Here is a 54,119-nt window from a genome sequence, read left to right as displayed (position 1 = left end):
GATGTTCCCGGCGTGCGCGAGGCCGGTGAAAAGGCCGCGCCGAGCACATCGGCCGTGGCCTGGACCAGCGGGATCACGCGGTCGTAGGCCATCCGCTTGGGACCGATCACGCCCAGCACGCCCAGCACCTGGCCGTTGGCGGTGTACGGGGCGGTGACCAGCGAGACGCCCTGCAGCGGCATCATCCCGGTCTCCTCGCCGATGAAGATGCGCACGCCCGGCGCCTGGATGGTCCGCTCCAGCAGCTGCAGGATCTCGCGCTTGCTGGAGAACAGCTCGAACAGTTCGCGCAGGCGCTCCAGGTCAGACAGGTCCTGCACCCCCATCAGCCGGGTCTGGCCGGCCACCAGCATGTCGTCGGCCGGCGGCTGCAGGGCCTGTTCGGCCAGTTCGATGCTGTGCGCCAGCAGCTGTTCCAGTTCGGACCGGGCATCGCGCAGTTCCAGCAGCAGGCGGGTGCGGATCTCGGCCAGCGGCAGGCCGGCGAAATGCGCATTGAGGTAGTTGGCGACCTGCTCCAGCTGCCCCGGCGCAAACTCCTGGCGGGTCTCGATGACCCGGTTCTGTACCTCGTTGTCGGCGAACACCAGGATCGCCAGCACCCGCCGTCCGTCCAGCGCCACGAAATCGATCTGGCGGAAGGCGAACTGCTCCCGCCGCGGGGCGCTGACCACGCCGACGAAGTGGCTCATCGCCGACAACAGTTCCGAAGCGCTGCCGAGCAGGGCCTGGGTGCTGCCACCGCCGGCCAGCTCCTGGCGCAGCCGGGCCAGCTCGCCCTCGCCCGGCGGCTGCATCTGCAGCAGGCTGTCGACGAATACCCGGTAGCCGTGCGCGGTCGGTACCCGCCCGGCCGAGGTATGCGGCGAGGCCAGCAGGCCCAGGTCCTCCAGGTCGCCGAGGATGTTGCGGATGGTGGCCGGGCTGACCTCCAGCCCGGCCACGCGTGCCAGCGTCTGCGAGCCCACCGGCTCACCGTCCTGGATATAACGCGCGATCAGCGTGCGCAGCAGATGGCGCGCACGCGGGGCAAGCTGGTCGGGAGAACCGTGCATGGAATCAACCTGTGAGACACGGACACTAGATAATGGCGGCGCATCACCTTGGCAAGTCATTGGACCTCCCGCGCCCGCGTGCTAGCGTTGCGCGGCTGCTGATACCCCCTTACCCATGCTCAGACATCTTTCGATCAAGGATTTCGCCGTCGTCCGCGCTACCGAACTGGAGTTTGGGCCAGGCATGACCGTGGTTTCAGGCGAGACCGGCGCCGGCAAGTCGCTGATGGTCGACGCGCTGGGCTTCCTGTCCGGCCTGCGCGCCGACAGCGGCGTGGTCCGCCATGGCGCCGCCCGCGCCGAGCTTTCCGCAGAGTTCGTGCTGGACCAGCTTCAGGCTGCGCGCCAGTGGCTGGCCGACAACGAGCTGGACGACGAGGACCAATGCCAGCTGCGCCGCGTGATCCGCGCCGACGGCGGTTCCCGGGCCTGGATCAACGGCCGCCCGGTGACCCTGGCCCAGCTGGGCGACCTGGCCTCGTTGCTGGTGGAGATCCACGGCCAGCACGAACAGCAGGCCCTGCTGACGCGCCCGTCGCAGCTGGCGCTGCTGGATGCCTATGCCGGCAACGAGAACGAACGCCGCCAGGTACGGCGCGCCGCCGCGGCCTGGCAGGCACTGGTCGATGAATCGCTGGCGCTGTCGCAACAGGGCGACGTCAGTGACCGGATCGGCTTCCTCGAGCACCAGCTGCGCGAACTGGACCGGGAAGACCTTGAGCCGGAATCGATCGCGGCACTCGGCGCCAGCCACCGTCGCCAGGCCCACGCCAGCGCCCTGCTGAGTGCCTGCCAGGCGGCCAGCAACCAGCTCAACGGTGACGACGGCAGCTCCGCGCTGGACCTGTTGCAGCAGGTGCGCCACGAGCTGTCGCGCCTGATCGAACACGACCCACGGCTGGGCGAGGTGGACGGCCTGATCGAGAATGCCTCGATCCAGCTGCACGAAGCCCTGTCGCTGCTTGACCGCGTGCACGACGATCTGGATGCCGACCCGGAACAGTTCGAGGAGAACGAGCGCCGCCTCGGCCGCCTGCACGACCTGGCCCGCAAGCACCGCGTGCCGATGGACGAGCTGGGCGCGCAACGCGAGCGCATGCATGCCGAAGTGGAGCAACTGCGCGGCGCCGACGAGCGCCTGCAGCGCCTGGCCGGCGAGATCGACAAGGCCGCCGCCGCCTGGCGCGTGCAGGCTGAAGTGCTGTCCGCCAGCCGCCGCAGCGCCGCCGCCGAACTGTCGGCCACCACCACCAGCATCATCGCCGAGCTGGGCATGGGCGGCGGCCAGTTCCTGATCGAGCTGGAACCCCAGGACGCCGGCAAGCCCGACCCACAGGGCGCCGAACGCGTGGAGTTCCTGGTCGCCGCCAACGCCGGCCAGCCGCCGCGCGCCCTGCGCAAGGTGGCCTCGGGCGGTGAACTGTCACGCATCTCGCTGGCCATTGAAGTGGCCGCGCTGGATCTGGACGCGGTGCCGACGATGGTGTTCGACGAAGTGGATTCAGGCATCGGCGGCGCGGTGGCCGACATCGTCGGCCAGAAGCTGCGCGCACTGGGCGAGAAGCGCCAGGTGCTGTGCGTGACCCATCTGCCGCAGGTCGCCTCCAAGGGCCATGCCCATTACCGGGTCAGCAAGGCGCCGGTGGAAGGCATGACCCAGAGCGCCGTGGAAAAGCTGGACAGCAAGGCGCGCGAAGAAGAGCTGGCGCGCATGCTGGGTGGCGTGGAAGTGAGCAAGGAAGCGCGCGCCGCCGCGCGCAAGCTGCTGCAGGTGTAACGCCGCCCGAGCCGGGCATAGGCCCGGCTTCCGCGCGGTAGTGCCGGCCGCTGGCCGGCAACCCAACACGGGTGGGCGAAGATCGTGAGGTTGCCGGCCAGCGGCCGGCCCTACCCCCGTGGCTGCGTCAGATCGACCTGTTCCACCAGGAAATCGAGGAACGCGCGTACCCGCAGCGGCAGGTAACCGCCCTGCCCCAGGAACACGGCGTGTACTTCTTCTAGGTCACCCGGATTGGCCTCTTCCAGCACCGGCAGCAGGCGCCCGGCGGCGACGTCGTCCTGCACCTGGAACGCGGCCAGGCGGGCCATGCCCAGACCACCCAGCACCAGCTGGCGCAGTGCATCGCCGTTGCTGGCACGGGCGTTGCCGCTGGGCAGCACCATCCGCTCTCGCCCCTCCTGCAGCAGCGGCCAGCCCTGCATCGCACGCGCGTGGCCGATGTCCAGCCGGTTGTGCGACTGCAGTTCGTCGGCGTTGCGCGGCATCCCGTGCCGCTGCAGGTACGCCGGCGCGGCCACGATCATCATCCGCGTCGCGCCCAGCCGTCGCGCCACCAGGCTGGAGCTCTTCAGCGGACCAGCCCTTACCGCAACGTCGGTGCGCTGCTCCAGAAGGTCGATCACTTCATCATTGAGGGTCAGGTCCACCCCCACCTGCGGGTTGCGCGCCAGGAACGCCGGCAGCAGCGGCAACAGGAAATGCTGGCCGAACGGCACGTTGGAGTTGACCCGCAGGCGTCCACGCGGTTCGGCATGGGCACTGGCGCAGCGCTCTGCTTCTTCCAGATCGGCCAGCACCCGCAGGCCCCGCTCGTAGAACGCGCAGCCTTCCGGGGTCAGCTGCAGTTGGCGGGTGGATCGCTGCAGCAATCGCGTGCCCAGCCGCTGCTCCAATCGTGCCACGAGCTTGCTCACCGCAGACGGCGTCATGTCGAGCGTGCGCGCGGCGGCGGAGAAGCCGCCGGTCTCGATGACCCGCACGAACACTTCCAGCTCGCCGGATCGGTTGATGTCGGGTCGCGCCATGACGATGAATCCAGTTCACAGATGATTGTCCATGCGCAGTCTAGTTCACAGATGGCCGGAGAATCACCATGGCAATTCCTCCTTCCCGGGATTGCCCGATGAACCGCTTGAGCCAGTTCACCGCCGCCGCATTGATTGCCCTGTCCGGCGCTGCCAGCGCGGCCACGGCCCCGCACTGGGTCGCCAGCTGGCAGGCCAGCCCGCAACCGGTCTGGGGCGCGGATTTCCTCTTCCCAACCCTGGTTCCGGCCGCGCTGCATGACAAGACTTTCCGCCAGACCGCGCGCATCAGCCTGGGCGGGGCGCGGCTGCGGGTGCGGCTGAGCAATGCCTACGGTACCCAGCCGTTGCGGATCGGAGCGGCCAGCATCTCCGCACGCATGGGCGGCGCGCCTCACCCGCTCAGCTTCGACGGCCAGCCCAGCGTGGTGATCGGCCCCGGCCAGGAACGGCTGAGCGATCCGCTGGCGCTTGCCACGGATGACCGGCAGGCGCTGCAGGTCAGTGTCTTCGTGCCGGGGCCGGCGGCGGTCCAGACGTTCCATTGGGACGGTCGCCAGACCAGCTGGATCGCCGCTGGCGACCAGAGCCGGGCCCAGGCGCTGCGCGCTGCCAGCAGCACCACCGCGCGCCTGCTCCTGGCCGGTATCGAGGTCGAGGCCAACGCCAGCGCGCGCAGCGTGGTGGTGATCGGCGACTCGATCACCGATGGCGCCACGGCCAGCCTCGACCAGGACCAGCGCTGGACCGACCATCTGGCCGCGCGCCTCGCCCCGCGCGGGGTGGCGGTGGTCAATGCGGGCATTTCCGGCAATCGGCTGCTGAGCGACGGCATGGGTGAGTCCGCCCTGGCCCGTTTCCAGCGCGATGCACTGGATCAACCCGGTGTGGCGAGCGTCATCGTGCTGATCGGCATCAACGACATCAGCTGGCCCGGCACGGCGTTCGCCCGGGGCCAGGCCAGGCCAACGCTGGCCGAACTGCAGGCGGGCTATCGCACCCTGGCAGAACAGGCCCGCAGGCGTGGTGTGCGGATAATCGGCGCCACCCTGCCACCGTTCGCTGGTGCCCTGCCCGGCACGCCGCTGGACGACTACTACCACCCGGACAAGGACGCCCTGCGGCGGCAACTCAATGCCTGGCTGCGTACGGACAGCCCGTTCGACGCGGTGATCGACCTGGACGCAGCGCTGCGCGACCCGGCCGAGCCGTTACGGATGGCCGCCGCCTACGACTCCGGCGATCACCTGCATCCGGGTGATGCAGGGAACCGGGCGATGGCCGAGGCGGTGGACCTGGACCTCCTGATGGGATCATCCAGGCGTGGCGGGAATCTACCGTAAGCAACGAAAAACCCCGGGCAGGCCCGGGGTTTCGTCGCATCCAGCGGGCCTGAACGGCCTACTTCCGCTTCTTGCGCACGTACAGCACCAGCGAGTGCTCTTCCAGCTCGTAGCCATGGTCGGCCGCGATCTTGCGCTGCAGCTCCTCGATCTCATGGCTCTCGAACTCGATGATCTTGCCGCTGTCCACGTCGACCATGTGGTCGTGGTGGCCACCACGGTCCAGTTCGTAAACGGCCTGGCCGCCCTCGAAATTGTGCTTGAGCACGAGGCCGGCAGCCTCGAACTGGGTCAGCACCCGGTAGACGGTCGCCAGGCCGATCTCGTCGCCATGCTCGAGCAGCTGGCGGTAGATGTCCTCGGCGGTCATGTGATGCTGGTGATGCTGGGCATTGCGCTGCTCGAGCAGCGCCAGGATCCGCATCCGCGGATGGGTCACCTTCAGGCCGACTTTACGCAGGTCGTGGGTTTCCATAGGTCTCCGTTCATTGGCGATTTAGCGCCAGCTGCCTCGGATTGGGTCGCGGTGGCACGCCGGGAGTGTATCATCGGTTTGATTTCCCCAACCGCCAGTCCCGATGCGCAATCTCCTGTTGGTCGCCGCCGTCGCCCTGTCCACCACCGGGTGCGGCATCATCTACAAGCAACCCATCTATCAGGGCAACCTGATCCGGGAAGATGCCGTGGCCAAGCTGCAGGTCGGGCAGAGCAAGCAGCAGGTCACCGCGCTGCTGGGCACCCCGTCCATTCCCGACCCGTTCCACGCCCAGCGCTGGGACTACACGTCCAGCCAGCGCGTGAACCGCCTGGGCCGTACCGAAGTGAAGAACTTCGTGGTGTTCTTCGAGAATGACACCGTGACCCGCTGGGAGGGCGATTACTTCCCGGGCAACGACAAGGCCCTGGCCCAGCAGACCGTGCGCCAGTTCGGCCGCAACCTGCCCAAGGACAAGAAGAAGAAGGGCCGTTAAGCGCCCAGCCCCGTCCGCAGGGACGGGTTGCCGGGATCAACCGCCGAGCGCGCGACGCCGGCGGTTGTCCTTGGGATCGGCCAGCAGCGGGCGCAACAGCTCGACGCGGTCGCCATCCAGCAGCACCTGCTGCGGACGCGCCAGGACGCCGTGCACGGCAGCGGCCGGACAATCGGCACTGCCTTCCAGCGCCGCAGCGGCAATGGCGTCGGCCACGGTGGCACCCTCCTCCAGTTTCAGTCGGCACGACAGCACCCGCTGCGGCCAGGCCAGTACCACCTCGACCTCGATCATCGCTCAGCCCTCGTCGGCGACGCGGACGAAATCGTTGACCATCCGATCGGCCAGGCCCTGGAAGCCGATCGCCAGCGCCGGACCGAGCAGGCGCGAGCTGGGTTCGAACTCCAGGGTCAGGGTGACCTTGCAGGCATCCTCGGCCAGCGCATGGAATTCCCAGCGGCCGTGCAGCTGCTTGAACGGGCCATCGCGCAGCTGCATATCGATGCTGTGTGGGCGCTGCAGGGTGTTTTCGGTCTGGAACCAGGTGCTGAAAGAGCCCAGGCCGAGGTCCAGGCGCGCCACCAGGCGGTCCTCGCCCTGCTCCAGGATCTGGGCGGCCGAACACCAGCGGAAACGGCGCGGATAGGCCTGGACATCGTTGACCAGGTCGAACATGCGCGCAGCCGAATGTTCGACCAGGGCGCTGCGGCGGATAGTAGGCATGAATACAGGACGTTTCGGCAATCGACCGGGCGGGCCCGAATCGGAGACAATACGGAAATGAGCAAGAACAGCGGCAAGGATAAAGCAAAGAGCGCGACGGCCAACAAAACCATCGCGTTGAACAAGCGTGCCCGCCACGAGTATCACATCGAAGAGCGCTTCGAGGCCGGCCTCGCCCTGCAGGGCTGGGAGGTCAAGTCGATCCGCGCAGGCCGTGGCAACATCATCGACGCCTACGCCTATGTGAAGCGCGGCGAGATCTACCTGATCGGTGCACAGATCACCCCGTTGATCCAGGCCTCCACCCACGTGGTCGCCGAGGACCGCCGCGAGCGCAAGCTGCTGCTGCACCGGAACGAGATCGACAAGCTGATCGGCAAGGTCGAGCGCGACGGCTACACGATCGTGCCTACCGCGATGTACTGGAGCAAGAACAAGATCAAGCTTGAGATCGCACTGGCCAAGGGCAAGCAGAACCACGACAAGCGCGATGCCGCCAAGGACCGCGACTGGGCGATCGAGAAACAACGCGTGATGCGTCGCGGCAACCGCGACGCGTAAGGCGGCTGCGCAGCACCCTGTAGAGCCGAGCCATGCTCGGCTGCTTTGGCTTTCTGTAGAGCCGAGCTGTGCTCGGCTTCCGCGTTCGTAGAGCCGAGCTGTGTTCGACTGCCGTGAAGCAGCCGAGCATAGGCTCGGCTCTACAACACGATGCGGTTCAGCTGGCCAGAACGCCCTGCCTGCGCATCCTCGGCGCCAGCGCCGCATGCATCACCGCCAGGTGCATCACCACCGAAAGTTCCGGAGCGTGGCGATCATCACCGGCGCGCCACTGCTGCGCCAGCCGCGCGGCGTCGACGGGCAGCAGGGCCAGCAACTGGGCGTCGTCCAGCGCATCGGCGGAAGCCTGCAACTGTCGCGCAACTTGCCGCGACTGCCACACATGCACGCCAATGCTGAGGCTGGCCAGCGACATCAAGGTCAGGGCCAGGCCATGTTCGAACCACTGTGACAGTACATCCGGGCCCCACAGCAGCGCGGCGAGCACCGCCAGCGCCGGCAGCCGCCAGCCCAGCCAATGCAAGCGCCCACGCTGCGGCCAGTGCACCACCACCGCACTGGAGACCAGCGCGGCTGCCGCCGTCGCCGGCAGCTCGGTCGGCCAGGTGGCCGCCAGCAGCACCGCCAGCACCGCCCAGACCCAGCCGGGCGGCAACGCGCGCCGCTGGTAGTCGGCCCCGACGGGTCCAACCAGCTGTCGCAGGCTGCGTTGTTGGCTTGCCTCGGTCACCCACAGTCTCCCTGTCTGTCCTGGCTTGGATGGTCGTCGCCAGTGTGTCGCAAATTCGTGCCCATGACGTTACCAATCCGCTATGACGGAGGCTCTACAACTTGTTGTGGATTGCCACGGTGACTGTTCAGCTGTTTTGGCGTAGCATTGGCAGCGTTGGGCAGGCCCCGCTCGTGGCAACACGGCATTGGCCCTGTACATTGCAGCACTGTAGAAACCGGGGGTGCATTGGTTTCGACGGGGGTTGTGAAGTCGCCTGGCGCATGCCGAGGGGGTAGCTTTCCTCGTAAATCCAGCTGCAAAACTCTAGTTGCCAACGACGACAACTACGCTCTGGCCGCTTAAGGCCTAAGCCTCGAAACCGCTTGTGTCCATGCTCGCGGTGTAGAGTCACTATCATGGAATCGCGCTGGGCGGCTGCCTGTCAGCCCGGCACTAGAACACAACAGGCTGGTTCCCGGATGCGCTTTGCGCACCGTGCTGTTCGGGGACGAGATCCAACGGTGAGCTAAGCATGTAGTGCTGGGGATGGAGTGCCTTCGGACGGCGGTTCAATTCCGCCCACCTCCACCATCTGTATGGCCTGTCGAGGCCGCAAGAAGCCGGATCTCCCGTCAACCGGGGTTCCGGCTTTTTTGTGCCTGCACGTCGCGGAGGATGTGTGGCGCATAATCGGGATGACACCTCCAACAGCCCCTCACTCCGCGATCGCCAGAAGGATCTGCCATGAAAGCCCCCCTCGCGATGTCCCTGCTCCTCACCGCCCTGGCCGCAGCCCCAGCCACGCACGCCTCCACACCCACCATCGCGCCGCCAGGCACCGCAACGTTGGAAGCCCTGCTGTCCTGCAGACCTGGCTCCAACTTCAGCGAGGCCGAAGCCATCGATGCCCTGCAGGCAGCCGGCCTGGCCAAGAAGCCGGGCGGTACATTCGAACCGGAGGACAAGCCGGTCGCGCTGTTTGGTGGCACGGTCACCAGTGCCGATGTGAACGTGGCCGAAGGCGAGAGGAGCCTCTTCGTGTACTTGAACGGTGTCGATGCCAAGCGCCTGGCCAAGGCCTGGTCGGTGACCGAAGTCAACGAGCACGCCAATACCGAAGAACCGTCGTACGCGAAGCGCATCGACAAGCGCCATACCCTGCACGTGATCGCGGGCGACGATTACGAGGGCTATTCGGCCGCAGTGAAATGCCAGATCAGCCGCTGATGGCGTAGCCAACGCTACAGCCAGCGCGGCACGCGACGACGGTACTGCGCGTACGCCTCGGGAAAGCGCGCCATCAGTGCCCGCTCCTCCGGCAGGATCTGCAACCGCGTGATGTACGCCAGGAACAGCGGGACCACGATCAGCGCGATCAGATGCTGCAGGTACACCATGGCTCCCAGCAGAACCAGCGCCTGGCCCAGATACATCGGATTCCGTGTGCGGCGGTAGACCCCGCTGGTAACCAGCACGCTCGAGGCCGAAGGTCGCAGAGGATTGACGGTGGTGCCTGCTCGCCGGAAGGAGACCTTGGGCAGCAGGTTGAGCACCACACCGAGCGCCATCGTCAGACCCGCCAGTAGCGCCGGCACCGGTGCCCGAAAGGCAGAACCCGGCCACAGCCTGCACGCTGCATAGCCGACAGCTGCACACAGCAGCATCACCATGGGCGGGGGAACACGTGTTTCCAGCCAGGTCATCACGATCACCAAGCACGTTCCACCACAGTGTCACACGGGAATGCCCGGATCGCACGGCGGACGCATCGGCCAGGCCCAATCCGGCCAGTGGATTCCGCTTTGACAGACCGACCGCTAGAGTGGCGCCTCCGCGCAGGAGGATCGCATGGCTACCACGGGCTTGGTCTTGATCGGCCGCACGACCCTCATCATCACCGCGCTGCTCAGCCTGGGAGGTTGCGCGACGCTGCGGCAGTTCGGGCCTTCGGTGCAGGTCGCCTCGGTCACGCCCGGCCAGTACATCGCGCTCAAGCGCGGTGACATCCTCACCTCCGGCAAGCTCAGTGCGGCGACCACGGAGACGCTGCGCGTGGCCGGCCTTGATGAAGGTGTCTGCGCCAAGCCCGGCCTGCCCTGCATCGAAGCGATGGAAGCCAGCATCGTCGTGCGCGAGGAGGACAAGCGCTCCAGCCTGGCCGAGCTGTGGCTGCAGCATGCGATGACCCTGCCGGCGCCGAAGCGCGAGTACTCCGCCTCGGGTCGCGCCAAGACCGCAATCAACGAGTTGGATGCCGACTTCCAGCCGCGCCTGGACGCATGGATGCAGGTCGCGCGCCAGGCCTACGCCTACCTGTTCTTCACCGAGCGCACCGCCAACCAGCGCGGCTTCGAAGACCGCCAGACCCAGGTGCGCGACTATTACAACCTGGCCGTGCAGGAGGCGTCGGTGCAGCTGTACGACGCCTACGCCACCGGGCGCGTGCACAACGATGCCAACCATCTCCAGCTGGGCCGCTGGACGTTCGTGCTGGCTCCTCCAGGGGAAGCATCGGCGTTGGACGAGCGTACACCGACCGAACTGGTACCCGCCGCCTCGCTGTCGTTCACCGGCACGCTGCGCAGCGTGCACCGCCGCGATGGCTTCGGTGCCGAACTGGTGGCCGTGATGGATGACCCGGCCGCAACCACGCCCAGCACTACGCCGGCAGCGGTGCAGGCAAGCCCTTCCGCCACGCAGAGCTGGAGCGAGATGCCTTCGCCATCGATGACGGTGCTGCTGCGCTTCTCGGGAAAGAACCTGTGGGAAGTGCTGCACGATGACGAGCCGGAGCTGGAGATTCACGATCCCTACCAGGTTTCGGAAGTAACCCTGCACGGCCAGCACGTGCCATTGGCGGCCAACTTCACCGCCGGCTATGCGTTGTGGCTGGCCCGTTCCAATTTCAGCCGGCAGTCGCTGCGCTCGCTGTTCGGGGGCAAGGGCGGCATCGACACGCCGCATCTGTACATGATGCAGCCCTACGATCCCAACCGTCGCGTACTGCTGATGATCCATGGCCTGGCCAGCAGTCCGGAAGCCTGGGTCAACGTGGCCAACGAACTGCTGCGCGACGACGAGATCCGCCAGGACTTCCAGGTCTGGCAGTTCTACTACCCCACCAACATGCCCATCGCGATGAGCCACGATGCGATGCGCCACACGCTGGATGAGGTGTTCAAGCATTTCGACCCCAGCGGCAAGGCGCGGGCTTCGCATGACATGGTCCTGGTCGGGCACAGCATGGGTGGGGTGATCGCGCGGTTGATGGTTTCCTCTTCCGGCGATCATCTGGTCGATACCCTGCTGGCAACCGCGCAGATGACGCCGGCACAGCGTGAACTGCTGCGCACCAAGGGCGCACCGGTGCTGACCTTCCTGCCGGAACCGGCAGTGTCGCGGGTGGTGTTCATCGCCACGCCACACCGCGGCACCGATGTGGCGGGCACCCGCCTGGGCCGCTGGATCGGTCGCCTGGTGCGGTTGCCGCTGACCGTGCTGGAAGACGTTGCCACCATCGCCAACGACGGCCAGATCGACCGCACCGACGGCAAGCACGGCTACCAGATGAACAGCATCCAGAATCTGGACAAGGACGATCCCTTCGTCCGCGCCGTGGCAGACCTGCCGATGTCGCCGAAGGTGCACTACCACTCGATCATCGCGCGGGCAAAGGCCGATGGTCCGCTGGGAAAGACCAGCGACGGGCTGGTGCCCTACTGGAGCTCGCACCTGCCGCATGCGGACTCGGAGAAGGTGATCGTCTCCGGGCACAGCGTGCAGGAAGCCACGCCGGCCATCGTCGAACTGCGGCGGATCCTGCATGAGGACATGCAGCAACACGGAAACCAGGCCAATTAGCCGTGGGCAGCTGAGGGAAATCCCTCATCGCGCGTGCGCACCCACCCTCCTATGCTGGCCTCACATTTCCCGCAGGAGATCTGCATGAACACGCAAGAGCCCAGCCGCCAGCCCAGCCCCGACCCGGCCGAGCGCGATGCCTTCTTCCCGTCTCCCTACTCGCTGTCACAGTTCACATCGCCCAAGAGCAACCTTTCCGGTGCCGACTACCCGGATGCGCGCCGCGATGGCCGCTGGAAGGTGCTGATGATCGCTGCCGACGAACGCTATCTGCCAACTGCCAATGGCCACCTGTTCTCCACCGGCAACCATCCGGTGGAGACCCTGCTGCCGATGTACCACCTCGACAAGGCCGGCTTCGGCATCGACGTAGCCACGCTGTCGGGCAACCCCGCCAAGTTCGAGTGGTGGGCATTTCCAAACGAGGACAAGGAAATCGGCGGGCTGTACGAGCGTTATGCCTCGTGCTTCCGCCAGCCGCTGCCACTGGACGAGGTGGTTGCCGGGCTCGATGCGGATTCGGACTATGCTGCAGTGTTCATCCCCGGTGGCCATGGCGCCCTGATAGGACTGCCGCAGAGCCGCGCGGTGAAGTCCGTCCTGCATTGGGCGATGGCCCAGCAACGCCACATCATCACCCTTTGCCACGGTCCGGCCGCACTGCTGGCTGCGGGCGTGGACGAGGCCGATGGCGGTTCGCTGTTCCGCGGCTACCGCATCTGCGCCTTCCCCGATGCGATGGACCGGCAGACGCCGGAGATCGGCTACATGCCTGGACAGTTGCCGTGGTTCTTCGGTGAGCGCTTGGCACAGCGGGGCGTGCAGATCGTCAATGACGGCATCGATGGCAGCGTGCTGCAGGACCGCCTGCTGCTGACCGGCGACAGCCCGTTGGCTGGCAATGCGCTGGGCAAACTGGCTGCACGCGCCCTGCTCGACGCCTTGGCCGGGCGCTGAGCCGGATGACCGAGCTGGTGCAGGCGCTGCTGGAGCTGGAACGCGCCAGTTCGCTGAGCGCGGTGGGTGCAGTCCTGCGAGGCATCGCGGCACCGCTCGGCTTCGACCGCGTGCTGGTGTTTGCCACCGGCACCGGGCTGGAGCGGGGTACGCAACGCGTGTACTGGATCGAGGGCGACTGGTTCGGCGATGGCAGCGATACCGACCTTGCGCGCTACCTCCACGCCTGCCCCGTCAATCGCCACGTGCTGGACAGCAACGCGCCGTTCTTCTGGAGCAAGCGCCTGGGCGTTCGCGGCGAGCGCTACCAGGTGGTGAAGCAGCCTCGCGGCGAAGGCCTGCATGGGCTGCAGGTGCCGGTGTTCGGCATCACCGGCCTGGAAGGCGCGGTCAGCGTTGCCGGTACGTCAATCGACGCGTCGGCCAACGCGCGCCTGCGGCTGGAAGCTGCTGCAACCGCAGCATTCCGGGCCGCGCGCCGTCTGGCCGAATCACCTGCCGAGCGTTCGGGAAGCGCACTGAGCAACCGCGAGCGCGAAGTGCTGCGCTGGGTCGCCGCCGGCCGCCGGCAAGCTGAGATCGCGGCCACGCTTGGGCTTTCCACGCGCACGGTGGAGAACCACCTGCGCCACGCGCGGCAACGGCTGGGTGTGGCGACCACCGCGCAGGCAGTGCGTGCCGCCAGCCGTCGCGGCGAGATCGAAGACTGATCGCGGCGAGGCACTTCCGGAGCTCTGGTTCGCGTGTTACACACGCCATGCGCATGTGCGCGATTGCAGAAAGCAAGGATGATGCTTATGAAACTGCAACTGGCCGCGATGGCCGCATTGATGTTGGCATTGGGTAGTGGGATACCGGCGACTGGCCACGCGGCCGGGTCCCCCGGATCGACGACCGATTGCGTGCCCGTAAGACTTGGGCCCAACCTCGTGCATCAGCGCTGCACCGTCACCCGCACTCTGGCAGACGGCACCGTTTTCACGTCGGTGTACTGGATAGACGAGAACGGTCAGTGGTACCTCCCGGCAGACTGATCTGCATCGGACACCGACTACGGCTACAAGGAGTGTGATCAATGACGCTGCACAATCGAATGACCGCTTTTTCTTTCGCTGCAGTAGTTGCACTTGCGGCCCTGGTGCCCTCGCCGCCGGCGAATGCAGCCGAAGAGGTCGGCCTGCAGGAGGAGTGCGTGCCCTTCCGCATCAGCGGCAACGTGTTCCACCAGCGTTGCACGCTGTACGTGGTCCATGACGACGGCACCCGCGTGGCCAGCGACCACTACAACCGCGACGAGAACGGGATGATCTACGACCCCTGATCGGGCAAGGGGCATCTGCCGGGCGGAGCGTCCAGCGCCCGCCCGGCGTCTCCAAGTCGCCTGTCCCGGCATACCACTGCCCCCGCCTTCCATGGCATGCTCCATGAAACCGTTTTCATGGGATGGAGGGATTCCACGATGTTGTCGCGTTTCCGTCGCCCGGCGCTGAGTGCGCTGCTGGCGCTTGCTCTGCCTGCCGTTGCCTGGGCCGTCACGCCGGCGCCGTTGAAGGTGATGTCATTCAACGTCCGTACCCCGGCTGACACCGAACCGGGCAAGCGCTGGCCCGACCGCCGTGATGCGATGGTCAAGGTGATCCTCGACGCGCACCCGGCAGTGATCGGCACCCAGGAACTGGTGAAGGAACAGGCCGACTACCTGTCAGGGCACCTGCCCGGCTACCGCTGGTTCGGTGAAGGCCGCCGCGGTGGCAGCGGCGATGAGCACATGGGCGTATTCTACGACAGCAAGGTGCTGGCCATCGAGGAATCCGGCAACTTCTGGCTTTCGGATACGCCGGACGTCCCTGGCAGCATCAGCTGGGGCAACCTGTACCCGCGTATGGTAACCTGGGCCCTGTTCCGGCGCCTGGACGATGGCCGTCGCTTCTACTTCCTCAATACCCACCTGCCCTACCGCGACGAGGACGAACCGCGCCGGGTGAAGGGTGCCGAGCTCATCGGCAAGCGCCTGGAAGCACTGCCGGCCGACCTGCCGGTGGTGTTGACCGGTGACTTCAACAGCGAGCCAGGCGGTGACACCTACAAGGCGTTCACCCGCCTGCTGCAGGACACCCGTACCCAGGTGAAAACACCGCAGGGTCCGCGCCCGACCTTCCACGACTTCACCGGCAAGGCCACCGTGCAGCTGGACTGGGTGCTGGTGCGTGGCTTCCGTGCGCGCAGCTTCCTTACCGATGATCGTCGCATCGACGGCGTGCTGCCGTCGGATCATTTCCCGCTGGTGGTCGAGCTGGACTGGCCGAAGCCCTGAATTCCCGCGGCAGCCGTGGCTACGGCGGCGGCTGCCGCGACAACAGCCGGTACAACGCCTGGTGCTGGTTGCGCGCCTGGCAGATGCGGGCGCCGACGGCAAGGAACACGGCAACCCCGATCAGCCCGAGCCCCAGCATCGGATCGGGCAGTCGCAGGAAACCGATCGCAGCGGCCATCGTCGCCAGCACCAGCAGCACAACGACCGCCACCGAAAGGCCCGCACCGGGTGGCCCCGGGTCGCCAAACAGCATGCGCTGGGTATCCCGCCTGTCATCGCTCATCGTGTGTACTCCCTGGAATCTGCCCCACTAGTTACACGGCGGACACGGCTTCCGGCAGAGTCAGAAACGTCACGACTGTGACAACGTCCACAGCAGACGCCGCGCTACCCTGCCCCTGTTCCCGAACTGTGGAGAAAGGCATGGCACACCAGAGTCGCCTGGCCGGTTTCATCATCGATTGCGAGGGCATTCCCGCCGACGAAGGCGCCCGCTTCTGGGCCGCCGCGCTTGGCCTGCAGGCGCAGCCCGCCCGTGCCGAAGACGCCGCCGAGTATGCCGACCTGCTCGGTGCTCCGGCGGGCCTGGACGTTGAAGTCCAGCGCGTCGATCACCCGTCACGGGTGCATCTGGACATCGAGAGCGACGACATCGATGCCGAAGCCGACCGCCTGGAGAAGCTCGGCGCGCGACGGATAGGCTTCGTCAAGCGCTGGTGGGTGATGGAAGCACCAACCGGCCATCGCTTCTGCATCGTGCGCATGCGCGAGCGTGAGGTACCGGCCAACCACTGGCCCTGAAAGAACAAGGGGACGGAAGTCCCTGCTTCCGTCCCCTGCGGTTACTGCGCCTGCGCCACGCTTGGCGGCTGCGGTGATTGACCCCAACCACCCAGCGCCTTGTACACACCCACCACGCTGACGTTGACGTCGGCCTCGGCCGCCGCCAGCGCATCATCGGCTGCCAGCTGGGTCCGCTGCGCGTCCAGCAGGGTCAGGAAGTCCTCCGATCCCTCGCGATAGCGGATCTGCGCCAGCGATTCGGCACGCCGAGCCGCCTGCGCCTGCTCCACCACGATTGCCAACCGTGCCTGCTGCTTGGAATAGCGGGTCAGCGCGTTCTCGGTGTCCTCCAGGGCGAGCAGTACCGCCTGTTCGTATTGCGCGGCCACGCCTTCGGCTTCAGCCTTGCTGGCACGCAGGCGCGCACGCACGGTGCCGAAGTCGAACGCGGCCCAGCTCAGCGAGGGCGTCAGCGACCAGGCCTTGTTGCTGCCATTGACCAGGCCACTGGCATCGCCGCCGAGGAAGCCGACGAAGCCTGACAGCGACAACCGCGGGAACAGGTCCGCTGTGGCCACGCCCACGCGTGCGGTCGCGGCAGCCAGGCGACGCTCGGCCATACGCACGTCTGCACGCTGGCGCAGCAGTTCGCGGGTATCACCCAGCGGCAAGGCCTTGGCGAACGCCGGGACCTCCTGCGGCGCCAGCATCGCCGTCAGCACTTCCGGGCGCTGGCCCAGCAGCACGGCCAGCCGGTTGCGCGACTGCGTCTCGGCTACTTCCAGCAGCGGGATATCGGCCTCGATCGCCTTCAGGCGGGCGCGGCTGCTCTGCACGTCCAGTTCGCTGCCGGCCCCAAGTTCCCAGCGTGCTTCGGTCAGCTTCTGCGTATCGCGCAGGTTCTCCAACGTGTGCTGGGCCACTGCGATGCGCTTCTGGGTGCCACGCAGTTCGAAGTAGTTGCGCGCCACTTCAGCGGCAACCAGCACCTGCGCGTCGGCCAGGTTGGCCTGCTCGGCGTCCAGGTCAGCGCGCGCGGCTTCTGCAGCACGGCGCTTGCGGCCGAACAGATCCAGTTCCCAGCCGGCGTCGAAGCCGAGCTGGTAGCTTTCACTGAACACCCGCTGCCCACCCAGCTGCGGATCGGGTTGCTTGCGGCGGTCGTAACTGCCGCCTGCGGTGATGTGCGGGGCCTGGTCGAAACGGCTTTCGACGAACACAGCACGGGCCTGGCTGACGCGGGCCACGGCCACGCGCAGGTCCAGGTTGTCCGACAGTGCGCCGTGCACCAGCTCTTCCAGCACCGGATCGTCGAACTGCGCCCACCAGCTGGCTACCGGCGAGGTAGTGCTGAACACAGGCTGCTGCGCCCCCTGCAGCACCACCGGTTCTTGCACCGGCGCCTTGTAGTTCGGGCCGACGCTGACACAGCCCGCCAGCACCAGGCTGGAGACGGCCATCGCCAACGTGCGGATCACCATGGCAGCACCTCGCCCAGGTAGGTGAAGCTGCCGCTGGCACCGGATTCACCGATGAGTGCCATTTCCACGCTGGACCGCGCGCCTTCACTGATTTCGATCTCGCCGTTGCCGCCGTTCATGTCGGTCTTGACGTAACCCGGATGCACGGTATTGACCTTGATCGGCGTGTTGCGCAGTTCGTAGGCCAGGCTCAGGGTCCAGCTGTTCACCGCGGCCTTGGAGGCGTTGTACGCCGGGATCTTGAAATCGTAGATGCCCGAGGTCGGGTCGGCATGCAGGGTCTGCGAGCCGAGCATGCTGGACACATTGACGATGCGCCCGGACTTGGCCTGCCTGATCAGCGGCAGGAAGGCCTGGGTGACTGCCACCAGCGCGTAGACGTTGGTGTCGAAGGTGCGCTTCCAGGTCTCGAGCGATTGCTCCGACGGCGCCTGCGCGGGATTCTCGATCATGATGCCGGCATTGTTGACCAGGATGTCGAGGCGGCCATGGCGCTGGCGCACCTGCTCGACTGCCTCGGCGATGCTGGCCGCGTCGGTCACGTCCAGCTGCAGGGCTTCCACCGGCAGGCCCTCGGCCTGCAGCTTCAGGGCCAGCTCCACCGCCGTTTCGCGCTTGCGACCGGCCAGCAGCGTGTGCACGCCCGCCTGGGCCAGCTGGCGCACGGTTTCCAGGCCGATGCCACGGGTAGCGCCAGTGACCAGCGCGATCTTGTTCTGATGGGTGTTCATGGATTCATGCCTCGTGAGGGAAAAGCCGCCGCCGGCCGGTAGCCGGCGGCGGCGGGGTTCCATGTCAGTGATGGATGGTCGGTTCGCCATGCTGCACCAGCCGGCCGCCACCGTTGCGGGTAACCAGCTTGCGCAGTGCCACGTAGAACACCGGGGTGAGGAACAGGCCGAACAGGGTCACGCCCAGCATGCCGGCGAACACGGTGATACCGGTCACCGAGCGCACCTCGGCGCCTGCGCCATGCGACAGCACCAGCGGCACGGTGCCGGCGATGAACGCGATGGAGGTCATCACGATCGGGCGCAGACGCAGGCGGCAGGCTTCCAGCGCGGCTTCAACGATGCCCTTGCCGCCCATCTCCAGCTCTCTGGCGAATTCGACGATCAGGATTGCGTTCTTGCACGCCAGGCCCATCAGCACCACCAGGCCGACCTGCACGAACACGTTGTTGTCACCACCGGTCAGCCACACGCCGAACAGCGCCGACAGCAGGGTCATGGGCACGATCAGGATCACCGCCAGCGGCAGCGACCAGCTCTCGTACAGCGCGGCCAGCACCAGGAAGGCCAGCATGATCGCCACCGGGAACACGATGAATGCGGCCTTGCCCTGGGTTGCCTGCTGGTAGCTCAGGTCGGTCCATTCGGTGGTCATGCCGACCGGCAGTACCTTGCCGGCGATCTCGGTCAGCTTGGTCATCGCCTCGGCCGAGGACAGCAGGCGCGGGTCGGCCTCGCCGGCCAGGTCCGCTGCCGGGTAGCCATTGAAGCGCAGCACCGGATCCGGGCCGAAGGTCTGCTTGATGGTGACCATCGAACCGATCGGCACCATCTCGCCACGATCGTTGCGGGTGCGCAGCTTGCCGATGTCCTCGACCGTCTCGCGGAACGGACCGTCGGCTTGGGCGATCACCTGCCAGGTACGGCCGAACTGGTTGAAGTCGTTGACGTAGGCCGAACCCAGGTAGGTCTGCAACGTGTCGAACAACTCAGTGAGCTGCACGCCCTGTGCCTTGGCCTTGACGCGGTCCACCTCGGCATCCAGCTGCGGCACATTGGCCTGGTAGCTGGAAATCGGGAAGGCCATGCCCGGGGTCTGCGCAACGGTGCCCTGCATCGCCTGCACGGCATTCTGCAGTGCGCCGTAGCCCAGGTTGCCGCGGTCCTCGATGAACATCTGGTAGCCGTTGCCGTTACCCAGGCCGAGGATCGGCGGCGGCATCATCGCGAACGCGAAGCCCTCCTGCAGGCCAGCGATCTTCTGGTTGATCTCGGCGTTGATCTGCGCGGCAGTGCGGCCATGGCGCTCGGCGAACGGCTTGAGCGGAATGAACGCCACACCGGTGTTGGGCGTGTTGGTGAACTGCAGTGCATTCAAGCCCGGGAACGAGATGGTGTGGGCCACGCCATCGGTTTCCTGGGCGATCTTGGCCACCTTGCGCAGCATTTCATCGGTGCGTGCGATCGACGAACCTTCCGGCAGCTTCACGCCGGCAATCAGGTACAGCTTGTCCTGGGTCGGGATGAAGCCCGGCGGCACCAGCTTGAAGATCACGCCGGTACCGACCAGCAGGATCGCGTAGACCACGAACACCGCACCACGACGGCCGAGGATGCGGGCCACGCCACGTTCGTACTTCTCCGAGCTGGACTTGAAGAAGCGGTTGAACGGACGGAACACCCAGCCGAACAGGCGGTCGATCAGGCGGCTCGGGCCGTCCTTCGGCGCACCATGGGCCTTCAGCAGGCGCGCGGCCAGGGCCGGCGACAGGGTGAGCGAGTTGATCGCCGAGATCACCGTGGAGATCGCGATGGTGACGGCGAACTGCTTGTAGAACTGGCCGGTGACACCGGACAGGAACGCCATCGGCACGAACACGGCGCACAGCACCAGCGCGATCGCCACGATAGGGCCGGACACTTCGCGCATGGCCTGGTGTGCCGCCGCAGTGGGCGACAGGCCTTCCTCGATGTTGCGCTCGACGTTCTCCACCACCACGATCGCATCGTCGACCACGATGCCGATCGCCAGCACCAGGCCGAACAGGCTCAGCGTGTTGATCGAGAAGCCCAGCACGTACAGCGCGGCAAAGGTACCCACCACCGACACCGGCACCGCGATCAATGGAATGATCGACGCACGCCAGGTCTGCAGGAACAGGATCACCACCAGCACCACCAGGGCGATCGCTTCCAGCAGCGTGGAGACCACGGCCTTGATCGAGTCGCGCACGAAGATGGTGGTGTCATACACCGCTTCGTACTTCACATCGGCCGGCATGGTCTTCTGCATCTCGTCCATTGTCGAGATGACCTGGTCGCGGATTTCCAGCGCGTTGGCACCCGGCGACTGGAAGATGCCGATACCCACCGCGTTCTTGCCGTCCAGCTGCGAGCGCAGGGTGTAGTCGCCCGCGCCCAGTTCCAGGCGGGCCACGTCGGACAGGCGCACGATCTCGCCATCCGTGCCGCTCTTGAGCACGATGTCGCCGAATTCCTTTTCGGTCTTCAGCCGGCCCTGGGCATTGATGAGGGTCAGGAACTTGCTGTCCGGCAGCGGTTCGGCGCCGAGCTGGCCGGCCGACACCTGCACGTTCTGCTCGCGCATGGCGCGCACCACGTCGCTGGCGGTCAGGCCGCGCGACGCCACCTTGTCCGGGTCCAGCCAGGCACGCATGGCGTAGTCGCCGCCACCGAAGATCTGCGCGTCACCCACGCCCGGAATACGCGCCAGCGCATCCTTGACGTGCAGGCGCGCGTAGTTGCGCAGGTACAGAGTGTCGTACTTGCCTTGCGGCGAGGTCAGGTGCACCACCATCAGGAAGGTGGGCGACTGCTTCTGCGTGGTCACGCCCTGCCGGCGCACGTCCTCGGGCAGGCGTGCCTGTGCCTGCGCCACGCGGTTCTGCACCTTCACCGCCGCCGCGTCCGGGTCGGTGCCCGGGCGGAAGGTGACGGTCATCTGCAGCACGCCGTCCGAGCCAGCAACCGACTTCAGGTACATCATGCCTTCGACGCCGTTGATCGCCTCTTCGAGCGGGGTAGCAACGGTCTCGGCAATGACCTTGGGGTTGGCGCCCGGATACACCGTGCGCACGACCACCGACGGCGGCACCACTTCGGGGTACTCGCTGATCGGCAGGATTGGAATCGTGATCAGGCCTGCGGCGAAGATCACGATCGACAGCACCGCCGCGAAGATCGGCCTGTCGATGAAGAAGCGGGAAAAGTCCATGGAGGAATTCCTGGGAAAGGCATTCGGCGGGCAACAGCCGCCCCGCCCCTCGCCAATATGACGAAGGCAGGGAAGGCTGCCGCTGGCGCCGGCAGCTAAGCGGGGGCGCGGATCAGGAGCGGGCGGATCAGTGGTTCAGCGCAGCGGTGGCATCGCGGCCCGGTGCGGGCTTTGCGGCCGGTGGCTGCATGGCCACCGCCTTGGCCTGCACCGGCATGCCCGGCATGAAGACCTTCTGCACACCGTCGATGATGACCTTGTCACCTGCGGCCAAGCCATGCTCGACAATGCGCAGGCCGTCGGCAGTACGGCCGAGCTGGATGTCGCGGCGCTGGGCCTTGCCATCCTTGTCGACCACATAGACGTACTTGCGGTCCTGGTCGGTCAGCACGGCCTTGTCGTCGATCAGCAGGGCCTGGAACTGGCCGCTGCCAAGCAGCTGCACGCGGGCGAACAGGCCCGGTGTGAACTGGCGGTCGGCGTTGTCCAGCAGCGCACGGACGCGGATGGTGCCGGTGCTGCGCGCCACCTGGTTGTCGAGGAAATCGACCTTGCCCGAGTGCGGATAGCCCTCTTCCCCCGACAGGCCGACCTTCACCGGCAGCTCGCTGTCCCGCTCGCTCGGGCGCTCGCCCTTGCGCGCCATCTGGGCGTAGCGCAGGAAAGTGCTCTCGTCGGCATCGAAGTAGACGAACACCGTGTCCAGCGAGACCAGCGTGGTCAGCACGCTGGCGCTGTCGCCAGCAGTGACCAGGTTGCCGGCGGTGACCATCGCGCGGCCGGCACGGCCGTCAATCGGCGCGCGCACCTTGGTGAATTCCAGGTTGAGCCGGGCTGCATCCAGGGCCGCCTGCGCGGCCTGCACGGCAGCCCCCGCCTGGTCGGCAGCCGCGCGACGCTGCTCGGCGGTCTCGGTGGAGATCGCCTGCTGCTCGGACAGCCGCTTGGCACGCTCGGACTCGCTGCGGGCCAGGCTGGCCTGGGTGCGGGCACGGGCCAGCTCGGCGGCTGCGCGGTCGTACTCGGCTTGGTAGCTGCGGGCGTCGATGGTGAAGAGCACATCGCCCTTCTTCACTTCCTGGCCTTCGACGTAGTTGACCTTGTCGATGTAGCCGGACACGCGCGGGCGCAGTTCAACGCTCTGTACCGCTTCGACGCGGCCGCTGAACTCGTCCCACTGGCTGACCTGCTTGACCAGCACCGGCGCGGCGCTGACCTGCGGCGGCGGCGGTGCACCGGCCTCTTCGGCATGGCCGCCGCTGCAGGCCGCCAGCACGGCCGCGGCGAGGATCGACACGCCAACCATCGCAATGCGATGGCCGAAACGATGTGGGGTGGTATTGGGGGAAGTCATGGCATGCATCCGTACGGAGGGGGGGTACAGCAATATGGGAACGTGTTGCAAAAATCGGCGGCGCATACTGCGACCTCAACCTTGGTCGAGGTCAAGCGACGCCTGCGGTATCGCGCCACAAAGGGGGAACTTCCAGGTGCAGCAGGCCGCGTGGCAGTTCGGCATCGCTGCTGTCGCAGCGGACGATGGCGCGGTTGTCCCGGCAACCATCGAGCAGCGAGACCACGCGGCGGCCGACCAGCAGCGAGCTGGGCCACTCGATGCAGGCGTTGGCCGCGTTGGCCGGGGTACACACCGGGCTGCAGACTTCCAGCATCTGCGCGCGCACGCCCAGCGCCTGCGCTTCCTGATGCACCACCTGCGCGTACATGCGCAGCGCGGCGGTAGTGATCGAGGTCTCGCCGTAGCCCGCCCAGGGCTTGGCGCTGGCCGGGCTGCCGATCATCACATAGCGCCGCGCATGCACGTTGTCCTGCAACAACGGCAGCAGGTGGCGCACCGCATGCACATGCGGCATCAGGTCGGCCTGCATGGCCCCGAGCAGCTCCTCGCCGTTGCGGTCGATCACCCGGCCGCGACGGTAGGGCCCGCCCATGGCCGCGATCACCGCGGCCAATGGACGCGGGCGCTGCCCGATGCGTTCGGCCAGGGCGCGTGCCGAGCCGTCATCGCTGAGTGAACCCAGCAGCGTCTCCAGGCCCGGCTCATCGGCGAACTGCTCATGCAGCGCAGCCAGCCGGCCCGGATCGCGACCGACCACCAGCACCGGACTGCCGGCTTCCAGCAAGGCGCCGACCACGCCCTGGCCCACGGCACCGGTACCACCGAGGACCAGAACTTCGGGCGTCAGTATCCCATTCACGGGACATTTCCTCCCAAATCCGGGATAGTCCCGATCCGGCGCAGCCGGTCACCCTTGTGGGGGGCCAAGCGGATGGCGCCGCCACGCTGCTGACGCATGGGCGCGGTAAACTCACGAAAGTCCTTGTTTACCAAGGAACTCGGACGGGCTTCGACGGTCATCGCCAGGTCCAGGGTGCTCTGGCCGGCGTTCCGGAGTCGGGCAAGAATGTTGCGCAGGCTCATGGCGGACGGGCTCCAATTAACGAATGGCGCCACGATAGACCTCAAACCTTTACTTGATTAGTCCTGATTAAGGGGAATAATCATCCCGCTCCCGGTCCAATCGTTCTGTCACGATTGTCCCATCCCCGACGTCCAGGATCCCGACCATGTCCCACGATCTCAACGAGACGCTGATCTTCGTCAAAGTGGTCGAGCAAGGCAGCTTCATTGCCGCTGCCAAATCGCTCGGCCTGCCCAAGACCACGGTCAGCCGCAAAGTGCAGGAGCTGGAAACGCGCCTGGGCGCGCGCCTGCTGCACCGGACCACGCGCCGCCTCGGCCTGACCGAAGCTGGTTCGATCTACCACGAACATTGCCAGCGCATCGCACGCGAGCTTGAAGAGGCCGAAAGCGCGGTGAGCCAGCTGCAGTCCGGCCCGCGCGGCTGGCTGCGCTTCACCGTGCCCTATTCGATCGGCATCACCTGGATCGCCCCGCTGCTGGGCCAGTTCCATGCGCAGTACCCGGAGATCCGCCTGGACATGCACATGGGCAACGAAAAGCTGGACCTGATCGCCGGTGAAGCGGACCTGGCGCTGCGCGTGGGTGCCCTGCCCGATTCCAATCTGGTCGCGCGCAAGCTGGGCAGCCTGCGGACGCAGGTGTTCGCCAGCCCGGCCTACATCGAGCGCTACGGCGAGCCGCTGCATCCGGAAGAACTGCAGTTCCATCGCATCCTTGCGATGCGCAAGCCGTACCACACCGGCAACTCGCCGCGCTTCACCTGGCAGCTGGGCGAGAACGGTGGGGAACTGCGCGACTTCCCGGTTACCCCGCTGATGACCGCCAACGACATGTCTGCGTTGAATGGTGCATTGGTCTGTGGCGAAGGCCTGCTGCTGACCGGCGACGTGATGGCCAAGCCGTTCGTTGAATCGGGCATGGTGCGCCGCGTGCTGGCCGGCTGGACCGGCCCGGAAGTGGACTTCAACGCCGTGTTCGCCGGCGGCCGCCTGGTCTCGCCAAAGGTGCGTGCGTTTGTCGACTTCCTGGTCGAGAAGCTCAACTTCGATGCCAATTACATGCTGGCGCAGTGCCCGGGTGCGAAGCTGGCGCAGCAGCAGAAGGAAAAGGAAGACGCCGCTCTGGAAAGCAGCGGCAAGCGGATCCTGGAGAAGGTGGCCGCTTCGGCGGCGTAGCCGGGGGTATCCACGCATGGCGTGGCTCTACCCGGGCGCGCGATGCCGGTTTCTGTAGCGTCGAGCCACGCTCGACTGCCTCTGGTGAGTCGAGCACGGCTAGACTCCGCATACGCCATCGGCGTGCCGAGCAACGCTCGGCACCCACAAAAATGCCGCCTGCAAGGGCGGCATTTTCGCTCCGGCCGATGGCCGGACCGGCTCAAGCAATAACGCTACGCGTTACTGCTTGAGCGGAATCACCCGAATCTCGACGCGGCGGTTCTTGGCACGGCCGGCGTCGGTGCTGTTGTCGGCAATCGGATACGCCTTGCCGGCGCCCAGCGTTTCGATACGTACGCTCTGCACGCCCTGGCCGATCAGGTACTGGGCGACCGAGTCGGCGCGTTCCTTCGACAGTCGGTTGTTCACAGCGTCGCTGCCGATGCTGTCGGTGTGGCCGACCACTTCGATCATGGTCTGGTTGTACTCACGCAGCGTACCGGCGACGCCGTTGAGCGAGCCGTAGAACTGCGGCTTCAGGGTGGCCTTGCCGAAGTCGAAGGTGATGCCGTCCGGCAGGTTCAGCATGATGTTGTCGCCCTGGCGCTGCACATCGATGCCGGTGTTGGCGGTGCGCTCGCGCAGCGCGCGTTCCTGGCGATCCTGGTACTGGCCGACCGCGGCGCCGCTGAGCGCACCGATACCGGCACCGATCAATGCGTGCTGACGGCGCTCGGTGGCGCTGTCGCCGGTCAACAGGCCGGCAGCCACGCCGATGGCGGTACCGATCAGCGCGTTACGACCAGTGCGGTTCTGCTGCTCGGTCGGATTGCCGTACTGGTCACTCTGCACGTAGGAGCCGCCGGTGGCGCAGGCCGACAGGACGGCCGCACTCATCAGGGCCAGTGCGACGTTGCGGGTGGTGTTGCGGATCATGAGGTTCTCCTTGGTTTCCGGACGGGCCGGCGGCTTGCGGGCGCAGAGAGAATAAACAGCCCGATGCGACGTCGGGATGATGATCCGGTGCGCCGACAGGGCCGCGTTCAGCTAACTGACCGGATCGCTCGGGTCACCCTTTACCCCGCCCCCGACTGGCGGTATGCCGCCAATGCGGCGTCGCGGCCCGCGGCCAGGTCCACCAGCGGCGTACGCGGATAGCCCGGGGCATGCGCCGCCAGCAGCAGCGGATGCTGCCACGGCGCAAACCGGGCCTTCACCGGCAGCGCGGCCAGTTCGGGCACCCAGCGGCTGATGTACCGTGCCTGCGGATCGAATTTCTCGGCCTGAGTCACGGGGTTGAACACCCGGAAGTACGGAGCGGCATCGGCGCCAGTCCCGGCCACCCATTGCCAGCCCATGGTGTTATTGGCCAGGTCGGCGTCGACCAGGGTGTCCCAGAACCAGCGCGCGCCATGCAGCCAGTGCGCGCGCAGGTGCTTGCACAGGTAGCTGGCCACGATCATCCGCACCCGGTTGTGCATGTAGCCGGTGTGCCACAGCTCGCGCAGGCCGGCATCGACGATCGGCACGCCGGTATTGCCGCGCTGCCAGTCGTGCAGCTGCGTGGCACTCGGAGTGGCCCACGGGAAACGGTCGAAACGCGGGTTGAGGTTGTCGGTCGGCGTCTTCGGGAAGTGATGCAGCAGGTGGTAGGCGAAGTCACGCCAGCCCAGCTGGCGCAGGTAGCCGTCGATGTCGGCATCGGTGGCCGCACTGCGCAGCCCTTCCAGGGCTTGCGCGATGCGCCACGGCGCGATCTCGCCGAAGTGCAGATGGGGCGACAACCGCGAGGTCCCGACACGGTCCGGCAGGTCACGCTGCTCGCGATACCCGCGAAGGGCACCGTCTTCAAAGACGGACAGTGCTTCCAGCGCACCGGCTTCACCCGGCTGCCAGTGCTCCCAGAAGCCGGTATCCCAGTCCAGCGTCGGTGCCAGCTGGAGATCATCCAATGCCAGGCTGTCGACCGCGTGCGGCGCCAGTGCTTCCGGTGCAGCCTGCAGTGCCGGCAGGCGCCAATGACTGAGTACATTGCGCCAGTACGGCGTAAATACCTTGTACGGCTGGCCCTGCTGGGTGGCAATGTCCCAGGGTTCGAACAACAGGCTGCCATTGCAGCTCTGCGCGTCGATGCCCTGCTCGCGCAGCGTGCACTTGATGGCCGCGTCGCGGGGCTGGGTGGCCGGTTCGTACTTGCGGTTCCAGTACACCGCCTCGGCGCCCGCCTGCTCGATCAGCAACTGCAGGGCTGGCAGGCTATCGCCGCTGCGCAGCACCAGCGAGGAACCCCGCGCGCGCAGGTCCGCATCCAGCGCGGCCAGTGAACGGTGGCGCCAGGCATCGGAGGCCGCACCGGGCACCCATTCGCCTTCCTCGTGCGGCGCGTGGATGTAGACCGGCACCACATCGTGACCTGCATCCAGCGCGGCCTGCAGGGCCGGATTGTCCTGCAGCCGCAGATCACGGCGGAACCATACCAACGCTACCGACACAGGCACTGCCTTCGTTGTGGAAGGCGCACATGATAGCCAGCGGTGGTGAAGGAGATGCGCGCAGACGCCGTCTGCTAGGCTGCACGGCCGCTACCCGTTGGACTCTGACATGGATGATCTGCACGCCTCATTCGCCCGCTTCGGGCTGCTGCATGCCCAGCACGAGCGTGACTGGCAGGGCCCGTTCCCGCTGCCCCCCGTACTGGCACGTTTTTACGCGCAGGTGGGGCCGCTGGGCGAAGAGATCAATGCCAGGGTTGGCCGCGCCGGCATCACCGTTCCCGGCCTTGATGTCTGGATACCGCCACTGCAACGCCTGTGGAGCCAGCAGGCCGGCTATCGATGGCACGGCGTCAGCGGCGAACGGATCAACGACTGGCCATCGAACTGGCTGGTGATTGCCGATCGCAGCGCCGATCCGTTCATCCTCGACCTGGACGATGGCCGTGTACTGTTCAGCCATCACGGTGCCGGCCTGCTGGATGCCGGCGAGATCACCGCCGATGTGCCGACCCTGATGGCGGCTCTGGCTGCAGCGGGCACGGTATACCTCGATGCCGGCGATGACCTCTACAACGACGATGATGATGGCGGCATCCGCCCTGAACACCACGAGGCAGCAGTACAGGCGGTGGCCCGGGTACTGGGCGACCGCCTGCAGGCCGAATCGTTCATCGAGACGTTGCTGGACTGAATCCACGCATGGCGTGGATCTACTTTTCGAAGCGCTTCATCGCTTCGCTGATCAGTGCCCTCGCCTCGGCGGCGTTGCCCCAACCGTTGAGCTGCACCGGGTTGCGCCCGGCCGGCAGGTCCTTGTAGACCCGGAAGAAGGCCTCGATGCGCTGGCGCTCGACCTCCGGCAGATCCTTCAGATCGCGGATCGTGGCGTAGGTCGGGTCGACCTTGTCGGTCGGTACGCCGATGATCTTTTCGTCGTGCTCGCCGCCATCGATCATCTTCAGGTAACCGATCGGCCGGAAGCGCACGATCACGCCCGGATGCAGGGGTTCACGGGTCAGCACCAGCGCGTCCAGCGGATCGTTGTCGCCAGCCAGCGTGCGCGGCATCGAACCGTAGTTGGCCGGATAGGCGACCGGCATCGACTGGAAGCGATCCACATGCACCAGGCCGTCTTCCTTGATCTCGTACTTGGTGAAGCTGCCGGCAGGAATCTCCACCGCCAGGTGAACTTCATCCGGGGCCTGCTTCGGCTGGTCGGCCAGGAACGGGTGCAGCACGGTATCGGCAGCGGTCACTGCACTGGCCAGCAACAGCAGTGCCGCACCGATGGCAGCGAGAGGAACGATACGGCGGTGCGTGGTCATCGGCATCTCCTCATTCCCAGCAGCGGTCGGTACGACCCTTGGCGGTCTGTGCGCGCGGGCAGTCGCGTGGCGTAACGCGGCCTTCGGTCAGCTCCGTGCGCTGCTTGCCCCCCTTGGCATCGCGGCGCAACTCGAAGGCATCGTAGAGACGACCGGTCACGGTACGCGCCTCATAGCGCAGGCGCTGCGGACCGATGTTCAACACCTGGAACAGCTGGGTGTCCTCGGCCACCGGATCCATCGTCTTTCGTGCCTCGTCGGAGAGACGGTACTGCTTGGGGCCGGCCACGGTCACCACGTACTGCGGGGTTGCGGCCTGCCCTTCGCCACGGCGGCCGTAGGTGTGATCGTGGCCCTGCAACACCAGGTCAACATTGTGGCGGCGCACCACCGGCAGCAGCACGTCACGCAACGCGGCGTTCTCGCGTCCTTCGCGCGGCGAGTAGAACGGCTGGTGCAGCAGCACGATGGTCCACGGCTGCCGATTGCCGCCCAGTACCTTGTCCAGCCACTGTGCCTGTGCCTTGGCGGTGCCCAGGTCGAGTGCCGATGTGCCATCGACCACGGCCACGCGCACGCCCTGCGCATCGAACCAGTAGCTGGTCTGGTGCGCGGCGGTGGCACCATTGCCCGGCAGCGCGAACGTCACCGGCCAGTGCCGGCCCAGCACGCGGCGCTCCTGCGGGGTGTCCTCGAATTCCTCGAAGTACTCGTGGTTGCCGATGGCCGGCGCCACCAGGGTCTCCTGCGCCAGCCAACTGGTCGCAGCGAACCACTCACCCCACTCGCTGTCATCGGCACCATCACCTCCACTGACCAGATCGCCAGCGAACAGGCTCATGCGCGCCTCGGGTGCAGCCTTCTGCGCGGCACGCACCACCCGGCTGACGTGGCTGATGTTCTTGTTCTGGGTATCACCGAAGTACAGCAGGGTCAGCGGCTGGTCGGCGGCGGCCAGCGTACGCAGCTGGTTCCAGGCGCTCCAGCTGCCATTGCCCTGCACGCGGTAGACGTACAGGGTATCCGGCTGCAGGCCATCGATATCTGCTCGATGGTGGTGTGACAGCCCGTTCTCGGTCTGCAGCGCGCGGGTCGTCGCGTGTATCTGGCGGATGCCCTCGATGGCGGGCGAATCCCCGGCGGGGGCAATCTCCAGCAGCGGTGCCTGCACGCTGCCGTCGGTACGCCAGGCCACGGCGAACCCATGGCTGGGATCGGCCGACGCGGAGGCGACGATGCGGTCAGGTACCGTCGTCGCCGCGTAGTGGCGGCTGCCCGCCGGCACCTGGGTATTGGCTTCGGCTGCTGCGAACGACAGCGACGGGAGGGCCAGCAGCAGGCCCAGTGCCAACGTAGGCATCACGCAGTGCCGGCTCATGCACCACACTCCAGCGGTAGCGCCAGCTGCTTGGCGATGCTCTCCCAGTCGAAGGCCACCACGCCCTGGTCGTCGTGCACGGCGTACAGCGCACCATGCGGGAAGCGCGCGCTGGGTTGCTGCATCATCCAGATGCCATCGGTGTTGGCCACGGTATTGCCCTGGAACGCGCCGACCGGTTTCAGCGTGTGCCGGTCGAACAGGTGGAACACGCTGCGCTGCTTGCCCTGTTCGGTGGTGATCCACCAGCCGTCCTTGCCACAGGTGCGCAGGGTCACGCCTTCGGCCTGTGCCTTGAACACGTCGCGGCCGAAGGTGGTGCCGGTGAAGCGGCCCGCCAGGGTGTAGACCTTGAACTCGCTGGCGTAGCTCTCGTCCTCTTCGGCGATCAGCAGGCGGTCGTTCTCGGGATCGCCCCAGATCGACTCGACCACGCGCAGCGCACCGGCCTCGGTGGTGTCACCGATGCTGGCGACAAGCTTCGCGTCGACCTTCGCGCCATTGCGGGACACGTGGTACTGGCGCACGCGCTTGTCCAGCTCGGCCAGCGGCGGCAGGATGTCACGCCCCTGCGCATCCTCGCCGTTGTCCCAGGAGTCGGTGACGTAGACGCTGTAGCCATCGGCACGGCGGTCGACCCACAGCCCGTACGGCTTGCGCAGGTCGTCGGCAGCGAACGTCGCCAGCGGCGTGAAGTCCGGCAGGCTCAGCACCTGCACACGGTGATTGTCGCGCTCCACGATCCACAGCAGGTCGTCCATCACCGCGATGCCGTTTGGGCGGTCGAACTGCCCCGGTGCGGTGCCGCTGCTGCCGACGTCACGCAGGTGCTGCCCGGTGCTGCCGTCGTAAACCACCAGCTTGTCGGTGGCCTTGGCGGTGGCGATCAGCCACAGTACGCCGTCCGGCGCGCGCCAGGCCGCCGGCGAGTCGATGTTGTCGGCCGGGGTCATCGGTGACAGGAACGCTTCGGCGATGGTGGCAACCTTGCGCTCGCCCCCGGCGGCCGGCGCGGCTACTCCCGCAACCGGATCGGTGCCGGTGGCCGGCATGCAGCCGGCGACCAGCGCGGCTGCCAGCGCGGCGGCCAGGACGGTGAAGCCACGCCCCCTCACAGCGCCACCTTCAGGCCCAGCGCATAGGTGCGGCCGTACTCTTCCATCTGCAGGGTGCGCGAACGGGTGCCCTGGTAAAGCTCCAATGGCTTGTCCAGCAGGTTCTGCGCTTCGAAGTACACGCTCACGCGCGGGGTGAATTTGTAGTCAAGCGAGAAATCGAGCTGGGTGTTGGGTGCCACGTAGATGTCGAACGCGCGGCCCTTGCCGATGCTGTCCAGATACTCGCTGCGGTACACGGCCGCCAGGCGCGTGCTTACACCATACTTTTCATAGCCGATGTGTGCGCTGTAGACATGCTTGGAAGCGCGCGGCAGCGTGAAGTCCTCGCCCGCACGGTCCTTGATGCCGGCATCGAACTCGGTATCCAGCCAGGTGCCACTGGCGCCGACCAGCAGGCCATCCAGGCCCTCCGGCAGGAAGGCCAGCTGCTGCTGCCAATTGAATTCGGCACCACGCACGGTGGCCTTGCGGCCATTGATCGGTTGGGTCACGTCGTATCCGCCGTAGGCCGGATCATTGGTGCGCACGGTCTCCACGATGTAACCGTCGATCGATTTATGGAACAGGCCCAGCGAAACGATGCCACTGCTGCCGATGTACTTCTCCACCGAGAGGTCGATGTTCTTCGACTCGTACGGGTCCAGGTCCGGGTTGCCCAGGCGCACTTCCTCGTCACCCCGGCTGTAACCCACGCGCGGCGAAACGTCGCCGAACGACGGGCGCGAAACGGTCTTGTTGGCCGAGGCGCGCAGCACCCAGTCATCGGCCGCGTCATAGCGCAGGTGCAGGCCCGGCAGCACGTTGGTGTAGCTGCTGTTGGCCACGCGCGGGGCAACGGTGAAGCTGCGGCCGTTGGCGGCCACGTCCACCTGGTTGCCGATCGCCTTGAACTGCGTGTTTTCCACGCGAACACCGCCGATGATGCGCAGTGCGCCCACGTCCCAGGTACCCATGGCATAGCTGGCGAAGATGTCCTCGCTTGCCACGTAATCCTCTTCCAGCGACGTCATCGCATTGCCACCGGCGTCCTGCGGGCGGGCGCTGTACTGGCCGCCGTTGGCCGCCCAATAGGCACGCATCGCGGGCGAATCCATGCCGTCACCGATATCGCCGTGGCGGTGTTCCGGCGAGGTGGTGGTCCAGCTCGACAGCGCCACCTTCGGGCCGACACGCAGTTCGCGCTCGTCCACATTCACATCGCGGTCGCGCCAGCGGCCCAGCAGGCCGAACTTGATGCTGCTGCTGTCGCCGTCGAAGCGCACGTTGACCTGCGCGCTGTGTTCCTTGTCATTCACCTGCTTCGGCGAGATCACGAAACGATCGAACGCGTAGTTGGCATTGTCCAGCCACTGCGGATTGTCGAAGCTGTAGCTGGGCAGGCGGCTGCGCTGGTCCAGCGTGCCGTTGAAGGCCTTTCCGTTGAGCTTGAAGCGCGCCTCCATCTCGTCATTTACCCGCTCTTCGGTACGGGTGTAGCCGATCCGGTAATCGACCACGGCATTGGTCAACTTGTTCTCGCCGCCCAGGCTGGCCGCGAAGGTGTTTTCCTTCTTGGTGCGATAGCGCATGCGCTTGTCGATGGAATCCTTCGGCATGCCGTCCAGGCGGTACTGGTCGGTGCCAGTCTTGACCATCTTCCCGTCATCGAAGTTGAAGATCACGCGCTGACGGGTCTCCGCATCATCGAACTGACTGTACAGCGTGCGCAGGTAGTACTTGCTGTTTTCGTTCGGCCGCCAGTCGAGGTTGAGGTTGGCGCCGATGCGCTTGCGCTCGATCTCGTACTTGCGGTGCTGCAGGTTGATCGCGGTGACGTCGCCAGGTGCGGCGTCATCCTCGCCGTCGTACTCCACTTCGGTGTTGTCCGACTCGAACTTCCGCTTCTGGTAGTTCACGCCCAGGGCCACGCCGAAGGTGTCGTTGAACACTTCGCTGTAGTTGAAGGCGGCCTTGGGGCTGGTCTCGCCGGATAACTGCTGGTGGCTGCCTTCGATCTTGCCACGCAGGCTGCGACCGTCGCGGTCGAAGGCCGAGGCTGATTCCACCAGTACGGCGCCGCCGATGGCATCACCGGGCATGTCCGGGGTCGGCGACTTGACCACGCGCAGGCGTTCGGTGGAGTCGGACGGGATAACGTCCAGCGGCGCGGCGCGGCTGGAATCTTCCGGCGTGCCGACGGCGATGCCATCCACGCTGACGCTGTTGAGATTGGCATCCAGGCCGCGGATGACCACGAAGCGGCCCTCGCCCTGGTCGCGGGTCACGCTGATGCCCGGCAGGCGCTGCAGCGACTCGGCCACGTTCTTGTCCGGGTACTGGCCCAGTGCGTCGGAGGACACTGCATCCTCGATGGCGTCGCTGCTGCGCTTGAGATCGACTGCGCGGATCTGCGACTCGAGCTGGGCGCGTACTTCGATGCGGTCCAGGTCGACCGCGTCGGCGGCCACGGCGCCGGTGGCGGCTACCGCCTGCTGCCCGGCCGCCTGCAGCGGTGCTGCGGCCCCCATTGCCAGGGTCAGGGTGATGGCAACGGCCAACGGAGTCTTGATATGCACTGGGAATCCCCATTCCTGTTAAGAATGGGTCTGCACGATATGTCCGCAAGGTTGCATGGCCATGACATGCACCTGCACATTTCCGGTCACGCCGCTCCGGGGCCGGTTTGGGATTCGACACGCCAATCCGGCAAAATGGCCTCCTCTCTCTCCTTTCACCCTTCCCGACCATGAAGATCGTCGAAGTGCGCCACCCGCTGGTGCAGCACAAGATCGGCCTGATGCGCAATGCCGCGCTCAGCACCAAGGATTTCCGCGAACTGGCCAACGAGCTGGGTACCCTGCTGGCCTACGAGGCCACCGCCGACCTGGACACCGAGCCGCACACCCTGCCTGGCTGGGCCGGCCCGGTGACGGTTCAGCGCATTGCCGGCGCCAAGATCACCGTGGTGCCGATCCTGCGTGCCGGCCTGGGCATGCTCAGCGGCGTGCTGTCGCTGATCCCGGCCGCCCGTGTCAGCGTGGTGGGCCTGCAGCGCGATGAGGAAACCCTGCAGCCGGTGCCCTACTTCGAGCGCCTGACCGGCCGCCTGGAAGAGCGCGACGCACTGATCCTCGACCCGATGCTGGCCACCGGCGGCACGCTGATCGCCACCATCGACATGCTCAAGCGCGCCGGCGCCCGTCGCATCAAGGGCATCTTCCTGGTGGCCGCGCCCGAAGGCATCGAAGCAGTCAAGGCCGTGCATCCGGACGTGGAGATCTACACCGCGGCCATTGATGCCCAGCTCAACGACAAGGGCTACATCCTGCCGGGCCTGGGCGACGCCGGCGACCGCATCTTCGGAACCCGCGTCGGGTAATCCCGGTGAACGGGTCGGGTCCCTCTCCGCAGGAGAGGGCTCTGATCCGCCAACCACTCGCGGGCGCGCTTCGCCGCGGCACGTGAACGCCCGTGGACGCGGGCGTGGCCGACGCGTGATCCTTCACGTGGCCTTACCGGTCGGAAGCGAATGCTCCGCGCACCCGCCACCGCTTGGAGCATTCCGATGAAAGCCGCTTTCCTGCTGGCCGCCGTCCTGCTGGTTGGCCTGCCCCTGGCTGCCAACGCCACCACCCCGCAGCAGCAGCGCATGGCCGAATGTTCGGCCAAGAACAAGGGGCTGAAGGGTGATGCCTACAAGACCGCGCAGAGTTCCTGCCTCAGCGGCCACGCCGCGGAAACCAAGGCGGTCAATCCACAGCAGGAACGCATGCGCAAGTGCAATGCCGACGCGGGTGCGAAGAAGCTGGCAGGCGATGCGCGCAAGACCTTCATGAGCAGCTGCCTGAAGGCGTCGTAACGAGAGTGATGTAGAGCCGAGCCCACGCTCGGCTCTGCCGTTACCCCAGGGCGCGCGCCTTCAGCTCGCCCTGTTCGTGCAGGGTCACGAAACGTCCCTTGTCATCACGGCCCAGCTGCGCCAGCGCCACCTGCGGGTCGTGGGTGAAGAACAGCCGCACGTTGCGCGCCAGCTTGTCTTCAAGGAACTGCCGCTTCTCGTCGATCAGCAGCTCGGCGTTGCGGTCGTAGCCCATGGTGATCGGCACGTGTACCCATGAGCGCCCCGGAATCAGGTCGGCACAGAACACCACGCCACCGTGCGCATCTTCACCGGCATGCGCATGACCAACGATCTCGGCCAGCATCAGCCCCGGCGTATGCCCGTCGCTGTAGCTGAAGCGCACGCTGCGGCCAAGTGCCTTCGAGTACTCCCCCTCCACCACTTCCAGGCGGCCACTGGCCTGCAGCAGGCCGGGCAGCTCAGGAATGAAACTGGCCCGATCGCGCGGGTGTGGCTGCACGGCGCGCTGCCAGTGCTGCGCACCGACCACATAGGTTGCGTTGGGGAACAGCAGCTCGGGCTCGCGCCCTTCGCTCCATGCCGCCAGCAGGCCGCCAGCATGATCGAAATGCAGGTGGCTGAGCACCACCACGTCGATGTCCTCGTGCTCGAAGCCGGCTTCGCGCAACGAATCGATCAGCACGTGCTGGCTTTCCTGCACGCCGTAGCGCTCGCGCATGCGCGGATCGAAGAACGCTCCGATACCGGTTTCAAACAGCACGGTCTTGCCTTCCAGCGGACTGGCAAGCAGCGCGCGGCAGGCCAGCTCGATGCGATTGAGCTCGTCCGGTGCCGCCCATTTTTCCCACAACGCGCGCGGCGCGTTGCCGAACATCGCGCCGCCATCAAGGCGTTGCGAGTTTCCACGAATAGACCAGAGTTTCATGTGTCGATTATCGGCGCCGAACCGTTAAATAATCGCTAGAAAGTAAACGGAAAACCCCGCCGCCGAAGACGGGGTTTCGATATCCGCCGAAGTGCCGGCCAGTGGCCGGCACTCCCACGTCAATGGGCCGGCACGACCTGGGCACTGCCCACCGGATTGCGCGGGTCGCTGCCGCCGAACAGTCGGTTCGCCTTGCGGTCCCATTCCACGGTCTGCAGGTTGCCCCACACGTGGCTGGAACCGCGGCCGCCTGCGGCGACATTGCCCGGCAGGTCGATCTTGTGGCCCATCGCCTGCAGCTGCTTCACCGTCGCCGCGTCGAGTGCATCGTCCTCAGCTTCGATCAGGTCCGGCAGCCACTGGTGGTGATAGCGCGGCAGCGCAGCAACCTGCTGCGCGTCCAGGCCGGCGTCGTAGCCGAGGATGCCCAGCAGCACCATGGTGATGATGCGGCTGCCACCCGGGGTGCCCAGCACGATCACCTTGTCGCTGTTTTCCATGAAGGTCGGCGTCATCGAGCTGAGCATGCGCTTGCCCGGCTTCGGCGCATTGGCCTCGTAGCCCATCACGCCGAATGCATTGGGCGTGCCTGGTTTCAGCGCGAAGTCGTCCATCTCGTTGTTCAGCAGCACGCCGGTGCCCTTCGGAATCAGGCCCGAGCCGTACAGCAGGTTGACGGTCTGGGTGGCGCCGACGCGGTTGCCGTCACGGTCGATGATCGAGAAGTGCGTGGTCTCGTCATCTTCCAGTGGCGTCGGGTTGCCCGACAGCAGGTCGCTGGGCGTGGCCTTCTCCGGATGGATGGTCGCGCGCAGGCCCTGCGCGTAGTCCTTGCTGGTCAGCACCTTCTGCGGGATCTGCACGAAGTCCGGATCGCCGAGGAAGAAGGTACGGTCGCGGTAGGCACGGCGCATCGATTCCACCACCAGGTGGGTGCGGTGCGCCGGGTCCATCTTCCTGATGTCCCAGCCTTCCAGGATCTGCAGCATGCTGGCCAGCGCGATGCCACCGGATGACGGCGGCGGCGCGGTGGTGATCTTCCAGCCGTTGTAGTTGAACACGATCGGTTCGCGCTGCTTCACGCGATAACCGGCCAGCTCTTCAGCGGTCCAGTTGCCGCCAGCCTGCTTCACGCCGGCCAGCAACAGCTTTCCGGTCTGGCCCTTGTAGAAGCCATCGAAGCCACCCGCAGCCAGCCGCTCCAGCGTCTGCGCCAGTTCCGGCTGCTTGAACAGGTCTCCGGTAGCGATCGGCGTGCCGTTGCGCAGGTAGACCTCGCGCGTGCCGGGATAGCGCTCCATCACTTCACGGCGCGAGGCGTAGCCCTTGGCCATGCGCTCGTACACCGGGAAGCCTTCGCGCGCGATGCGGATGGCCGGCTGCAGCGAGGCCGACAACGGCAGCCTGCCGTGCTTGGCCGACAGTTCGACCAGCGCTGCAGGCAGGCCCGGGATGCCGGCCGACCAGGCGCCGTTGACCGAGCGGTCACGGTCCAGGTTGCCCTGCTTGTCGAGGAAGGCCTGCGGGGTCGCGGCGGCCGGCGCGGTCTCGCGCGCGTCCAGCATCACGTCCTTTCCGGTGGCCGCATCGTGCAGCAGGAAGAAGCCGCCACCGCCCAGACCGGAACTGATCGGCTCGACCACCGCCAGCGTGGACGACACCGCCACTGCTGCGTCGAAGGCGTTGCCGCCCTGGGCCAGGATGTCGATACCGGCCTGGGTGGCCAGCGCATGGCCGCTGGCAATGGCGGCGCCATCAGGGCGCTCGGCACGGACCGGGCTGCCGGCCCAGGCAATCGGGCTCAGCAGCAGGCCGAGCAGCAACAGGGGGCGGACGATCAGCGTCTTCATTCGGATGGGGGCTCCGCGTAGAGTTCGGGGTGATCGTGCTGCAGCTGGCGCAGCTTGGCCAGCAGCTGGTCTTCCGTTTCCACGATCTCCGGGTCCGGGTCGATGCACTCGACCGGGCAGACGACCACGCACTGTGGCTCGTCAAAATGACCGACGCATTCGGTACAGCGCGCAGGGTCGATCACGTAGATGGTTTCACCCATCGAAATGGCCTGGTTCGGGCAGGCCGGCTCGCAGACGTCGCAGTTGACGCAGAGCTCGTTGATTTTCAGCGACATGGCGATACTCCTCGCCCGCGCCTTGGGACAAAGGACCGGCCAGCGCGGGCGCGCGGGCCGGTCAGGTCATCAGCGGCACCCTTGCGGGGTGCCGCCCGGGCCATGCCGGAGCATGGCCGCCATGGCTCGGTATTACTTGGCTTCGACGAAAATGTACTCGGCGCCGGTCGGCTGGACCGCCGCCTGCACGCGGGCGTTGTCGGCCGACTGGCCGATGAAGACGACGCGCACGCCCTTCATCGAATCCGGCGCCACGTCCTTGAACACAGCCTGGATCATGTCAGCCATCTTGCCCGAGGCCGACGAACCGAAGGCCAGCATGTTGCCCGGCTGCACGCCACGGGCCACCGCCTGGGTCGCGCTCTCGGTCTGGCGCTCGTACTTGGCCTGGAAGTCCGGGTCCGATTCCGGCGAGAGGTAGTACAGGAACGGGCTGTTGCTGATGTTGCCCATGTTCTGGATGGCCACTTCCTGCAGGTACTTCTTCCAGCCGGCATCGTCATCCTTGGACGGCGCGACCAGGGCCTGCTTGGCCTCGTCGACAGGAGCGGCCTCTTCCTTCTTGCAGGCGGTGAAGGCCAGGGCCAACGAAGCGATCAGCATCGCGCGCATGGTGGTGTTCATGGGTTTCCTCCCGGAATGGTGCGTGGTGGTGTACGTAATGGGGTGCGGGTACAGCGGGGCTTACGACTGTGCCGCCTTCGCTTCGCGGACCTTGCGCAGGGCTTCGAGCACCGCGGCCGGCACGAAGCCGGACACGTCGCCACCCAGGCGGGCGATCTCGCGGACCAGCGAGGACGAAATGAAGCTGTGCTGCTCGGCCGGGGTCAGGAACAGGGTCTCGACCTCGGGGATCAGGTGGCGGTTCATGCTGGCCATCTGGAATTCGTATTCGAAGTCGGACACCGCGCGCAGGCCGCGCAGCAGCACCCCGCCCTGCACCGAACGTACGAAATGCGCCAGCAGGGTATCGAAGCCGATGACCTCGACATTGCCGTGATGGGCCAGGGCGCCGCGTGCCAGCTGCACGCGCTGCTCCAGCGGCAGCGCCGGGCCCTTGGACGGGCTCTGCGCCACGCCGACCACGACTTTTTCGAACAGCGGCGCGGCCCGGCTGACCAGGTCGATATGACCGTTGGTGATCGGATCGAATGTGCCGGGATACACGGCAATGCGGCGGTTGGCCACGGTCATGGGCGGGTGCAGATGTTCAGATGAGGTCAAAGTGTAGCAGTGGCGCGGCGGTACAGGGCAAAGCGCACCTCGCGGGTGCCGCCCTCGCGGTGCAGCAGCCAGTCCGGCGGCAGCACCGGCACGTGGCCGGCCGGCGATTCCAGGTACAGCCAGGCATCGGCGGCCAGGTGCCGCGGCAGCTGGGCCAGCACGTCCTGCCACAGGCCATCGGCGAACGGCGGGTCGATGAAGACCAGATCGGCCTGCTGCGCCTGCGCCCCTTGCAGCCAGCGCAGGGCATCGGCCTGCACCACGGTGATCTGGTCGCTGGCCTGCAGCCTGGTCACGGCGGCGGTCAGGTTGCGCCCCAGCTGAGCATCACGCTCGACCAGGGTGGCGTGAGCAGCGCCGCGCGAGACCGCCTCCAGGCCCAACGCGCCACTGCCGGCGAACAGGTCCAGCACCCGCGCGCCGCCCAGTCTGGGCATCAACCAGTTGAAAAGGGTCTCGCGCACGCGGTCGCTGCTGGGCCGAAGCCCTGGCAGGGTCGGCACCGGCAGGCGGGTATTGCGCCAGCGCCCGCCGATGATGCGGACCTGACCGTCATTGCCCCCACGGCCGCTCACCGGCGCCCCCGGCGGGAGGTATTCAAGAATTTCAGCATGAGTGGGATTGTAGTTCGGCCGGCCCGCGGCCGGCACCCGCAGAGGCCGAAGCGACAGCCAGAGCAACGGCAAAAGCTGGTTCCCTGGGGGTAGGCGGGGTAGGTCAGGCTGTGGGGGACGCCGTAAACCCGTCCATGGGGGCTTGGCCGCGGCATCCATGCCGCGGACACCCCCACAACCTGACCCACCCCGCCTTCGACAGTTTCCTGCGAGCTGTCGGAACGACTCTTGGGGTCAGATCCGTTTTCCTGCGGAAAACGGATCTGACCCAAGTTTTATTTCGATATCTGACAGATGTGTCGACCAAGGTCGACACCTACCAACAGCCGCGTGAACCTGTCAGAGGCGGGGCACTGTGGGTTCGCGGGGTGTGAGCCGCATGGATGCGGCGACCAAGGCTACATGGACGTACTTGCGCCGTCCCCGCGAACCCACAGTGCCCCGCCATCCCACGGAATGCCGCTCTGGCTCTGGCTTTGGCAGTTGCAGTTGCACTGGGCGGGTGCCGGGCGCAGCCCGGCCGACCAACCCCTTGATTTCGGGACAATCAGCCATACCCATTGGCGAGGCCGCACGCGCTGGCGCGGCATTGCACATGGAGCCCTATCGATGACCGACACCATCCAGACCGAAACCCTTGGCTTCCAGACCGAAGTCAAGCAGCTGCTGCAGCTGATGATCCACTCGCTGTACTCCAACAAGGAAATCTTCCTCCGCGAGCTGGTCTCCAACGCCGCCGACGCCGCCGACAAGCTGCGCTTCGAGGCCCTGACCCAGCCGGCGCTGCTGGAAGGCGACAGCGAACTGCGCGTGCGCGTCAGCTTCGATCCCTCCGCCCACACCATCACCATCGACGACAACGGCATTGGCATGAGCCGCGCCGAAGCCATCGCCCACCTGGGCACGATTGCCAAGTCCGGCACCGGCGACTTCCTGCGCCAGCTGTCCGGCGACCAGAAGAAGGATTCGCAGCTGATCGGCCAGTTCGGCGTCGGCTTCTACAGCGCCTTCATCGTTGCCGACGAAGTGGAAGTGACCTCGCGCCGCGCCGGCCTGGCCGCAGGCGAAGGCGTGCGCTGGACCTCGCGCGGCGAAGGCGATTTCCAAGTGGCCACCGTCGACAAGGCCGAGCGCGGTACCCGCATCGTGCTGCACCTCAAGGACGGCGAGCACGGCTTCGCCGATGGCTGGCGCCTGCGCAGCATCCTCAAGAAGTACTCGGACCATATCGGCCTGCCGATCCAGATGCCGAAGGAAGGTGGCGAAGAAGGCGCCGCGGCCGAATGGGAAACCGTCAACCGTGCCAGCGCGCTGTGGACCCGTCCGCGCACCGAGATCAGCGACGCCGAGTACACCGAGTTCTACAAGCACGTTGCACACGATCACAGCGATCCGCTGGCGTGGAGCCACAACAAGGTCGAAGGCAAGCTGGAGTACACCTCGCTGCTGTACGTGCCTGGCCGCGCGCCGTTCGACCTGTATCACCGTGATGCGCCCAAGGGCCTGAAGCTGTATGTGCAGCGCGTGTTCGTGATGGACCAGGCCGAGCAGTTCCTGCCGCTGTACCTGCGCTTCATCAAGGGCGTGGTCGATTCCAACGACCTTTCGCTGAACGTCTCGCGCGAGATCCTGCAGTCCGGCCCGGTCATCGATTCGATGAAGGCCGCGCTGACCAAGCGTTCGCTGGACATGCTGGAAAAGCTGGCCACCGACAAGCCGGAGCAGTACGCCACGTTCTGGAAGGAATTCGGCCAGGTGCTGAAGGAAGGCCCGGCCGAGGACTACAACAATCGTGAGAAGGTGGCCGGGCTGCTGCGCTTCGCCTCCACTCGTGGCGACGGCGATGCACAGACTGTGTCGCTGGCCGATTACCTCGGCCGCATGAGCGAAGGCCAGGACAAGATCTACTACCTCACCGGCGAGAGCTACAGCCAGGTGCGCAACAGTCCGCACCTGGAAGTGTTCCGCAAGAAGGGCGTGGAAGTGCTGCTGCTGACCGACCGCATCGACGAGTGGCTGATGGGCTACCTGACCGATTTCGACGGCAAGGGCTTCGTCGACATCGCCCGCGGCGACCTCGACCTGGGCGCGCTGGAAACCGAAGCGGACAAGCAGGAACAGGAAGCGGCGGCCAAGGACAAGCAGGGCCTGGTCGAGCGCCTGAAGACGGTACTGGGCGATGACGTGGCCGACGTCCGCGTCTCGCACCGCCTGACCGATTCGCCGGCGGTGCTGGCCATCGGCGAGCAGGACCTGGGCCTGCAGATGCGCCAGATCCTCGAAGCCAGCGGGCAGAAGGTGCCGGACAGCAAGCCGGTGCTGGAGATCAATCCGGGCCATCCGCTGATCGCCAAGCTGGATGCAGAAGCCGACGGCGCACGCTTCGATGATCTCGGCCGGGTACTGTTCGACCAGGCCGCACTGGCCGCCGGTGACAGCCTGAAGGACCCCGGCGCCTATGTGGCGCGCCTGAACAAGCTGCTGCTGGAGTTGTCGGCCTGATCGAGGCGGTGGTCGCCGGGCATGGCCCGGCGATGCTCTGGTTGGTGCCAACCTTGGTTGGCACTGCAGCAGAGGCCAACCTTGGTTGGCGCCCCAAAAGCGTGCCAACCAAGGTTGGCACCTACTCAGGGGGGCGAGCGTGTCAACCCAGGTTGACACCCACCAAAGCCGGGCGGCTCAGACCTCCCGATCCAGCAGCGAACCCAGCATCTGGTCCTGGCGCCGTATCACCGTGGCATTGGCGGCGAAGGCCACCACCTCGGCTTTCGCCGCCAGCAGGTCCCCCAATGGCGCGCCAGCATCGGCGTCGGCAGGGGTCATCGCGGCCTGCACCCCGCCCTGCTCCGCCTCACTGCGCAGCAGTTGCAGGCGTCGGGCATCAGGAGTCGCCAGGTTGGCCACGTTGTGCGCGGCCACCTGCACGCCCTGGTGGGCCGCGCGCATCCCGCCGAGAGCGATTCCCATCACGTCGTTCATGGCGGTCTCCGGGCCGCGCTGCGCAGCCCTTCGGACCGGTTAACGGCCGGCGGGCCGCGACCTTGAGTCCACATCAGCCCGACAGGCCCGAGTGGTAGCATATCCCCCTGATTTCAGCGCCTTTTGCCAATGCTCAGTTTTTTCCGCCGCAAGAAGCCCCAGGATGCCCCCGCCACGGAGGCACCCAAGACCCAGCACTACTCGGCTGAAGAGCTGGCGGCGGCGTTCCCGTCAGCCGCCCCGGCCGAAGACGCCGCCACGATCCCGGTAGTCGAAGCCGCAGCACCGGCACCTGTACCGGAACCGGCGCCCGTCGCCGAATGGCCTGCCGTACCGGCTGCGCAGCCGGTCACCGCGCCGGAGGACGTCCAGGCCGAAGTGCTGGCTGCGGCCGCCGTGCTGGCCCCTCTGGCTCCGGTCATTCCGGTCGAGGAACCAACCGCCCCGGCCGCCGACCTGCCAGCTCTGGTGGATGCCCCGCCAGCCCCGGCCGGCAAGCCCGGCTGGCGCGAGCGCCTGCGCAACAGCGTCATCGCGCGCAGCTTCGGTGGCCTGTTCTCGCGCAATCCCAAGCTCGACGACGACCTGCTGGACGAACTGGAAACCGCACTGATCACTGCCGACGTCGGCGTGGGTGCCACTACCGATCTGGTCGAGGGCCTGCGCAAGCGCATGAAGTCGCGCGAGTTCGCTGATGCCAATGCGCTGCTGGCCGCGCTGCGCGCCGAGCTGATCGCGATCCTGCAACCGGTCGCCAAGCCGCTGGTGATCGACCGCAACGCCAAGCCCTTCGTGGTGCTCACCGTCGGCGTCAATGGTGTCGGCAAGACCACCACCATCGGCAAGCTGGCCAAGCGCTTCAAGGACGAGGGCCACAGCCTGATGCTGGCCGCCGGTGACACCTTCCGCGCCGCCGCCGTGGCCCAGTTGCAGGCCTGGGGCGAGCGCAATGGCGTGGCCGTGGTCGCGCAGGGGCAGAACGCCGATGCCGCGTCGGTGGCGTTCGACGCGCTGCAGGCCGGCAAGGCCCGCGGCACCTCGGTGCTGATCGCCGATACCGCTGGCCGCCTGCATACCCAGTCCGGCCTGATGAACGAGCTGGGCAAGATCCGCCGCGTGCTCGGCAAGATCGACCCCACCGCCCCGCACGAAGTGCTGATGGTGATCGATGGCACCACCGGCCAGAACGCGCTGTCGCAGCTGCGCCAGTTCAATGCTGCGGTGAACGTGACCGGCCTGGTGGTGACCAAGCTGGACGGCACTGCCAAGGGCGGCGTGGTGTTCGCACTGGCCCGCGAGTTCGGCATCCCGATCCGCTTTGCCGGCATCGGCGAGCGCCCGGAAGACCTGCGCGTGTTCGACCCGGAAGCCTTCGTCGACGCCCTGCTGCCCGAAGCGCTGGGCGCCTGATACACCGTGCAGCCACGCATGGCGTGGCTCTACTGCACCGCAACCGCAATCCAGTAGAGCCACCCTACGGGTGGCTGCCTTCCCCGGAACACCCATGCCCCGCCAGCCGCACGCCAGCGCCGACAGCCCCCAGCAAGACGACTTCATCGCTCGCCTGCTGCACTGGTTCGACGACCACGGCCGCCACGACCTGCCCTGGCAGCACCCGCGCAGCCCTTACAGGGTCTGGTTGTCGGAGATCATGCTGCAGCAGACCCAGGTGACCACGGTCATCCCGTACTTCCTGCGGTTCCTGCAGCACTTCCCGACCCTGCCCGACCTCGCCACCGCCAGCAATGACGCGGTGATGGCGCAGTGGGCAGGGCTTGGCTACTACGCCCGTGCGCGTAACCTGCATGCCGCTGCAAAGCGCTGCGTGGAACTGCACGGCGGCGACCTGCCGCGCGATTTCGATGCATTGCATGCCCTGCCCGGCATTGGCCGCAGCACCGCTGGCGCGATCCTCAGCCAGGCCTGGAACGACCCGTTCGCGATCCTTGACGGCAACGTCAAGCGCGTGCTCAGCCGCTATCACGGCATCGACGGCTTCCCCGGCCTGCCAGTCATCGAAAAGCAGCTATGGGCGATCGCCGAGGCACACGTGGCGAAGGTGCCGGCCGGTCGCATGGCCGATTACACCCAGGCACAAATGGACCTGGGCGCGTCCGTATGCAGCCGGGCCAAGCCCGCCTGCGTCATCTGCCCGCTGCAGGACACGTGCGTGGCACGCCGCGAAGGCCGCACCGCTGAACTGCCCACGCCCAAGCCCAGCAAGACCCTGCCCGAGCGCGAAGCCGTGGCTCTGCTGCTGCGTGACGCCCAGCAGCGCGTGCTGCTGCAGAAGCGGCCGGACACCGGCATCTGGGCGCAGCTGTGGACGCTGCCGCAGGCGGAGGCCGGCAGCGACCTGCAGGACTGGTTCGACGCACATGTCGACGGCTCGCTGGAAGATGCAGAGGAACTGCCGGTGCTGCAGCACACCTTCAGCCACTACAGGCTGCACCTGCAGATATTGTCACGGAAGGTGCGCGGCCTGCGCGTGGAAGAACCCACGCTGCGCTGGGTCGCCAACGACGAGCTACCCGCATTGGGCCTGCCAGCGCCGATCCGCAAACTGCTCGACGGCGCCACGATCAGGACGCCAAAACGAACTTCCAAGAAATCCCGCAACCACGAGTGAGTGCCATGCCCCGAACCGTCTTCTGCCAGTACGAACAACGCGATGCCGAGGGCCTGGACTTCGTGCCCTACCCCGGCGAGCTGGGCCAGCGCATCTTCAACAACATCGGCAAGCAGGCCTGGGCCGCATGGCTGGCGCACCAGACCATGCTGATCAACGAGAACCGGCTGTCGCCGCGCACCCCGGAGCATCGTGCGTTTCTTGAAGGCGAACTGGTCAAGTTCCTGTTCGAGAAGGACGCAGAGAAGCCGGCTGGCTTCGTTCCGGAAGCCTGACCTGCCGGTAGCGCCGGGCCATGCCCGGCGTCCAGGCATCCGCCGGGCATGGCCCGGCGCTACCCGTTCATTTCCCGGATTCCTCGCGCTCCTGCACCTGCGCCTGTCGCAGCTCCTGCTCGGACGCGCGCAGCGCCTTCACATCCAGCTTGCGGATGCTGTCGATGAAGCACGGCATGCGCGGGCCACCGGTAGGGTCGCGCACCAGCACCTTGTCGAAGCGCGCCGAAACACGATTCATCTGGCTGGTCAGGCCGATGGCGGTGGCATACGGCAGGTCCTGGCAGGGGCCTCTCAGCTCCAGCAGGTAGGCCTCGCTCGGGCGCGTCCAGACCGCCAGTGCGCTGTCGCCCAGTTCGGTCCAGCCATTGAGGGTGCCGAAGAACTGCATGTCGCTCTGCGGCGCACCGGCGTGGGCGCGGTAAAGGTCAAGCTTCTCGGCGCTGCTGAGCCGGCCGGTGGTCGCGCAGGCGACCAGGGCGAGGCAGAGGCCGGCCAGCAGGATCGGGGTCTTCATGGCGATCTCCTCGGGGAACTGTCGCCATCATGCGCCCGGGCTCGCAACGCTGGCGCGACGACCGGCAGCCCATTCAGCCGCCGGTCGGCGGCTGCTGGCCGGACCACGGTAGACGCCAACCTTGCTTGGCGCTTGCCCTGAAGGAGCAGCCGACCCAGGTCGGCTTCCACCAAAGCGGGCCCAGCGCCTCAGACGTCGGCGTGGGCCAGTGCGTGCAGGCGCCCTTCCCGCAGTTCCAGCACCCGGTCCAGGCGACGCGCCAGGCTGCGGTCATGGGTCACCAGCACCAGGCTGGTATGGCGCGCGCGGTTGAGTTCAAGCATCAGCTCGAACACCGTTGCCGCCGTGCGGTCATCCAGGTTGCCGGTAGGCTCGTCGCCCAGCACGCAGGCCGGGTGATTGACCAGTGCCCGCGCCACCGCAGCACGCTGCCGCTCGCCGCCGGACAGCTCGCCCGGCTTGTGGTCCAGGCGATGGCCGAGGCCGACCGCTTCCAGCAGCATGGTGGCGCGGCTGCTCGCTTCGGCCACCGCGGTGCCAGCCAGCAGCACCGGCATCATCACGTTTTCCAGCGCGGTGAACTCCGGCAGCAGGTGATGGAACTGGTAGACGAAGCCCAGCGCCTGGTTGCGCAGCAGGCCGCGCGCGGTGTCCGACAGCGCCGACATGCGCTGGCCGGTCACATAGACCTCACCGGCAGTGGGAATGTCCAGGCCACCCAGCAGGTGCAACAGCGTGCTCTTGCCGGCGCCGGAGGCACCGATGATCGCCACCGTTTCGCCGGCGGTCACGGTCAGGTCCAGCCCATCGAACACCGGGGTCTGCATGCGCCCTTCAGCGTAGGTCTTGCCCAGTGCTTCGGCACGGATCACTTCGTCGCCGCGGTTGAAGACCTTATTCATAACGCAGGGCCTCCGCCGGCTGGGTGCGTGCTGCCCGCCAGGCGGGATACAGGGTGGCCAGGAAGCTCATCAGCAGCGCGACCACGGTGATCGCCACCACGTCGCCCGTCTGCATGTCGGTCGGCAGGCCGGTGATGTAGTACACATCCTCCGGCAGCAGCTTGACGTTGAACACGCTCTCGATGGCGCCGAGGATGCGTTCCAGGTTGAGGGTCAGGGTGATGCCGCCGATCAGGCCAGCCAGCGTACCGAAGATGCCGATCAGCGAACCCTGCACCATGAACACCTGCATCACGCCACCCGGGGTCAGGCCGAGGGTGCGCAGGATGGCGATGTCGGCCTGCTTGTCGGTCACCAGCATCACCTGCGAAGACACCAGGTTGAACGCACCCATGGCGATGATCAGCGACAGCAGGATGCCCATCACCACCTTTTCCATGCGCAGTGAGTGGTAGAGATTGGCATTCTGCTGGGTCCAGTCGCTTACGCGGTAGGCGCCACCGAGGTTCTGCGCAAGATCCACGCCCACCTCCAGCGAGCGGTCCATGTCGTGCAGTTTCAGGCGCACGCCGGTGGCACCGTCGCTGCGCAGCACGCGCTCCAGGTCCTGCATGTTGGCGAAGCCGACGCCGCGATCGACCTCGTTGTAGCCGGCCTCGAAGAGGCCACTGACGGTGAAGCGTTTCATCCGCGGCACCGCGCCGGCCGGCGTGCCCTGCACTTCGGCAAAGGTCACCAGCACCTGGTCACCAACGTCCACGCCCAGCCAGATCGCCAGCTCCTTGCCCAGCAGCAGGTTGAAGCTGCCCGGCTTGAGGCTGTCATAGCTGCCCTTGGTGATCTTCTTGTCGATCACCGAGACGTTCGGCTCCAGCGCCGGATCGATGCCCTGGATGATCGCGCCCTGCACGCGCGGGCCGCTGATCATCGACTGGATCTCGATGTACGGTGCGGCGCCGGCCACACGCGGGTCCTTCCTGGCCACGTCGACCACCCGCATCCAGTCCGGCATCGGTTCGCCGTCGCGGCTGATGGTGGTGTGCGCGGTCATCTGCAGCAGACGGCTGCGGATTTCCTTCTGGAAACCGCTCATGACGGCCAAGGTGGTGATCAGCACCGTAACGCCGAGCGCGATGCCCAGGATCGATGCCATCGAGATGAAGGAGATGAAGCCGTTGCGGCGCTTGGCACGCAGGTAGCGCAGGCCGATCGCCACGGGAATGGGTTTGAACATGCAGGCACGCCAGTCAATTCAGCTTATGGTGCCATTGACCGGGGCCGACGGGAAACGCCGCGTGCGGCCACGGCCAGTCGCAGTTCACGTCGCTGCCCGGAATCGAGCACATCGGGCCAGAACAGCAGGCGCCGGCGGCGCCGATCCTCACACCACAGCAACAACAGCCATGGGCCACGCACCACCAGCCGTGGCGTATCAACGTCCTGCCCGGCCACCTGCAGTGGTTCGGGAAGCGGCGCAAGAAGCACCTGTACGCGTGGCCTGCGCTGGCGCCAGGCCAGTTCGGCCAAGCCGACGCCCCAGGCCAGCAGCAGCGCGGGCATCAGCAGCCGCGCAGGCAGATCCGAGGCGCGCAACAGCCAGGGTGCGGCCAGCAGCACCACCAACTGAGCGGCGGCCTGCAGCCTCGAAGGGCGCCACTCAAGGCTTGAGGGTGAGGATCTTCTGCATGAGGGGGATCGCGTGCGCATGCGGACAGGCCTCGTAGCCCATGAACCAGCGCCACAACTTATCGTCCTCGCAGTCGAGCAGGAACAGGAAAACCTCGCGCTCTTCGGTCGGCGCAGTGCGCCATTCGTGGTCGAGATAGCGCTCGAACAGCTGATCCAGCTCACGCATGCCGCGGCGGCAGCGCCAGCGCAGCTTCTTCAGCAGAACGTCTTCTTCCATCGTGCTTCTCCAGATACAGCAAAGCCACGCATGGCGTGGCTCTACTGAGGTGGTGCAGCCACGCATGGCGTGGCTCTACCGGGTACAGCCAGGCCTGATCAGGCGCGGCGTTCCATCATCAGCTTCTTGATCTCGGCGATGGCCAGCGCCGGGTTCAGGCCCTTCGGGCAGGTGCGGGCGCAGTTCATGATGGTGTGGCAGCGGTACAGCTTGAACGGATCTTCCAGATCGTCCAGGCGCGCACCGGTGTCCTCATCGCGCGAGTCGATGATCCAGCGGTAGGCCTGCAGCAGGATTGCCGGGCCCAGGTAACGCTCGCCGTTCCACCAGTAGCTCGGGCAGCTGGTCGAGCAGCAGGCGCACAGGATGCACTCGTACAGGCCGTCCAGCTTCTTGCGGTCTTCCGGCGACTGCAGGCGCTCGCGGTCCGGCGGTGCCGGGGTCTGGGTGCGGATCCACGGCTTGATCGAGGCGTACTGCGCGTAGAAGTGGGTCAGGTCCGGAACCAGATCCTTGACCACGTTCATGTGCGGCAACGGGTAGATCGGCACTTCCTTCTTGCCGCAGTCCGAGATGGCTCGGGTGCAGGCCAGGGTGTTGGTGCCGTCGATGTTCATCGCGCACGAACCACAGATGCCTTCGCGGCACGAGCGGCGGAAGGTCAGGGTCGGGTCGATCTCGTTCTTGATCTTGATCAGGGCGTCCAGGACCATCGGGCCACAGGCATCCAGATCGACCTCATAGGTATCGGTGCGCGGGTTGCTGTCGTCGTCCGGACTCCAGCGGTAGATCTTGAAGGTGCGCACATTCTTGCCGCCGTTCTTGACGGGGAAGTGCTTGCCTTTCGTGATCTTGGAATTCTTGGGGAGTGAAAACTCGGCCATGGCTGCTCTCGTTGGCTCAGGCGGCCCGCGCCCGTGGGCGCGGATTGCATGGTAGGCGGGGTCGGATCAGTACACGCGCGGCTTCGGTGGCACCACGGACACGTCGTCGGTCAACGTGTACATGTGCACCGGACGGTAGTCGAAGCTGCACTTGCCCTTCTCGTCGACGCTGACCAGGGTGTGCTTCTGCCAGTTGACGTCGTCGCGGTCCGGATAGTCCTCGTGCGCATGCGCACCACGGCTTTCCTTGCGCTGTTCGGCCGAGTTGATCGTCGCCACCGCGTTGAGCAGCAGGTTGTTCAGCTCGTAGGTCTCGATCAGGTCCGAGTTCCAGACCAGCGAGCGGTCGGAGACCTTCACGTCCTGGAACGAGTCGAAGATCTTGTCCATCTTCTCGCAGCCTTCCTTCAGCGTCTGGCTGGTGCGGAAGACGGCCGCGTCGGCCTGCATGGTGCGCTGCATGCGGTCGCGGATGACCGAGGTCGGGGTATCGCCGTTGGCGTGGCGCAGCTTGTCCAGCAGGCCCAGCGCCTTGTCGCAGGCATCGGCCGGCAGCGGCTTGTGCGCGGCGCCCGGCTTGATGGTCTCGGCGCAGCGGTTGGCCACCGCACGGCCGAACACCACCAGGTCGAGCAGCGAGTTCGAGCCCAGGCGGTTGGCGCCGTGCACGGAGACGCAGGCCGCTTCGCCGATGGCGTACAGGCCCGGCACCACGGCGTTGTCGTTGTCGCCGACCTTCTGCACCACTTCACCGTGGTAGTTGGTCGGGATGCCGCCCATGTTGTAGTGCACGGTCGGAATGACCGGGATCGGCTGCTTGTGCACGTCGACGCCGGCGAAGATGCGGGCGCTCTCGGCGATGCCCGGCAGCTTCTCGTCGATCACGCCCGGGCCGAGGTGGGTCAGGTCGAGCAGGATGTGGTCCTTGTGCTCGCCGACGCCGCGGCCTTCGCGGATCTCGATGGTCATCGAACGGCTGACCACGTCGCGCGAGGCCAGATCCTTGTAGTGCGGTGCATAGCGCTCCATGAAGCGCTCGCCGCTGCTGTTGCGCAGGATGCCGCCTTCACCGCGGACACCCTCGGTGATCAGGCAGCCGGCGCCGTAGATGCCGGTCGGGTGGAACTGCACGAACTCCATGTCCTGCATGGCGATGCCGGCACGCATGGCCAGGCCGCCACCGTCGCCGGTGCAGGTGTGCGCCGAGGTGGCGCTGAAGTAGGCACGGCCGTAGCCGCCGGTGGCCAGCACCACGCCCTGGGCGCGGAACAGGTGCAGCGTGCCATCGGACATGTCCAGGGCCAGCACGCCGCGGCAGGCGCCTTCGTCGTCGAAGATCAGGTCGAGCGCGAAGTACTCGATCATGAAGCGCGCATCGTGCTTCAGCGACTGCTGGTACAGGGTGTGCAGCATCGCGTGGCCGGTACGGTCGGCCGCCGCGCAGGTACGTTGCGCCGCCGGGCCTTCGCCGTACTTGGTGGTCATGCCACCGAACGGACGCTGGTAGATCTTGCCTTCGGCGGTGCGCGAGAACGGCACGCCGTAGTGTTCAAGTTCGATGATGGCCGGGATGGCCTCACGGCACATGTACTCGATGGCGTCCTGGTCACCCAGCCAGTCCGACCCCTTGATGGTGTCGAAGAAGTGGTAGCGCCAGTCGTCCTCGCCCATGTTGCCGAGTGCGGCCGAAATACCGCCCTGGGCGGCAACGGTGTGCGAACGGGTCGGGAAGACCTTGGTCAGGCACACGGTCTGCAGGCCCTTGGCGGCCAGGCCGAACGTGGCGCGCAGGCCGGCACCGCCGGCGCCGACCACGACCATGTCGTACTTGTGTTCGGTGATCTTGTAAGCGGACATCTAATCTGGATTCCTGTGTAGGTGCCTGGGCTCAGGCAACGCCGAGGGCGATGCGGCCCACCGCAAACACACTGACGATCATGCCGAGCACGGCGACGAACTTCACCGCGGTCTGCAGCACCAGGGCCAGCAGCGATTCGTGGATGTAGTCTTCCAGCACGACCTGCATGCCGAGCTGCGCGTGCCAGAACATGGCGATCAGCAGGCCGATCAGCGGCACCGCGTTCCACGGCTTGGCCACGGCGGCGGCGGCGGTCGCGTAGTCCGAGCCGAGCAGGCCCAGCACGAAGACCAGGAACCAGATGCCCAGCACCACCAGTGCGGCGGCGGTCAGGCGCTGGTGCACGAAGTGCTCGGTGCCGGTCTTGGCCGAGCCCAGGCCGCGCACGTTCTTCAACGGAGTACGGAACTTGCTCACGCGGCACCTCCGAACATCACATAGGCCCACACCAGCAGGGTGATCACCAGGCTGCCGATGACCGACAGCCAGCTGCTGCGGATGAAGGCCGGGATGCTGAAGCCGATGGCAAAGTCCTGCACCACGTGGCGGATGCCATTGCACAGGTGATAGGCGAACGACCATGTCCACGCGAACAGGAACACGCGGCCATACCAGGCCCCGGCATGGCCGGTGAAGCAGTTCCAGGACTCGGGCCCCATCATCAGGGCCAGCAGGCCGGCAGCGATGATGAGGGCACCAACAGACAGAAAGATGCCGGTGGCTCGATGCAGGATCGAGGTGGCCATCTGAATCTGCCAGCGATACACCTGAAGGTGCGGGGAAAGTGGGCGTTGTCTGGTCGCCATTCGCTGGGCTCGTTGTCTCGGCTGGGCGGCACGCGGCCGCGTTGGCTCAATGCTGATCAGAAATCGATGCAGCGTCCGTTTTTCTCCCAATCGCCATACCGCACCGGATCAAGTCCGCCGCGGCCGCCGAATTCTTCTGCCTTTTCCTGCTCCACGGGCACGGGTGCCGCAGGGACCAGCGGGGCTTCAGTTTCGTCGTCGGGAGTGGGGGTTGTTTGGCCTATCATGTTCGGTCTCGCAACGCACAAATTTTAGACCTCGTTCACGTGCCTGACAACCTGCCCCCTGCTTTCGTCGGATATCCGCGCCTGCCCGGCCACCAGCTGCTGAGCCTGCAGGGCCCGGATGCGGCCGCCTTCGCCCACGCCCAGTTCAGCAGCGATGTCACCGCCCTGCCCCTGTTGCACTGGCAGTGGAGTGCCTGGCTGAGTGCCAAGGGCCGCACTCTGGCGGTGTTCCAGCTGCTCCGGCTGGCCGACGATCACGTGATGCTGGTGCTGGCCGACGGCGATGCCGATGCGATTGCGTCGCAACTGCAGCGCTTCGTGTTCCGTCGCAAGGTGAAGGTGCAGGGACGCAGCGATCTGGCAGCGGCCGGCGCCTTCACCGCGCCCGAGGCCGCCAGCGGCGCGGCGATTGCGCAGGCCGCAGATGAGGGTTGGGAGCTGGACCTGGGCAGCGATGCACTGCCGCGCACCCTGCGCATCGGCAGCGCCGAAGCGTTCGCCGCCAGTTCTGAAGCCGATGAGACTGCTTTTGCCCTGGCCTGGCGCCAGGCCGACCTGCGCTACGGCCTGCCACGGCTGGAAGAGAGCCAGCGCGAAGTGTGGACCCCGCAGCAGCTGGGCCTGGACCGCCTGAATGGCTACAGCGTGAAGAAGGGCTGCTACCCCGGCCAGGAAATCGTCGCCCGCACCCATTTCCTCGGCAAGGCCAAGCGCGCGGTGCAGCTGCTGCATACCGCGGCACCCGCACAGGCCGGCGATGGCGTGCAGCAGGACGGCGCGACGCTGGGCACAATCGCCAGCGTGGCCGGCGAGCTGGCGCTGGCGGTGCTGCCACTGGAGGCTGGCGACGCCGAGCTGCAGGTGGGTGATGCCATTGCGCAGCGCGTGCCGCTGCTGGATGGATTGGCGCGCTGAATCTGACGCGCCCTCATCCACGCATGGCGTGGATCTACTGA

At 66.5% G+C, this 54,119-nt stretch carries 58 protein-coding genes and 1 other RNA gene (1 of these 59 running past the window's edge); 22 read left to right on the top strand and 37 right to left on the bottom strand.

The window, feature by feature from the left end; translation table 11 throughout:
• Positions 1–1,055, bottom strand: partial view of a heat-inducible transcriptional repressor HrcA gene (hrcA, locus tag ACTXG9_RS17540; RefSeq protein WP_019661243.1) — the 5' portion only. Its footprint begins 10 nt before the window's first position; only the first 1,055 of its 1,065 coding nucleotides appear in the window; its start codon is at positions 1,053–1,055; its stop codon lies beyond the left edge, outside the window.
• Between the two features lie 115 nt (positions 1,056–1,170).
• Here hrcA and recN point away from each other — a divergent pair, with 115 nt between their 5' ends.
• On the top strand, positions 1,171–2,832 hold the full coding sequence (gene recN, locus ACTXG9_RS17535; RefSeq protein ID WP_456115775.1) for a DNA repair protein RecN: 1,662 nt from the start codon (positions 1,171–1,173) through the stop codon (positions 2,830–2,832).
• Positions 2,833–2,942: 110 nt separating this feature from the next.
• Here the strand turns inward: recN and ACTXG9_RS17530 are convergent, their stop codons facing one another.
• On the bottom strand, positions 2,943–3,860 hold the full coding sequence (locus ACTXG9_RS17530) for a LysR family transcriptional regulator (protein WP_019661241.1): 918 nt from the start codon (positions 3,858–3,860) through the stop codon (positions 2,943–2,945).
• 98 nt (positions 3,861–3,958) lie between these two features.
• On the opposite strand from ACTXG9_RS17530, the gene ACTXG9_RS17525 reads away from it, so the two are divergent.
• On the top strand, positions 3,959–5,203 hold the full coding sequence (locus ACTXG9_RS17525) for an SGNH/GDSL hydrolase family protein (RefSeq protein ID WP_111099306.1): 1,245 nt from the start codon (positions 3,959–3,961) through the stop codon (positions 5,201–5,203).
• Between the two features lie 58 nt (positions 5,204–5,261).
• On the opposite strand, the gene fur is transcribed toward ACTXG9_RS17525, so the two are convergent.
• Positions 5,262–5,678: a ferric iron uptake transcriptional regulator gene (gene fur, locus ACTXG9_RS17520; RefSeq protein ID WP_014646807.1), complete on the bottom strand. Its 417-nt coding sequence runs from the start codon at positions 5,676–5,678 to the stop codon at positions 5,262–5,264.
• A gap of 103 nt (positions 5,679–5,781) precedes the next feature.
• Here fur and ACTXG9_RS17515 point away from each other — a divergent pair, with 103 nt between their 5' ends.
• Positions 5,782–6,174, top strand: a complete 393-nt coding sequence (locus ACTXG9_RS17515; RefSeq protein WP_005409234.1) for an outer membrane protein assembly factor BamE — start codon at positions 5,782–5,784, stop codon at positions 6,172–6,174.
• 36 nt (positions 6,175–6,210) lie between these two features.
• On the opposite strand, the gene ACTXG9_RS17510 is transcribed toward ACTXG9_RS17515, so the two are convergent.
• Together ACTXG9_RS17510 and ACTXG9_RS17505 are read right to left on the bottom strand one after the other, a co-directional pair.
• Positions 6,211–6,468 (bottom strand): RnfH family protein, encoded by a 258-nt coding sequence (locus ACTXG9_RS17510; protein WP_021202446.1) that lies wholly within the window; start codon positions 6,466–6,468, stop codon positions 6,211–6,213.
• A gap of 3 nt (positions 6,469–6,471) precedes the next feature.
• Complete coding sequence (locus ACTXG9_RS17505; RefSeq protein ID WP_032959119.1) at positions 6,472–6,897, bottom strand: type II toxin-antitoxin system RatA family toxin; 426 nt, start codon at positions 6,895–6,897, stop codon at positions 6,472–6,474.
• Between the two features lie 57 nt (positions 6,898–6,954).
• On the opposite strand from ACTXG9_RS17505, the gene smpB reads away from it, so the two are divergent.
• Complete coding sequence (gene smpB / locus ACTXG9_RS17500) at positions 6,955–7,458, top strand: SsrA-binding protein SmpB (protein WP_019661238.1); 504 nt, start codon at positions 6,955–6,957, stop codon at positions 7,456–7,458.
• A gap of 157 nt (positions 7,459–7,615) precedes the next feature.
• On the opposite strand, the gene ACTXG9_RS17495 is transcribed toward smpB, so the two are convergent.
• Positions 7,616–8,188 carry a hypothetical protein gene (locus ACTXG9_RS17495; protein WP_019661237.1) on the bottom strand — a complete coding sequence of 191 codons (573 nt, stop codon included), beginning with the start codon at positions 8,186–8,188 and terminating at the stop codon, positions 7,616–7,618.
• Between the two features lie 219 nt (positions 8,189–8,407).
• On the opposite strand from ACTXG9_RS17495, the gene ssrA reads away from it, so the two are divergent.
• Both ssrA and ACTXG9_RS17485 read left to right on the top strand, forming a co-directional pair.
• Positions 8,408–8,761, top strand: a transfer-messenger RNA (tmRNA) gene (gene ssrA / locus ACTXG9_RS17490).
• A 153-nt stretch (positions 8,762–8,914) separates the two neighbouring features.
• Positions 8,915–9,397 carry a hypothetical protein gene (locus ACTXG9_RS17485; protein ID WP_111099304.1) on the top strand — a complete coding sequence of 161 codons (483 nt, stop codon included), beginning with the start codon at positions 8,915–8,917 and terminating at the stop codon, positions 9,395–9,397.
• 14 nt (positions 9,398–9,411) lie between these two features.
• Here ACTXG9_RS17485 and ACTXG9_RS17480 read toward each other — a convergent pair whose 3' ends face one another.
• Positions 9,412–9,873 (bottom strand): methyltransferase family protein, encoded by a 462-nt coding sequence (locus ACTXG9_RS17480; protein WP_111104902.1) that lies wholly within the window; start codon positions 9,871–9,873, stop codon positions 9,412–9,414.
• 145 nt (positions 9,874–10,018) lie between these two features.
• On the opposite strand from ACTXG9_RS17480, the gene ACTXG9_RS17475 reads away from it, so the two are divergent.
• The 6 genes from ACTXG9_RS17475 (at position 10,019) to ACTXG9_RS17450 (ending at position 15,302) form a co-directional block, all read left to right on the top strand.
• Entirely contained in the window at positions 10,019–12,031 is a 2,013-nt protein-coding gene (locus ACTXG9_RS17475; protein ID WP_456115776.1) for an esterase/lipase family protein, read from the top strand.
• Between the two features lie 84 nt (positions 12,032–12,115).
• Entirely contained in the window at positions 12,116–12,988 is an 873-nt protein-coding gene (gene hchA, locus ACTXG9_RS17470; protein ID WP_049483081.1) for a glyoxalase III HchA, read from the top strand.
• A gap of 5 nt (positions 12,989–12,993) precedes the next feature.
• Positions 12,994–13,698: a PA1136 family autoinducer-binding transcriptional regulator gene (locus tag ACTXG9_RS17465; RefSeq protein WP_111104704.1), complete on the top strand. Its 705-nt coding sequence runs from the start codon at positions 12,994–12,996 to the stop codon at positions 13,696–13,698.
• Positions 13,699–13,785: 87 nt separating this feature from the next.
• On the top strand, positions 13,786–14,022 hold the full coding sequence (locus ACTXG9_RS17460) for a hypothetical protein (RefSeq protein ID WP_021203968.1): 237 nt from the start codon (positions 13,786–13,788) through the stop codon (positions 14,020–14,022).
• A gap of 59 nt (positions 14,023–14,081) precedes the next feature.
• A complete protein-coding gene (locus tag ACTXG9_RS17455) occupies positions 14,082–14,309 on the top strand; it encodes a hypothetical protein (protein ID WP_227200225.1) in 228 nt (75 codons plus the stop codon).
• A 138-nt stretch (positions 14,310–14,447) separates the two neighbouring features.
• Positions 14,448–15,302 (top strand): endonuclease/exonuclease/phosphatase family protein, encoded by an 855-nt coding sequence (locus ACTXG9_RS17450; protein WP_021203969.1) that lies wholly within the window; start codon positions 14,448–14,450, stop codon positions 15,300–15,302.
• A gap of 19 nt (positions 15,303–15,321) precedes the next feature.
• Here ACTXG9_RS17450 and ACTXG9_RS17445 read toward each other — a convergent pair whose 3' ends face one another.
• Positions 15,322–15,585, bottom strand: a complete 264-nt coding sequence (locus ACTXG9_RS17445; RefSeq protein WP_021203970.1) for a hypothetical protein — start codon at positions 15,583–15,585, stop codon at positions 15,322–15,324.
• Positions 15,586–15,725: 140 nt separating this feature from the next.
• On the opposite strand from ACTXG9_RS17445, the gene ACTXG9_RS17440 reads away from it, so the two are divergent.
• The gene (locus ACTXG9_RS17440) at positions 15,726–16,103 is read left to right on the top strand and encodes a VOC family protein (RefSeq protein WP_111104702.1); all 378 of its coding nucleotides are present in this window, start codon (positions 15,726–15,728) and stop codon (positions 16,101–16,103) included.
• 41 nt (positions 16,104–16,144) lie between these two features.
• On the opposite strand, the gene ACTXG9_RS17435 is transcribed toward ACTXG9_RS17440, so the two are convergent.
• The 6 genes from ACTXG9_RS17435 to ACTXG9_RS17410 all read right to left on the bottom strand — a co-directional run bounded on the left by ACTXG9_RS17435 (position 16,145) and on the right by ACTXG9_RS17410 (position 23,972).
• Positions 16,145–17,566: an efflux transporter outer membrane subunit gene (locus ACTXG9_RS17435; RefSeq protein ID WP_111099299.1), complete on the bottom strand. Its 1,422-nt coding sequence runs from the start codon at positions 17,564–17,566 to the stop codon at positions 16,145–16,147.
• The gene (locus ACTXG9_RS17430) at positions 17,560–18,297 is read right to left on the bottom strand and encodes an SDR family oxidoreductase (protein ID WP_021203972.1); all 738 of its coding nucleotides are present in this window, start codon (positions 18,295–18,297) and stop codon (positions 17,560–17,562) included. Before ACTXG9_RS17430 ends, ACTXG9_RS17435 begins: the two co-directional genes overlap by 7 nt.
• 64 nt (positions 18,298–18,361) lie before the next feature.
• Positions 18,362–21,532 carry an efflux RND transporter permease subunit gene (locus ACTXG9_RS17425; protein WP_206621488.1) on the bottom strand — a complete coding sequence of 1,057 codons (3,171 nt, stop codon included), beginning with the start codon at positions 21,530–21,532 and terminating at the stop codon, positions 18,362–18,364.
• Between the two features lie 127 nt (positions 21,533–21,659).
• A complete protein-coding gene (locus ACTXG9_RS17420) occupies positions 21,660–22,886 on the bottom strand; it encodes an efflux RND transporter periplasmic adaptor subunit (protein ID WP_019661223.1) in 1,227 nt (408 codons plus the stop codon).
• Between the two features lie 91 nt (positions 22,887–22,977).
• Positions 22,978–23,748, bottom strand: coding sequence for an SDR family NAD(P)-dependent oxidoreductase (locus ACTXG9_RS17415; protein ID WP_019661222.1), 771 nt, complete (start codon positions 23,746–23,748; stop codon positions 22,978–22,980).
• Entirely contained in the window at positions 23,745–23,972 is a 228-nt protein-coding gene (locus tag ACTXG9_RS17410; RefSeq protein ID WP_021203974.1) for a hypothetical protein, read from the bottom strand. The genes ACTXG9_RS17415 and ACTXG9_RS17410 overlap by 4 nt, the downstream gene beginning before the upstream one ends.
• A gap of 146 nt (positions 23,973–24,118) precedes the next feature.
• Between ACTXG9_RS17410 and ACTXG9_RS17405 the strand changes: the two genes are divergently transcribed.
• Positions 24,119–25,150 (top strand): LysR family transcriptional regulator, encoded by a 1,032-nt coding sequence (locus ACTXG9_RS17405; protein WP_005409107.1) that lies wholly within the window; start codon positions 24,119–24,121, stop codon positions 25,148–25,150.
• Between the two features lie 222 nt (positions 25,151–25,372).
• Here the strand turns inward: ACTXG9_RS17405 and ACTXG9_RS17400 are convergent, their stop codons facing one another.
• Both ACTXG9_RS17400 and ACTXG9_RS17395 read right to left on the bottom strand, forming a co-directional pair.
• Positions 25,373–26,068, bottom strand: coding sequence for an OmpA family lipoprotein (locus tag ACTXG9_RS17400; protein ID WP_005416156.1), 696 nt, complete (start codon positions 26,066–26,068; stop codon positions 25,373–25,375).
• A gap of 140 nt (positions 26,069–26,208) precedes the next feature.
• Complete coding sequence (locus ACTXG9_RS17395) at positions 26,209–27,624, bottom strand: cryptochrome/photolyase family protein (protein ID WP_021203977.1); 1,416 nt, start codon at positions 27,622–27,624, stop codon at positions 26,209–26,211.
• A 109-nt stretch (positions 27,625–27,733) separates the two neighbouring features.
• On the opposite strand from ACTXG9_RS17395, the gene ACTXG9_RS17390 reads away from it, so the two are divergent.
• Positions 27,734–28,318: a hypothetical protein gene (locus ACTXG9_RS17390; RefSeq protein WP_021203978.1), complete on the top strand. Its 585-nt coding sequence runs from the start codon at positions 27,734–27,736 to the stop codon at positions 28,316–28,318.
• Between the two features lie 19 nt (positions 28,319–28,337).
• Here ACTXG9_RS17390 and ACTXG9_RS17385 read toward each other — a convergent pair whose 3' ends face one another.
• Genes ACTXG9_RS17385 through ACTXG9_RS17370 form a run of 4 tightly spaced genes read right to left on the bottom strand, consistent with a single transcriptional unit; the run spans position 28,338 to position 33,955 of the window.
• Entirely contained in the window at positions 28,338–28,952 is a 615-nt protein-coding gene (locus tag ACTXG9_RS17385) for an inorganic diphosphatase (protein WP_021203979.1), read from the bottom strand.
• A 10-nt stretch (positions 28,953–28,962) separates the two neighbouring features.
• On the bottom strand, positions 28,963–30,312 hold the full coding sequence (locus ACTXG9_RS17380; protein WP_456115778.1) for a metallophosphoesterase: 1,350 nt from the start codon (positions 30,310–30,312) through the stop codon (positions 28,963–28,965).
• A 14-nt stretch (positions 30,313–30,326) separates the two neighbouring features.
• The gene (locus ACTXG9_RS17375) at positions 30,327–31,382 is read right to left on the bottom strand and encodes a phytase (protein ID WP_456115779.1); all 1,056 of its coding nucleotides are present in this window, start codon (positions 31,380–31,382) and stop codon (positions 30,327–30,329) included.
• A gap of 59 nt (positions 31,383–31,441) precedes the next feature.
• On the bottom strand, positions 31,442–33,955 hold the full coding sequence (locus ACTXG9_RS17370; protein WP_456115780.1) for a TonB-dependent receptor: 2,514 nt from the start codon (positions 33,953–33,955) through the stop codon (positions 31,442–31,444).
• 218 nt (positions 33,956–34,173) lie between these two features.
• Here ACTXG9_RS17370 and upp point away from each other — a divergent pair, with 218 nt between their 5' ends.
• Both upp and ACTXG9_RS17360 read left to right on the top strand, forming a co-directional pair.
• On the top strand, positions 34,174–34,806 hold the full coding sequence (gene upp, locus ACTXG9_RS17365; RefSeq protein ID WP_005409099.1) for a uracil phosphoribosyltransferase: 633 nt from the start codon (positions 34,174–34,176) through the stop codon (positions 34,804–34,806).
• Positions 34,807–34,992: 186 nt separating this feature from the next.
• Complete coding sequence (locus tag ACTXG9_RS17360; protein ID WP_019661214.1) at positions 34,993–35,286, top strand: PsiF family protein; 294 nt, start codon at positions 34,993–34,995, stop codon at positions 35,284–35,286.
• A gap of 40 nt (positions 35,287–35,326) precedes the next feature.
• Here ACTXG9_RS17360 and ACTXG9_RS17355 read toward each other — a convergent pair whose 3' ends face one another.
• The 6 genes from ACTXG9_RS17355 to rsmD all read right to left on the bottom strand — a co-directional run bounded on the left by ACTXG9_RS17355 (position 35,327) and on the right by rsmD (position 40,141).
• Positions 35,327–36,214: an MBL fold metallo-hydrolase gene (locus ACTXG9_RS17355; RefSeq protein WP_019661213.1), complete on the bottom strand. Its 888-nt coding sequence runs from the start codon at positions 36,212–36,214 to the stop codon at positions 35,327–35,329.
• A 119-nt stretch (positions 36,215–36,333) separates the two neighbouring features.
• Entirely contained in the window at positions 36,334–38,064 is a 1,731-nt protein-coding gene (ggt, locus tag ACTXG9_RS17350) for a gamma-glutamyltransferase (RefSeq protein WP_207049292.1), read from the bottom strand.
• Entirely contained in the window at positions 38,061–38,342 is a 282-nt protein-coding gene (locus ACTXG9_RS17345) for a YfhL family 4Fe-4S dicluster ferredoxin (protein ID WP_010484376.1), read from the bottom strand. Before ACTXG9_RS17345 ends, ggt begins: the two co-directional genes overlap by 4 nt.
• A 132-nt stretch (positions 38,343–38,474) precedes the next feature.
• On the bottom strand, positions 38,475–38,966 hold the full coding sequence (locus ACTXG9_RS17340; RefSeq protein WP_010484374.1) for a hypothetical protein: 492 nt from the start codon (positions 38,964–38,966) through the stop codon (positions 38,475–38,477).
• Between the two features lie 60 nt (positions 38,967–39,026).
• Positions 39,027–39,536, bottom strand: coding sequence for a pantetheine-phosphate adenylyltransferase (gene coaD, locus ACTXG9_RS17335; protein WP_005416145.1), 510 nt, complete (start codon positions 39,534–39,536; stop codon positions 39,027–39,029).
• Between the two features lie 26 nt (positions 39,537–39,562).
• The gene (gene rsmD, locus ACTXG9_RS17330; protein WP_456115777.1) at positions 39,563–40,141 is read right to left on the bottom strand and encodes a 16S rRNA (guanine(966)-N(2))-methyltransferase RsmD; all 579 of its coding nucleotides are present in this window, start codon (positions 40,139–40,141) and stop codon (positions 39,563–39,565) included.
• A gap of 648 nt (positions 40,142–40,789) precedes the next feature.
• Here rsmD and htpG point away from each other — a divergent pair.
• Positions 40,790–42,682 (top strand): molecular chaperone HtpG, encoded by a 1,893-nt coding sequence (gene htpG, locus ACTXG9_RS17325; RefSeq protein WP_058980285.1) that lies wholly within the window; start codon positions 40,790–40,792, stop codon positions 42,680–42,682.
• A gap of 177 nt (positions 42,683–42,859) precedes the next feature.
• Here htpG and ACTXG9_RS17320 read toward each other — a convergent pair whose 3' ends face one another.
• Positions 42,860–43,159, bottom strand: coding sequence for a hypothetical protein (locus tag ACTXG9_RS17320; protein ID WP_021203986.1), 300 nt, complete (start codon positions 43,157–43,159; stop codon positions 42,860–42,862).
• 129 nt (positions 43,160–43,288) lie between these two features.
• On the opposite strand from ACTXG9_RS17320, the gene ftsY reads away from it, so the two are divergent.
• The 3 genes from ftsY (at position 43,289) to ACTXG9_RS17305 (ending at position 46,063) form a co-directional block, all read left to right on the top strand.
• A complete protein-coding gene (ftsY, locus tag ACTXG9_RS17315; protein WP_111103658.1) occupies positions 43,289–44,569 on the top strand; it encodes a signal recognition particle-docking protein FtsY in 1,281 nt (426 codons plus the stop codon).
• A 94-nt stretch (positions 44,570–44,663) separates the two neighbouring features.
• Complete coding sequence (gene mutY, locus ACTXG9_RS17310) at positions 44,664–45,788, top strand: A/G-specific adenine glycosylase (RefSeq protein ID WP_288040104.1); 1,125 nt, start codon at positions 44,664–44,666, stop codon at positions 45,786–45,788.
• Positions 45,789–45,793: 5 nt separating this feature from the next.
• Positions 45,794–46,063, top strand: coding sequence for an oxidative damage protection protein (locus tag ACTXG9_RS17305; protein ID WP_019661206.1), 270 nt, complete (start codon positions 45,794–45,796; stop codon positions 46,061–46,063).
• 67 nt (positions 46,064–46,130) lie between these two features.
• On the opposite strand, the gene ACTXG9_RS17300 is transcribed toward ACTXG9_RS17305, so the two are convergent.
• From ACTXG9_RS17300 to ACTXG9_RS17255, 10 genes are all read right to left on the bottom strand, one after another.
• Positions 46,131–46,580, bottom strand: a complete 450-nt coding sequence (locus tag ACTXG9_RS17300; RefSeq protein ID WP_021202024.1) for a DUF6491 family protein — start codon at positions 46,578–46,580, stop codon at positions 46,131–46,133.
• Between the two features lie 188 nt (positions 46,581–46,768).
• A complete protein-coding gene (gene lolD / locus ACTXG9_RS17295; protein ID WP_019661204.1) occupies positions 46,769–47,482 on the bottom strand; it encodes a lipoprotein-releasing ABC transporter ATP-binding protein LolD in 714 nt (237 codons plus the stop codon).
• Positions 47,475–48,716 (bottom strand): lipoprotein-releasing ABC transporter permease subunit, encoded by a 1,242-nt coding sequence (locus ACTXG9_RS17290; RefSeq protein WP_019661203.1) that lies wholly within the window; start codon positions 48,714–48,716, stop codon positions 47,475–47,477. The genes lolD and ACTXG9_RS17290 overlap by 8 nt, the downstream gene beginning before the upstream one ends.
• Positions 48,717–48,739: 23 nt before the next feature.
• A complete protein-coding gene (locus ACTXG9_RS17285) occupies positions 48,740–49,189 on the bottom strand; it encodes a hypothetical protein (protein ID WP_111098758.1) in 450 nt (149 codons plus the stop codon).
• Positions 49,140–49,388, bottom strand: a complete 249-nt coding sequence (locus ACTXG9_RS17280; protein WP_019661201.1) for an FAD assembly factor SdhE — start codon at positions 49,386–49,388, stop codon at positions 49,140–49,142. The genes ACTXG9_RS17285 and ACTXG9_RS17280 overlap by 50 nt, the downstream gene beginning before the upstream one ends.
• A 98-nt stretch (positions 49,389–49,486) precedes the next feature.
• Positions 49,487–50,272, bottom strand: coding sequence for a succinate dehydrogenase iron-sulfur subunit (locus tag ACTXG9_RS17275; RefSeq protein ID WP_005409079.1), 786 nt, complete (start codon positions 50,270–50,272; stop codon positions 49,487–49,489).
• A 66-nt stretch (positions 50,273–50,338) separates the two neighbouring features.
• On the bottom strand, positions 50,339–52,129 hold the full coding sequence (gene sdhA, locus ACTXG9_RS17270) for a succinate dehydrogenase flavoprotein subunit (protein WP_014036803.1): 1,791 nt from the start codon (positions 52,127–52,129) through the stop codon (positions 50,339–50,341).
• A 31-nt stretch (positions 52,130–52,160) separates the two neighbouring features.
• The gene (gene sdhD / locus ACTXG9_RS17265; protein WP_005409077.1) at positions 52,161–52,547 is read right to left on the bottom strand and encodes a succinate dehydrogenase, hydrophobic membrane anchor protein; all 387 of its coding nucleotides are present in this window, start codon (positions 52,545–52,547) and stop codon (positions 52,161–52,163) included.
• Entirely contained in the window at positions 52,544–52,936 is a 393-nt protein-coding gene (sdhC, locus tag ACTXG9_RS17260; RefSeq protein ID WP_005416132.1) for a succinate dehydrogenase, cytochrome b556 subunit, read from the bottom strand. The genes sdhD and sdhC overlap by 4 nt, the downstream gene beginning before the upstream one ends.
• Positions 52,937–52,992: 56 nt before the next feature.
• On the bottom strand, positions 52,993–53,163 hold the full coding sequence (locus ACTXG9_RS17255; protein ID WP_074901279.1) for a DUF1674 domain-containing protein: 171 nt from the start codon (positions 53,161–53,163) through the stop codon (positions 52,993–52,995).
• Positions 53,164–53,202: 39 nt separating this feature from the next.
• On the opposite strand from ACTXG9_RS17255, the gene ygfZ reads away from it, so the two are divergent.
• The gene (ygfZ, locus tag ACTXG9_RS17250) at positions 53,203–54,078 is read left to right on the top strand and encodes a CAF17-like 4Fe-4S cluster assembly/insertion protein YgfZ (RefSeq protein WP_021202021.1); all 876 of its coding nucleotides are present in this window, start codon (positions 53,203–53,205) and stop codon (positions 54,076–54,078) included.
• Positions 54,079–54,119: the final 41 nt, after the last annotated feature.

The organism is Stenotrophomonas maltophilia group sp. LNF247 (assembly GCF_054083135.1).
This window is presented reverse-complemented; position numbering and strand designations above follow the sequence as displayed.

Excerpts from the sequence above, each read along its gene's own strand:
- fur (WP_014646807.1), bottom strand. The coding sequence starts at position 5,678 with ATGGAAACCCACGACCTGCGTAAAGTCGGCCTGAAGGTGACCCATCCG.
- ACTXG9_RS17530 (WP_019661241.1), bottom strand. The coding sequence starts at position 3,860 with ATGGCGCGACCCGACATCAACCGATCCGGCGAGCTGGAAGTGTTCGTG.
- ACTXG9_RS17430 (WP_021203972.1), bottom strand. The coding sequence starts at position 18,297 with ATGAACACCCATCAGAACAAGATCGCGCTGGTCACTGGCGCTACCCGT.
- ACTXG9_RS17515 (WP_005409234.1), top strand. The coding sequence starts at position 5,782 with ATGCGCAATCTCCTGTTGGTCGCCGCCGTCGCCCTGTCCACCACCGGG.
- upp (WP_005409099.1), top strand. The coding sequence starts at position 34,174 with ATGAAGATCGTCGAAGTGCGCCACCCGCTGGTGCAGCACAAGATCGGC.
- ACTXG9_RS17290 (WP_019661203.1), bottom strand. The coding sequence starts at position 48,716 with ATGTTCAAACCCATTCCCGTGGCGATCGGCCTGCGCTACCTGCGTGCC.
- ACTXG9_RS17300 (WP_021202024.1), bottom strand. The coding sequence starts at position 46,580 with ATGAAGACCCCGATCCTGCTGGCCGGCCTCTGCCTCGCCCTGGTCGCC.
- ACTXG9_RS17385 (WP_021203979.1), bottom strand. The coding sequence starts at position 28,952 with ATGACCACGCACCGCCGTATCGTTCCTCTCGCTGCCATCGGTGCGGCA.
- ACTXG9_RS17280 (WP_019661201.1), bottom strand. The coding sequence starts at position 49,388 with ATGGAAGAAGACGTTCTGCTGAAGAAGCTGCGCTGGCGCTGCCGCCGC.
- ACTXG9_RS17445 (WP_021203970.1), bottom strand. The coding sequence starts at position 15,585 with ATGAGCGATGACAGGCGGGATACCCAGCGCATGCTGTTTGGCGACCCG.
- mutY (WP_288040104.1), top strand. The coding sequence starts at position 44,664 with ATGCCCCGCCAGCCGCACGCCAGCGCCGACAGCCCCCAGCAAGACGAC.
- ACTXG9_RS17440 (WP_111104702.1), top strand. The coding sequence starts at position 15,726 with ATGGCACACCAGAGTCGCCTGGCCGGTTTCATCATCGATTGCGAGGGC.
- ACTXG9_RS17420 (WP_019661223.1), bottom strand. The coding sequence starts at position 22,886 with ATGACTTCCCCCAATACCACCCCACATCGTTTCGGCCATCGCATTGCG.
- hchA (WP_049483081.1), top strand. The coding sequence starts at position 12,116 with ATGAACACGCAAGAGCCCAGCCGCCAGCCCAGCCCCGACCCGGCCGAG.
- ACTXG9_RS17525 (WP_111099306.1), top strand. The coding sequence starts at position 3,959 with ATGAACCGCTTGAGCCAGTTCACCGCCGCCGCATTGATTGCCCTGTCC.
- ACTXG9_RS17485 (WP_111099304.1), top strand. The coding sequence starts at position 8,915 with ATGAAAGCCCCCCTCGCGATGTCCCTGCTCCTCACCGCCCTGGCCGCA.
- sdhA (WP_014036803.1), bottom strand. The coding sequence starts at position 52,129 with ATGTCCGCTTACAAGATCACCGAACACAAGTACGACATGGTCGTGGTC.
- ACTXG9_RS17340 (WP_010484374.1), bottom strand. The coding sequence starts at position 38,966 with ATGAACACCACCATGCGCGCGATGCTGATCGCTTCGTTGGCCCTGGCC.
- ACTXG9_RS17345 (WP_010484376.1), bottom strand. The coding sequence starts at position 38,342 with ATGTCGCTGAAAATCAACGAGCTCTGCGTCAACTGCGACGTCTGCGAG.
- ACTXG9_RS17405 (WP_005409107.1), top strand. The coding sequence starts at position 24,119 with ATGTCCCACGATCTCAACGAGACGCTGATCTTCGTCAAAGTGGTCGAG.
- ACTXG9_RS17390 (WP_021203978.1), top strand. The coding sequence starts at position 27,734 with ATGGATGATCTGCACGCCTCATTCGCCCGCTTCGGGCTGCTGCATGCC.
- ACTXG9_RS17465 (WP_111104704.1), top strand. The coding sequence starts at position 12,994 with ATGACCGAGCTGGTGCAGGCGCTGCTGGAGCTGGAACGCGCCAGTTCG.
- recN (WP_456115775.1), top strand. The coding sequence starts at position 1,171 with ATGCTCAGACATCTTTCGATCAAGGATTTCGCCGTCGTCCGCGCTACC.
- coaD (WP_005416145.1), bottom strand. The coding sequence starts at position 39,536 with ATGACCGTGGCCAACCGCCGCATTGCCGTGTATCCCGGCACATTCGAT.
- ACTXG9_RS17255 (WP_074901279.1), bottom strand. The coding sequence starts at position 53,163 with ATGATAGGCCAAACAACCCCCACTCCCGACGACGAAACTGAAGCCCCG.
- ACTXG9_RS17510 (WP_021202446.1), bottom strand. The coding sequence starts at position 6,468 with ATGATCGAGGTCGAGGTGGTACTGGCCTGGCCGCAGCGGGTGCTGTCG.
- sdhC (WP_005416132.1), bottom strand. The coding sequence starts at position 52,936 with ATGGCGACCAGACAACGCCCACTTTCCCCGCACCTTCAGGTGTATCGC.
- ACTXG9_RS17370 (WP_456115780.1), bottom strand. The coding sequence starts at position 33,955 with ATGGGGGCCGCAGCACCGCTGCAGGCGGCCGGGCAGCAGGCGGTAGCC.
- ACTXG9_RS17505 (WP_032959119.1), bottom strand. The coding sequence starts at position 6,897 with ATGCCTACTATCCGCCGCAGCGCCCTGGTCGAACATTCGGCTGCGCGC.
- ACTXG9_RS17410 (WP_021203974.1), bottom strand. The coding sequence starts at position 23,972 with ATGAGCCTGCGCAACATTCTTGCCCGACTCCGGAACGCCGGCCAGAGC.
- ACTXG9_RS17380 (WP_456115778.1), bottom strand. The coding sequence starts at position 30,312 with ATGCCTACGTTGGCACTGGGCCTGCTGCTGGCCCTCCCGTCGCTGTCG.
- ACTXG9_RS17275 (WP_005409079.1), bottom strand. The coding sequence starts at position 50,272 with ATGGCCGAGTTTTCACTCCCCAAGAATTCCAAGATCACGAAAGGCAAG.
- ACTXG9_RS17305 (WP_019661206.1), top strand. The coding sequence starts at position 45,794 with ATGCCCCGAACCGTCTTCTGCCAGTACGAACAACGCGATGCCGAGGGC.
- ACTXG9_RS17435 (WP_111099299.1), bottom strand. The coding sequence starts at position 17,566 with ATGGTGATCCGCACGTTGGCGATGGCCGTCTCCAGCCTGGTGCTGGCG.
- ACTXG9_RS17400 (WP_005416156.1), bottom strand. The coding sequence starts at position 26,068 with ATGATCCGCAACACCACCCGCAACGTCGCACTGGCCCTGATGAGTGCG.
- ACTXG9_RS17320 (WP_021203986.1), bottom strand. The coding sequence starts at position 43,159 with ATGAACGACGTGATGGGAATCGCTCTCGGCGGGATGCGCGCGGCCCAC.
- htpG (WP_058980285.1), top strand. The coding sequence starts at position 40,790 with ATGACCGACACCATCCAGACCGAAACCCTTGGCTTCCAGACCGAAGTC.
- ggt (WP_207049292.1), bottom strand. The coding sequence starts at position 38,064 with ATGAAGACGCTGATCGTCCGCCCCCTGTTGCTGCTCGGCCTGCTGCTG.
- ACTXG9_RS17355 (WP_019661213.1), bottom strand. The coding sequence starts at position 36,214 with ATGAAACTCTGGTCTATTCGTGGAAACTCGCAACGCCTTGATGGCGGC.
- ACTXG9_RS17450 (WP_021203969.1), top strand. The coding sequence starts at position 14,448 with ATGTTGTCGCGTTTCCGTCGCCCGGCGCTGAGTGCGCTGCTGGCGCTT.
- ACTXG9_RS17455 (WP_227200225.1), top strand. The coding sequence starts at position 14,082 with ATGACCGCTTTTTCTTTCGCTGCAGTAGTTGCACTTGCGGCCCTGGTG.
- ACTXG9_RS17460 (WP_021203968.1), top strand. The coding sequence starts at position 13,786 with ATGAAACTGCAACTGGCCGCGATGGCCGCATTGATGTTGGCATTGGGT.
- ACTXG9_RS17475 (WP_456115776.1), top strand. The coding sequence starts at position 10,019 with ATGGCTACCACGGGCTTGGTCTTGATCGGCCGCACGACCCTCATCATC.
- ACTXG9_RS17375 (WP_456115779.1), bottom strand. The coding sequence starts at position 31,382 with ATGCCGGCCACCGGCACCGATCCGGTTGCGGGAGTAGCCGCGCCGGCC.
- ACTXG9_RS17285 (WP_111098758.1), bottom strand. The coding sequence starts at position 49,189 with ATGCGCACGCGATCCCCCTCATGCAGAAGATCCTCACCCTCAAGCCTT.
- ACTXG9_RS17360 (WP_019661214.1), top strand. The coding sequence starts at position 34,993 with ATGAAAGCCGCTTTCCTGCTGGCCGCCGTCCTGCTGGTTGGCCTGCCC.
- ftsY (WP_111103658.1), top strand. The coding sequence starts at position 43,289 with ATGCTCAGTTTTTTCCGCCGCAAGAAGCCCCAGGATGCCCCCGCCACG.
- smpB (WP_019661238.1), top strand. The coding sequence starts at position 6,955 with ATGAGCAAGAACAGCGGCAAGGATAAAGCAAAGAGCGCGACGGCCAAC.
- lolD (WP_019661204.1), bottom strand. The coding sequence starts at position 47,482 with ATGAATAAGGTCTTCAACCGCGGCGACGAAGTGATCCGTGCCGAAGCA.
- ACTXG9_RS17480 (WP_111104902.1), bottom strand. The coding sequence starts at position 9,873 with ATGACCTGGCTGGAAACACGTGTTCCCCCGCCCATGGTGATGCTGCTG.
- ACTXG9_RS17425 (WP_206621488.1), bottom strand. The coding sequence starts at position 21,532 with ATGGACTTTTCCCGCTTCTTCATCGACAGGCCGATCTTCGCGGCGGTG.